This window comes from Candidatus Edwardsbacteria bacterium, from assembly GCA_031082425.1.
GTDB lineage: Bacteria > Edwardsbacteria > AC1 > AC1 > EtOH8 > UBA2226.
On sequence record JAVHLB010000002.1, the window covers coordinates 271,455 to 329,125 of the forward strand.

44 protein-coding genes and 1 riboswitch (1 of these 45 only partly in view) are annotated in these 57,671 nt (G+C 56.6%); of the genes, 21 read left to right on the plus strand and 23 right to left on the minus strand.

The genetic code is table 11. From position 1 onward, the window contains the following. The 5 genes from nifU to thiS form a co-directional block, all read right to left on the minus strand. A protein-coding gene (gene nifU / locus RDU76_02955) for a Fe-S cluster assembly scaffold protein NifU (protein ID MDQ7797888.1) crosses the window boundary here: on the minus strand, positions 1 to 41 show its beginning. 403 nt of this gene lie to the left of the window's left edge; only the first 41 of its 444 coding nucleotides appear in the window; its start codon is at positions 39 to 41; its stop codon lies off the left edge, out of view. 58 nt (positions 42 to 99) lie between these two features. Further along, a complete protein-coding gene (thiE, locus tag RDU76_02960) occupies positions 100 to 762 on the minus strand; it encodes a thiamine phosphate synthase (GenBank protein ID MDQ7797889.1) in 663 nt (220 codons plus the stop codon). A gap of 110 nt (positions 763 to 872) precedes the next feature. Further along, positions 873 to 2,027 (minus strand): 2-iminoacetate synthase ThiH, encoded by a 1,155-nt coding sequence (thiH, locus tag RDU76_02965; GenBank protein MDQ7797890.1) that lies wholly within the window; start codon positions 2,025 to 2,027, stop codon positions 873 to 875. Beyond that, positions 2,024 to 2,794, minus strand: coding sequence for a thiazole synthase (locus tag RDU76_02970; protein MDQ7797891.1), 771 nt, complete (start codon positions 2,792 to 2,794; stop codon positions 2,024 to 2,026). Before RDU76_02970 ends, thiH begins: the two co-directional genes overlap by 4 nt. Before the next feature lie 150 nt (positions 2,795 to 2,944). Continuing rightward, the gene (gene thiS, locus RDU76_02975; GenBank protein MDQ7797892.1) at positions 2,945 to 3,145 is read right to left on the minus strand and encodes a sulfur carrier protein ThiS; all 201 of its coding nucleotides are present in this window, start codon (positions 3,143 to 3,145) and stop codon (positions 2,945 to 2,947) included. Positions 3,146 to 3,318: 173 nt separating this feature from the next. Further along, positions 3,319 to 3,442: riboswitch (TPP riboswitch) on the minus strand. 191 nt (positions 3,443 to 3,633) lie between these two features. On the opposite strand from thiS, the gene RDU76_02980 reads away from it, so the two are divergent. The 5 genes from RDU76_02980 (at position 3,634) to RDU76_03000 (ending at position 13,249) form a co-directional block, all read left to right on the plus strand. Beyond that, the gene (locus RDU76_02980; GenBank protein ID MDQ7797893.1) at positions 3,634 to 4,920 is read left to right on the plus strand and encodes a Glu/Leu/Phe/Val dehydrogenase; all 1,287 of its coding nucleotides are present in this window, start codon (positions 3,634 to 3,636) and stop codon (positions 4,918 to 4,920) included. Between the two features lie 352 nt (positions 4,921 to 5,272). Further along, the gene (locus tag RDU76_02985) at positions 5,273 to 8,254 is read left to right on the plus strand and encodes a PEP/pyruvate-binding domain-containing protein (protein MDQ7797894.1); all 2,982 of its coding nucleotides are present in this window, start codon (positions 5,273 to 5,275) and stop codon (positions 8,252 to 8,254) included. Between the two features lie 39 nt (positions 8,255 to 8,293). After that, a complete protein-coding gene (locus RDU76_02990; GenBank protein MDQ7797895.1) occupies positions 8,294 to 9,670 on the plus strand; it encodes a tetratricopeptide repeat protein in 1,377 nt (458 codons plus the stop codon). Between the two features lie 93 nt (positions 9,671 to 9,763). After that, positions 9,764 to 12,064, plus strand: a complete 2,301-nt coding sequence (locus RDU76_02995) for a PEP/pyruvate-binding domain-containing protein (protein MDQ7797896.1) — start codon at positions 9,764 to 9,766, stop codon at positions 12,062 to 12,064. Positions 12,065 to 12,280: 216 nt separating this feature from the next. Next, positions 12,281 to 13,249, plus strand: coding sequence for a serine hydrolase domain-containing protein (locus tag RDU76_03000; GenBank protein ID MDQ7797897.1), 969 nt, complete (start codon positions 12,281 to 12,283; stop codon positions 13,247 to 13,249). Between the two features lie 144 nt (positions 13,250 to 13,393). On the opposite strand, the gene RDU76_03005 is transcribed toward RDU76_03000, so the two are convergent. The 13 genes from RDU76_03005 to nuoE all read right to left on the minus strand — a co-directional run bounded on the left by RDU76_03005 (position 13,394) and on the right by nuoE (position 32,258). Then, positions 13,394 to 13,951, minus strand: a complete 558-nt coding sequence (locus RDU76_03005) for a hypothetical protein (protein MDQ7797898.1) — start codon at positions 13,949 to 13,951, stop codon at positions 13,394 to 13,396. Between the two features lie 471 nt (positions 13,952 to 14,422). Further along, positions 14,423 to 15,781 carry an NADP-specific glutamate dehydrogenase gene (gene gdhA, locus RDU76_03010; protein ID MDQ7797899.1) on the minus strand — a complete coding sequence of 453 codons (1,359 nt, stop codon included), beginning with the start codon at positions 15,779 to 15,781 and terminating at the stop codon, positions 14,423 to 14,425. Between the two features lie 134 nt (positions 15,782 to 15,915). Then, on the minus strand, positions 15,916 to 17,733 hold the full coding sequence (gene gltA, locus RDU76_03015; GenBank protein MDQ7797900.1) for an NADPH-dependent glutamate synthase: 1,818 nt from the start codon (positions 17,731 to 17,733) through the stop codon (positions 15,916 to 15,918). A 13-nt stretch (positions 17,734 to 17,746) separates the two neighbouring features. After that, the gene (locus tag RDU76_03020; protein MDQ7797901.1) at positions 17,747 to 18,583 is read right to left on the minus strand and encodes a sulfide/dihydroorotate dehydrogenase-like FAD/NAD-binding protein; all 837 of its coding nucleotides are present in this window, start codon (positions 18,581 to 18,583) and stop codon (positions 17,747 to 17,749) included. 1 nt (position 18,584) lies between these two features. Continuing rightward, entirely contained in the window at positions 18,585 to 19,448 is an 864-nt protein-coding gene (locus RDU76_03025; protein ID MDQ7797902.1) for a class I tRNA ligase family protein, read from the minus strand. Between the two features lie 180 nt (positions 19,449 to 19,628). Next, positions 19,629 to 21,272 (minus strand): NAD+ synthase, encoded by a 1,644-nt coding sequence (locus RDU76_03030; GenBank protein MDQ7797903.1) that lies wholly within the window; start codon positions 21,270 to 21,272, stop codon positions 19,629 to 19,631. A gap of 185 nt (positions 21,273 to 21,457) precedes the next feature. Then, entirely contained in the window at positions 21,458 to 23,347 is a 1,890-nt protein-coding gene (locus RDU76_03035) for a von Willebrand factor type A domain-containing protein (protein MDQ7797904.1), read from the minus strand. A gap of 195 nt (positions 23,348 to 23,542) precedes the next feature. Next, the gene (locus tag RDU76_03040) at positions 23,543 to 24,121 is read right to left on the minus strand and encodes a nitroreductase family protein (GenBank protein MDQ7797905.1); all 579 of its coding nucleotides are present in this window, start codon (positions 24,119 to 24,121) and stop codon (positions 23,543 to 23,545) included. A gap of 88 nt (positions 24,122 to 24,209) precedes the next feature. Next, on the minus strand, positions 24,210 to 25,418 hold the full coding sequence (locus RDU76_03045; protein ID MDQ7797906.1) for a WG repeat-containing protein: 1,209 nt from the start codon (positions 25,416 to 25,418) through the stop codon (positions 24,210 to 24,212). 13 nt (positions 25,419 to 25,431) lie between these two features. Continuing rightward, the gene (locus tag RDU76_03050; GenBank protein MDQ7797907.1) at positions 25,432 to 25,986 is read right to left on the minus strand and encodes a peptidylprolyl isomerase; all 555 of its coding nucleotides are present in this window, start codon (positions 25,984 to 25,986) and stop codon (positions 25,432 to 25,434) included. 159 nt (positions 25,987 to 26,145) lie between these two features. Continuing rightward, positions 26,146 to 29,649 (minus strand): NAD(P)-binding protein, encoded by a 3,504-nt coding sequence (locus RDU76_03055; protein ID MDQ7797908.1) that lies wholly within the window; start codon positions 29,647 to 29,649, stop codon positions 26,146 to 26,148. A gap of 2 nt (positions 29,650 to 29,651) precedes the next feature. After that, a complete protein-coding gene (nuoF, locus tag RDU76_03060) occupies positions 29,652 to 31,409 on the minus strand; it encodes an NADH-quinone oxidoreductase subunit NuoF (protein ID MDQ7797909.1) in 1,758 nt (585 codons plus the stop codon). A 372-nt stretch (positions 31,410 to 31,781) separates the two neighbouring features. Continuing rightward, positions 31,782 to 32,258: an NADH-quinone oxidoreductase subunit NuoE gene (gene nuoE, locus RDU76_03065; GenBank protein ID MDQ7797910.1), complete on the minus strand. Its 477-nt coding sequence runs from the start codon at positions 32,256 to 32,258 to the stop codon at positions 31,782 to 31,784. Between the two features lie 245 nt (positions 32,259 to 32,503). On the opposite strand from nuoE, the gene RDU76_03070 reads away from it, so the two are divergent. Together RDU76_03070 and RDU76_03075 are read left to right on the plus strand one after the other, a co-directional pair. Further along, positions 32,504 to 33,595 (plus strand): heparan-alpha-glucosaminide N-acetyltransferase domain-containing protein, encoded by a 1,092-nt coding sequence (locus tag RDU76_03070; protein ID MDQ7797911.1) that lies wholly within the window; start codon positions 32,504 to 32,506, stop codon positions 33,593 to 33,595. A 610-nt stretch (positions 33,596 to 34,205) separates the two neighbouring features. Next, positions 34,206 to 35,225, plus strand: a complete 1,020-nt coding sequence (locus tag RDU76_03075) for a M42 family metallopeptidase (GenBank protein ID MDQ7797912.1) — start codon at positions 34,206 to 34,208, stop codon at positions 35,223 to 35,225. A gap of 162 nt (positions 35,226 to 35,387) precedes the next feature. On the opposite strand, the gene RDU76_03080 is transcribed toward RDU76_03075, so the two are convergent. Beyond that, a complete protein-coding gene (locus RDU76_03080) occupies positions 35,388 to 37,361 on the minus strand; it encodes a DUF2075 domain-containing protein (protein ID MDQ7797913.1) in 1,974 nt (657 codons plus the stop codon). A gap of 367 nt (positions 37,362 to 37,728) precedes the next feature. Here RDU76_03080 and RDU76_03085 point away from each other — a divergent pair, with 367 nt between their 5' ends. The 5 genes from RDU76_03085 to RDU76_03105 all read left to right on the plus strand — a co-directional run bounded on the left by RDU76_03085 (position 37,729) and on the right by RDU76_03105 (position 42,068). After that, positions 37,729 to 39,285, plus strand: a complete 1,557-nt coding sequence (locus RDU76_03085; GenBank protein ID MDQ7797914.1) for a carboxyl transferase domain-containing protein — start codon at positions 37,729 to 37,731, stop codon at positions 39,283 to 39,285. Between the two features lie 79 nt (positions 39,286 to 39,364). Then, entirely contained in the window at positions 39,365 to 39,550 is a 186-nt protein-coding gene (locus RDU76_03090; protein ID MDQ7797915.1) for a hypothetical protein, read from the plus strand. 172 nt (positions 39,551 to 39,722) lie between these two features. Beyond that, the gene (locus tag RDU76_03095; GenBank protein ID MDQ7797916.1) at positions 39,723 to 40,103 is read left to right on the plus strand and encodes a DUF2118 domain-containing protein; all 381 of its coding nucleotides are present in this window, start codon (positions 39,723 to 39,725) and stop codon (positions 40,101 to 40,103) included. A 36-nt stretch (positions 40,104 to 40,139) separates the two neighbouring features. After that, positions 40,140 to 41,657: a pyruvate carboxylase subunit B gene (locus RDU76_03100; GenBank protein ID MDQ7797917.1), complete on the plus strand. Its 1,518-nt coding sequence runs from the start codon at positions 40,140 to 40,142 to the stop codon at positions 41,655 to 41,657. A 48-nt stretch (positions 41,658 to 41,705) separates the two neighbouring features. Then, complete coding sequence (locus RDU76_03105; GenBank protein MDQ7797918.1) at positions 41,706 to 42,068, plus strand: polymer-forming cytoskeletal protein; 363 nt, start codon at positions 41,706 to 41,708, stop codon at positions 42,066 to 42,068. Positions 42,069 to 42,072: 4 nt separating this feature from the next. Here the strand turns inward: RDU76_03105 and RDU76_03110 are convergent, their stop codons facing one another. Together RDU76_03110 and RDU76_03115 are read right to left on the minus strand one after the other, a co-directional pair. Beyond that, positions 42,073 to 42,300 (minus strand): hypothetical protein, encoded by a 228-nt coding sequence (locus RDU76_03110; protein MDQ7797919.1) that lies wholly within the window; start codon positions 42,298 to 42,300, stop codon positions 42,073 to 42,075. 58 nt (positions 42,301 to 42,358) lie between these two features. Continuing rightward, a complete protein-coding gene (locus RDU76_03115) occupies positions 42,359 to 43,270 on the minus strand; it encodes a hypothetical protein (protein ID MDQ7797920.1) in 912 nt (303 codons plus the stop codon). A 321-nt stretch (positions 43,271 to 43,591) separates the two neighbouring features. Between RDU76_03115 and RDU76_03120 the strand changes: the two genes are divergently transcribed. From RDU76_03120 to RDU76_03135, 4 genes are all read left to right on the plus strand, one after another. Continuing rightward, positions 43,592 to 44,044: an Hsp20/alpha crystallin family protein gene (locus RDU76_03120; protein ID MDQ7797921.1), complete on the plus strand. Its 453-nt coding sequence runs from the start codon at positions 43,592 to 43,594 to the stop codon at positions 44,042 to 44,044. Positions 44,045 to 44,147: 103 nt separating this feature from the next. Continuing rightward, entirely contained in the window at positions 44,148 to 44,453 is a 306-nt protein-coding gene (locus tag RDU76_03125) for a MerR family transcriptional regulator (GenBank protein MDQ7797922.1), read from the plus strand. A 29-nt stretch (positions 44,454 to 44,482) separates the two neighbouring features. Continuing rightward, positions 44,483 to 45,988 (plus strand): Do family serine endopeptidase, encoded by a 1,506-nt coding sequence (locus RDU76_03130; protein MDQ7797923.1) that lies wholly within the window; start codon positions 44,483 to 44,485, stop codon positions 45,986 to 45,988. Positions 45,989 to 46,014: 26 nt separating this feature from the next. Next, the gene (locus RDU76_03135) at positions 46,015 to 46,875 is read left to right on the plus strand and encodes an RNA polymerase sigma factor RpoD/SigA (protein ID MDQ7797924.1); all 861 of its coding nucleotides are present in this window, start codon (positions 46,015 to 46,017) and stop codon (positions 46,873 to 46,875) included. 78 nt (positions 46,876 to 46,953) lie between these two features. On the opposite strand, the gene RDU76_03140 is transcribed toward RDU76_03135, so the two are convergent. Together RDU76_03140 and RDU76_03145 are read right to left on the minus strand one after the other, a co-directional pair. After that, the gene (locus RDU76_03140) at positions 46,954 to 47,571 is read right to left on the minus strand and encodes an isoprenylcysteine carboxylmethyltransferase family protein (protein MDQ7797925.1); all 618 of its coding nucleotides are present in this window, start codon (positions 47,569 to 47,571) and stop codon (positions 46,954 to 46,956) included. A gap of 89 nt (positions 47,572 to 47,660) precedes the next feature. Next, positions 47,661 to 51,509 carry a tetratricopeptide repeat protein gene (locus RDU76_03145; GenBank protein MDQ7797926.1) on the minus strand — a complete coding sequence of 1,283 codons (3,849 nt, stop codon included), beginning with the start codon at positions 51,507 to 51,509 and terminating at the stop codon, positions 47,661 to 47,663. A 357-nt stretch (positions 51,510 to 51,866) separates the two neighbouring features. Between RDU76_03145 and RDU76_03150 the strand changes: the two genes are divergently transcribed. From RDU76_03150 to RDU76_03170, 5 genes are all read left to right on the plus strand, one after another. Continuing rightward, positions 51,867 to 52,850 (plus strand): MoxR family ATPase, encoded by a 984-nt coding sequence (locus RDU76_03150; protein ID MDQ7797927.1) that lies wholly within the window; start codon positions 51,867 to 51,869, stop codon positions 52,848 to 52,850. 79 nt (positions 52,851 to 52,929) lie between these two features. Continuing rightward, on the plus strand, positions 52,930 to 53,328 hold the full coding sequence (locus RDU76_03155; GenBank protein ID MDQ7797928.1) for a secondary thiamine-phosphate synthase enzyme YjbQ: 399 nt from the start codon (positions 52,930 to 52,932) through the stop codon (positions 53,326 to 53,328). A gap of 222 nt (positions 53,329 to 53,550) precedes the next feature. After that, a complete protein-coding gene (locus RDU76_03160; protein ID MDQ7797929.1) occupies positions 53,551 to 54,174 on the plus strand; it encodes a response regulator in 624 nt (207 codons plus the stop codon). A 180-nt stretch (positions 54,175 to 54,354) separates the two neighbouring features. Then, a complete protein-coding gene (locus tag RDU76_03165) occupies positions 54,355 to 55,704 on the plus strand; it encodes a tetratricopeptide repeat protein (GenBank protein ID MDQ7797930.1) in 1,350 nt (449 codons plus the stop codon). A gap of 698 nt (positions 55,705 to 56,402) precedes the next feature. Continuing rightward, positions 56,403 to 57,632 carry a serine hydrolase gene (locus RDU76_03170; protein MDQ7797931.1) on the plus strand — a complete coding sequence of 410 codons (1,230 nt, stop codon included), beginning with the start codon at positions 56,403 to 56,405 and terminating at the stop codon, positions 57,630 to 57,632. Positions 57,633 to 57,671 lie beyond the last annotated feature (39 nt).

The following is a 57,671-nucleotide window of genomic DNA, read 5'->3' on the forward strand; positions in this document are numbered from 1 at the left end:
CGGGGATTCATGAAATGGTCCATCACCTTTTCGCTGTACATCTGCTCTCCAAAGAAAATATTATGATATTGGGGATTCTAGTATATTTGATGCCAAAAGTCAATCAAAGGATTCAGACTGATTTATGGCTTTCCGCAGTTCACGGACCACCTGTTGGATGTTGCCCGCCTTGGTGACGGCGCTTATCACCGCTATCCTCCTGGCGCCCGCCTGCAGGACCTGGTCGATGTTCGATGAATTGATGCCGCCCATCACCGTAATGGGAATATTGATCTGCGGGATTATTTTTTTGATTGCCCCCGGGCCCAGCGGTTCCATGGAAACCTCCTTGGTCTGGGTGGCGAATATCGGCCCGATGTTCAGGTAATCGGCCCCCTGCTCCTGGGCCTCCAGGGCCTCTTCCAGGTTGTGGGTGGAAACGCCGATCAGCAGATGGGGGGCCAGCTTCTTTGCGGCGGACAGCGGCAGGTCGTCCTGCCCCAGATGCACCCCGTCCGCCCCGCAGGCCAGGGCGATGTCCAGATGGTCGTTGATCAGCAGCAGCATCCCGGCTTTGGTTGTCTTTTCACGGAAGGCCTGGGCCAAGGGATAAAAGTCTTTTTTGGAGAGGTGTTTTTCCCTCAGCTGGACTATCCTGGCGCCCCCGGCGATCAGGCCGTCCAATACTTCAAGATTGGTGCGGCCCAAGGACAGACATTGATCGGTGACCGGATAGAGATCTATTTGCTGAAAGGCTTTCAGCCGCTGTTGTTTATTTTCCATAAAACAATTCAAACGTTGTTATGCCCGTTAGATGACTACCCCAACATTTCAAACATTGCCCTGCAACCCTGTATGCCTTCTCAAACGGAATAGGCCTCTTGCATGACTTGTTATCGTTCGAACCCCTTATCCCAGTCCTTCCACACCGTATCATAACCTTTTTGTCTGATGCTGGCCGCCACCGCTTCCACCGGCCGGTCATCGAACACGTTGAACTGACCATCGGCGGCCGCCTCCTGCTGGTCCAGGTTGTTATCGAGCTTGTCGAGGTATCCTCCCGGCGAGGTCTTGGAGCCGGCGCTCATCCTGGTGATGCCCAGCCCTATAAGATGGTCCCGCAGTTCCGCCGGCTCCCGGGTGGATAGCACCAGCCCGGCGTCGGGAAATATCAGACGGAAGGCACAGATCATCTGCACCAGCTCCCGGTCGCTGACGGGGAACTCCGGGCGGTATCCCCCGGCCGCCGGCCTCAGGCGGGGAAAGGAGATCGAGACCTGGCTTTTCCAGTGATGCTTCATCAGGTAGGCGGCATGGTGCGCCAGATAATACGATTCCACCCGCCAATCGTTCAGGCCCAGCAGCGAACCGATGCCGATCTGCCGGAAGCCCGCAGCCGCGCCCCGCTCCGGGGCCCCCAGCCGGTATTGATAATCGCGCTTGGGCCCGGCCGGGTGTACCGTGGAATAAATATTTTGGTCGTAGGTCTCCTGGTAGATGGCCAGCCCGTCTATGCCGGCCCCATAAAGCCGCTGGTAGTCCGGAGTATCCAGGGGATATATCTCTATGGACAGTGAGGGGAACATTCCCTTGAGATCCCCGGCGATGCCTTCCAGCATTTCCACGCCGACCTGGCTGGGACATTCCCCGCTGACCAGCAAAAGCTGGGATATGTGCTTATTTCTTAACAGCCTGGCCTCCGACAGGATCTCTTCCCGGCCCGAGGTCCGGCGGTTGATCTTGTTGTGAACATTGAACCCGCAGTAGACGCAGGAATTGCTGCAGTGGTTGGAGATGTACAACGGGGCGTACATCTGGATGGTCTTTCCAAATCTTCTGGCGGTGATGGCCTGGGCCAGTTGGGCCATCGGCGCCAGAACTTCGGCGGCGGCCGGAGAGGTCAGGATCGCGATATCCCCGGGAGTTGGAATGTCCCCGGAGCTGATCGAACCCATAAGGGCCTTGACCTGTCCGGTGGTGGCATTCTGGGGATCGGTTTTTATCCGGGAGCCGTCCAAAGATCTTATTGTTTCATAAAACGGGGTCATCTTAAGAATCCGGTCAATGGGCTGGAGGCAGAAGCGGCATCGCCTTCGGTCATCGGTCCGGCTTCCATCCCCGCCAATGATGCTTCCACCGCCAGCTTGAAGGCCTGGGCCATCTTCACCGGATCCTGGGCCACCGCCACCGCGGTGTTGACCAAGACGGCATCGGCCCCCAGCTCGAAGGCCTGGCAGACATGAGAGGGCAGGCCCAGCCCGGCATCCACCACCACCGGAACGGTGGCCTGCTGGATGATGATCCGGATCTGGTCGGCGGTCTTGATCCCCCGCCCGGAGCCGATGGGCGAACCCAGCGGCATCACCGCCGCGCAGCCGGCCTCCTGCAGGCGCTTGGCCAGAATGGGATCGGCATTGATGTATGGCAGGACCACGAAACCTTCCTTGATCAGCATCTCGGCGGCCTTGAGCGTTTCGATGGGGTCCGGCAGCAGAAAGTTGGGCTCGGGCGTGACCTCCAGTTTAAGCCAGTTCCAGCCGGTGGCCGCCCTGGCCAGTTTGGCGATGCGGACCGCCTCGCCGGCATCCCGGGCTCCGGAGGTGTTGGGCAGCAGCAGATATCTTTTCTGGTCGATGTGGGAGATGATGTCGTCCTGGGGATCGTCGAACTCCACCCGGCGCAGGGCCACGGTCACGATCTCGGCGCCGGAGGCCTCCAGGGCCCGGGCCATGACGGTGGAATTAGGGAATTTGCCTGTTCCCAAAAGCAGGCGTGATCTGATCTGCCTTCCGGCTATTATTAATGGTCTGAGCATATTGCTATTTTCTTCCGTTTTTTATTAACCACAAAGAACACTAAGTTCCCAAAGGTCCACTTTGCTTGATTATCTGGTCATTGTTTCTCCCGGTACTATCTACCATATGCCGAATACTGACTACTGGCCTTTCATTTAGCCTTCAGGAAATCATCCCCCGCCCACCAGACGGACCATCTCCAGGGAATCGCCCTCCTTCAGCATGGTGGCTGTATAATTCTCTTTGCTGACGATCCTAGCATTGAGCTCCACCACCAGACGGCTTCCATCCTGCCCCAGATCTTTCAACAGATCTTCGATCGAGGCCGGTCCGGCTAATTCGTATTTATTTCCGTTCAAAATGATTCGCATGATGAGAAAGTACTCAGTAATAATGTATAAACGTAGAAACGATTAACAACCCTCTGCGCTCTCCGCGGCAAAGAAAATCGTTCCCTCCCGGCAAAAATATTCGTGTGTTTCGTGGGCAGGTGATCTTAAACAAAAAAACCTTTGCCCTATCTTGCGGAGCAAAAGCCGATAACCCCCTGGTACTTGCGCTTCCCTCCGCTGGTGTTACCCAGTTCAGGTTAAGGGGTCGCCCCATCTTTCACTTGATCGGGCCTCTCAGCCTGGCATTTTAAGCCTTATGCTCCCCCAGCTGTTACGAAGTATACGACTATCGAAAGGTTTTGTCAATACGAAATGCCATCCGAATGGATTTGACTTTAATTTCTGCTTGTGATATAATCCGCATGAATTTGGAATAACAGAGGCCTCTGTCGAATATTCTGTGCTTTTTGCGGCTATTCTGCAGGGGCTTCATATATATCAAATACTCATAAAAGGAGCTGATTCTCATGGCTGACAAATCCTTTAATGCCTTTGAGATGGCCCAAAAGCAGTTCGATGGCGTGGCCGAAAAACTGGGGCTCGATCAGGCAACCCGTGACCTCCTGCGCAACCCCATGCGGGAGTATCACTTCAACATCCCGGTCCGGATGGACGACGGCACCGTCAAGGTGTTTAAGGGCTTCAGGGTCCAGCACAACGATGCCCGCGGCCCCGGCAAGGGCGGCATCCGCTTTCACCCCCAGGAAACAGTGGACACCGTAAGAGCCCTGGCCACCTGGATGACCTGGAAGTGTTCGGTGGTGGACATCCCCCTGGGCGGCGGCAAGGGCGGGGTCATCTGCGATCCGCATCATCTTTCGGAACGCGAACAGGAGGGCATCTGCCGCGGCTGGGTGCGCCAGATCGCCTACAACATCGGGCCCTTCCAGGATGTGCCGGCTCCGGACGTGATGACCTCCGGCCAGCACATGATCTGGATGATGGACGAATACGAAAAGATCCATAACGGCAAGTACCCCGGATTCATCACCGGCAAACCGCTGGGGGTGGGCGGATCATTGGGCCGCACCGAGGCCACCGGCTACGGCGTGGTATATGTCATGCGCGAGGCCCTGCGCGAGATGGGCCTCGACATCAAGAAGACCAAGGCCGCCTTCCAGGGTTTCGGCAACGTCTCCCAGTACGCCGTCAAGCTGTACAAGGAATACGGCGGAACCCCGGTCTGCGTCTCCTGCTGGGACCAGGCCGACCAGAAATCCTACACCTTCCTCAAGAAGACCGGCATCGACGCCGACGAGCTTTTAAAGATCACCGACCGCTTCGGCGGCATCAACAAGGAAAAGGCCAAGGCCGCCGGCTACCAGGTGCTGGACGGCGATGCCTGGATCGAGCAGGACGTCGAGATCCTGGTTCCGGCCGCCCTGGAGAACCAGGTCACCAAGGACAACGCCCCCAAGATGGCCAAGAGCGTCAAGCTGATCGTGGAGGGCGCCAACGGCCCCACCACCCCCGAGGCCGACGAGATCATCAAGCAGCGCGGCATCTTCATGATCCCCGACTTTTTGGCCAACGCCGGCGGGGTCACCTGCAGCTACTTCGAGCAGGTGCAGTGCAACATGAACTACTTCTGGACCAAGGACGAGGTGCTCTCCAAGCTGGACACCAAGATGACCGACGCCTTCCTGAAGGTCTCCGCCCTGGCCCGGGACAAAAAGGTCTACATGCGCGATGCGGCCTACATGATCGCCATTCAGCGGGTGGCCGAGGCCTGCAAACTGAGGGGCTGGGTGTAATTTAGTTATTAGCTGATAGATTTTAGTTGTTAGCAGGCGCAGGAAATATTTCCTGCGCCTCTTTATTTGAGAACGCTGTCACCCTGAGATCGCACCCAGGCCCGACAAGCTGAAGGGTGACCATAGCTCAGCCCCCAACTTGTAACGCTTCGAAGCCCCCTCGGGATTACAATACCCCTGTCACCCCGAGATCAGCCCAACGCTCGACCAGCTGAATGGATGGCCATCATTCATCTCTCAACCGGTGTTGCGTTGGAGCCCCCGGGAGGACGATGCGATTATCATTGCAAATAATCATTGATTTTACCCCACTGCTTGGCATATACTAATGTTTTATAATTCAAAATCGCTTATGCCATCATCAAATCAAAAACCGCCCGATCGGGAGCTGCTGGTCCTGGACGATTTCTATTCCTCCAAGCTGCAGCGGCTGATGTCCTACCGGGTCCGCCGGGTCCTGCTGGTGGCCAGCCTGTATGATTCCTTCATCCTGGAGGAGGAGGGCCGGCTGGCCGACCTGCTGGGCCAGATCTACAAGCAGCGCGATCTGGGCTATGTCCCGGCCATCACCCGGGCCACCGGCGGCCAGGCCGCCCTGAAGGCGCTGGATGCGGAACCCTTCGACCTGGTGGTCACCATCCAGCGGCTGGGGGACATGGACCCCTTCACCTTCGGCCGGACGGTAAAGGAAAAGCACCCCGGCCTGCCGGTGGTGGTGCTGGCCTACAACACCCCGGAGCTGCAGCGCCTGGTGGAGGCCGACGACGGCCGCTCGGTGGACAAGATCTTCGCCTGGCAGGGCGACGGCAAGATCATGGCCGGCATCATCCAGTACATCGAGGACGTCAAGAACTCCGAGCACGACACCGGTCTAGTGGGGGTCCCCAACCTGCTGGTGCTGGAGGACTCGGTCCAGTTCTATTCCTCCTACATCTACCTGATATACGAGGAACTGTGGAACCAGACCAGCCGGCTGCTGGACGAGAACCTGCCCTTCACCCAGAGGGTGCTCAGGCAGAACGGCCGGCCCCAGGTCCACCTGGCCGGCAGCTATGAACAGGCGGTGGCCATCTACCAAAAGTACCGGGACAGCATGCTGGGCATCTTCAGCGACATCCGCTGTCCGCGCAACGGAAAGCTGGACGACCGGGCCGGGATCGATTTCGTCAGGATGGTAAGGTCCCAGCAGCCCTTTCTGCCGATAATGTTCCAGTCCAGCGAGGAGAACACCCGGCAGGTCGCCCGGGAGCTCAACGCCGCCCACCTGCTGAAGAACAGCCCCACCTTGATAGGCGACTTTCACCAGATCCTGACCGATCATTTCGATTTCGGAGACCTGGTGTTCCGGGACGAAGACCGGAACGAGGTGGCCCGGGTGGCCAATATCGAGGCCTTTCTGTCGGTGGTGGAAAGCCTGCCGCCCGACCTGTTGTCGACCTATTACCGTCATGAGGACCTCAAGCGCTGGCTGCTGGTCCGCACCGAGTTCCAGCTGGCCGAAAAGATCTACCAGCCGGGGATCGCCGGGCAGGCCGACCCCCGTTTGCTGCGCCGGGCCATCAAGGAGGCTTTCCTGGAGCATTATAACGGCATGCACCGGGGCGGCGTTTTTTACTACTCCCGACAGTTCAATCTCAACCAGTGGCATTTCTACCGGATGGGCTGCGGCTCCATGGGCGGCAAGGCCCGGGGACTGGCCTTCATCGACAAGGTGCTTACCGCCAACCTGAAGGACGGTGATTTTCCGGAGATCAGGATCTCCATCCCCCGCACCCTGGTGCTGGGCACCGACCTGTTCGACGAGTTCGTCCGCCATAACCACCTTTTCAGCATGGCCCTGCAGGAGACCTCGGACATCCGGATCGCCAATGCCTTCCTCCATGCCGAACTGCCGGCCACCATCGTGGGCGACCTGCTGGATTTCATTCGGCAGCTCAAGACCCCCCTGGCGGTAAGGTCCTCCAGCCTGCTGGAGGACGCCCTCTACCAGCCCTTCGCCGGGATCTACGTCACCAAGATGATCCCCAACAACGAACCGAATCTGGACGCCCGTTTCCTGAGCCTGGCCAACGCCATCAAGCTGGTGTGGGCCTCCACCTTCTTCCAGCAGGCCAAGGCCTACATCGAATCCACCAACCACCGGGTGGAGGAGGAGAAGATGGCGGTGGTCATCCAGGAGGTGGTGGGCCAGAAGCGTAACGGCAGTTTTTACCCGGATTTCTCCGGGGTGGCCCGCTCCTACAACTTCTATCCGGTGGGCAGCGCCACCCCCGAGGACGGCGTGGTCAACGTGGCCCTGGGGCTGGGCAAGACGGTGGTGGACGGCGGGGCCACCTTAAGGTTCACCCCGGCCTATCCCCGGATCCTGCCGCAGTTCGGCACCACCAAGGAGATGCTCAACAACTCCCAGCGCGAATTCTACGCCATCAATATGCGGCCCCTGGCCACCACCGCCTTTGCCGATGAGGACCAGTACCTGCTTAAGGCCGGACTGGACCAGGCCGAACGGGACGGCACCCTGGGCAACCTGGCCTCCACCTATTCCCCCCAGAACGACCAGTTCTACGACGGCATCAACCAGCCCGGGCCCCGCAGCGTCACCTTTGCCAACATCCTGAAGAACGACGTCTTCCCCCTGGCCGGCATCCTGGAGCGGCTGCTGAAACTCTCCCGGGAGGCCATGGGCTGTCCCATCGAGATGGAGTTCGCGGTGAACCTGGACCCCCGGAATGTGCTGCCGGCCGAGTTCGGTTTTCTGCAGGTGCGCCCCCTGGTGGTGGGCGATGAGCTGGTCAAGGTGGACCTCAGGGAGAACAACTTCAGGGACGCCCTGTGCTACAGCCATCAGGTGCTGGGCAACGGGGTCAACCAGGAGATGGCCGATATTGTCTACGTCAAGCCCGACACCTTCAACGCCGCCAACAGCCAGAGGATAGCCAACGAGATAGAGAAGTTCAACGCCCGGCTCAAGGAGGAGGGCCGCAGCTATATCCTGGTCGGCCCCGGCCGCTGGGGGTCCTCCGATCCCTGGCTGGGCATCCCGGTCAAATGGAACCAGATCAGCCGGGCCAAGACCATGGTCGAGGTCAGCCTCCCCAACATGAACGTGGATCCCTCCCAGGGCTCGCACTTCTTCCAGAACATGACCTCGCTGAGGATCGGCTATTTCACCGTGCCCCTGGACCCGGAGCACGGCGGTATGGACTGGACCCGGCTGGAACAGGGGCCGCTGGTCGGCGAATCGGAGAACGTCCGCCACCTGCGGTTTGCCAAACCGCTGAAGGTGATGATCGACGGACGCACCGGCCACGGGGTTATCCTTGATCCCCAGTAGGCTATCGCGTCTTAAAATATAATGAAGAATATCCATAGCTTGAAAAATTTTTGGCGGAAGAACCCCGGGGCCCGGCCCGAATTCTATCCCCATCAGCTGTGGGACCGAAAGGCTGCGGTGCTTGAGGTGGTGGGCAGATGGAACGAGGCCGAAGCGATCTTCCGGGCCAATCTGGAATGGGTCCAGGCAAGCAATGATCCGGAGACGATCGCCTGTGACCAGAACGGGTTGGGCAATATTTTACGGCTGAAGGGTCTTTATCCCCAGGCGCTGGCGCTTTTTGAAGAAGCCTACCGGATTTCGTCCGTCTCGGAGGACAAGCCGGGGGTCTGGAAATCACTCATCAACATGGGAATGGTCTATTTCAATCAGGGCATGTACCCAAAGGCCATGGAATGCTACCGGACCACCTTCGGCATTGCCGAGGCCCTGGGGGACGCACCCAAAACCGGCCGGACCTACCTGATGATGGGAAATGTTCATCTGTATCAGGGAGAGTATTCAAGCGCCCTGGACTGTTATCAAAGATCCCTGGCCATACTCACCGAGGCCGATGACCGGCAGAACATCAGCTCGCTTATGAACAATATGGGGCTGATCCACATGGAACAGGGGGATCATCCCCGGGCCCTGGAATTGTACCAAAAGGGGCTGGCCCTTCACCGCAGCCTGGGCAACAAGAAGGGGATCAGCAACGTCATCGGCAACATGGGCCTTCTTTATATGCAGCAGGGCGACTATGCCAGATCCCTGGAATGCTATCACCAGCAGATGGCCATCTCCCAGGAGCTGGGGGACCGGAGGAATCTGGGGATATCGGCCGGCAATATGGGCATTGTCTACATGGATCAGGGAGATTACGCCAAAGCCTTGGAATCGTACCGGCAAAGCCTGGAGATTGCCCAAGAGCTGAACGATCAGGAAAGCGTCGGAATAACCATGGGCTCGCTGGGGGAGCTTTATAACAAGCTGCAGGATCCCCGCCGGGCCGGGCAGCATTATGACCGGGCCATTGCCATTGCCCGACAATTGCAGCTCAAATTCTACCTGTGCAGTTACCTCCATTCCAGGGCCGATCTGCTTTTCACCCAGCAGAAGGTCCCCGAAGCCGAGACCCTGAACGCCGAAGCCCTGCAGATCGCCCAAGAGATAGTGGTCCCGGACATTGTTTTCAGCTGCCGGATCCTGCAGGCGGACATCCTGGGCCTGACCCAAAAGGGCCGGGCCCGGCAGCTGCTGGAAAGCATGCTGGCGGAAGCAACGGACGACCGGCAGCTGGCAGACCTGAATCACCGCCTGTATGAAATCACCGGCGTTGACCGACATCGGACCGAAGCCCTGGCTCTATATCGCCTTTTGTACCAAAGAACTCCCAAGGCCCAGTATCGGGACCGGATCGCCGAATTGGATAGTTGAGCCGTGACGCGGAGGCCTTGGCCCGTCAGGCCTATCATCCCAGGTTGAACAACAGCCATCAAGCGCCCTTACTCATCCATCAAGGAGCCCCAAATGAACAGCCACAAACCAGAATGGCAGGTGATAGTTGACCTGCTGAGAGACACCAATCCCATCCTGCTGAACCGGATCGGCCGCAAGATGATGAACTATCTCTACAAGCGCAACATCTCCCGGATCGAGGGGTTGATGAAGCGCCTGGACTCCACCTCCACCGACTGGGAGTACAGCGAGAACCAGCCCATGCCCCGCCTGAACCAGGTGTTGCTGCAGGAGATAATGGACGAGGTGTTCACCATCGCCGCCCAGGAGGTCAACGCCGAGGAGATCTCCCGGATGATCAGCCTGTGGGTCAAGCACGAGCAGGCCCGCTTCCTGGCCATGGCCGCCGAAAAAAGGGACGTCTCCCTGGCCGAGATCACGGAGGCCGTCACCCGCTTCAGCCTGATGTCCGACGCCCAGAAGAGCCTGTCGCCCGAGGAACGCATCGGGGTCCGGGTGGCCCTGATCCGGCGCTTCTTCAGCGAGGACCTGGATTATATCAACACCACCAAGCGATACGTGACGGTGTTCGATTTCGCCCCGGTGCTGTCCCGCACCATCGGCCCGGCCATCGGCAACGGCAAGCTGGGCGGCAAGGCGGCCGGCCTGTTCCGGGCCGAGAAGATCCTGCTGGCCGCCAAGAAGAACACCATCGCCCTGCGCAACCTGACCATCCCCAAGACCTGGTATGTCACCTCCGATGGCATCCTGGACTTCCTGCATTTCAACGCCCTGGAGGAGATGCCCACCATCAAGTACCGCGACCCGGTGGAGATCCGCCAGGAGTACCCCTACATCGAGCAGATCTTCAAGAACTCCTCCATGTCGCCGGAGATCATCGCCGGCCTGAGCCTGGCCCTGGACGATTTCGGCGACCGTCCGCTGGTGGTGCGCTCCTCCAGCCTGCTGGAGGACACCCTGGGCTCCTCCTTTGCCGGAAAATACAAGAGCCTGTTCGTGGCCAACCAGGGCACCAAGCGCGAGAAGCTGGAGGCCCTGATCGATGCCATCGAGGAGGTGTACGCCAGCGTCTTCGGGCCGGACCCCATCGAGTACCGCCGGGAGCGGGGCCTGCTGGATTTCAACGAGGAGATGGCCATCGTCATCCAGGAGGTGGTGGGGCAGCGGGTGGGGCGTTATTTCTTTCCGGCCTATGCCGGGGTGGCCTTCAGCTCCAACGAGTTCCGCTGGTCGCCCCGCATCAGGCGGGAGGACGGCATCATCCGGCTGGTGGCCGGCCTGGGCACCCGGGCGGTGGACCGGATGGGCGACGATTATCCGGCCCTGGTCTGTCCCGGCCAGCCCGGCTTGAGGGTGAACGCCAGCCCCGAGGAGGTGTTGTGGTATTCCCAGAAGAATATCGACGTCATCAACCTGACCACCCACCGTTTCGAGACCATCAACTTCGAGAAGCTGGTGCAGGAGTATGGCCAGGAGTATCCGGCCCTGCCCCAGATCATCTCCATCTACCAGGATGGCCAGATGTTCACCCCGGTGGGCACCATGATAGATTACGACAAGGGGACGCCGGTGGTCACCTTCTCCAAACTGCTGACCCACGGCCCCTTCATCCCCCAGATCAAGGCCATACTGGAGATCCTCAGCAAGGAACTGGGCTGGCCGGTGGACATAGAATTCGCCTGCGACGGCGACATCCATAAGCTGTACCTGCTGCAGTGCCGGCCCCAGAGCCAATCGGGCGGGGTGCATAATATCCCGGTGCCCAAGGATGTGCCCCGGGACGATATTCTGTTCACCGCCGACAAGTTCGTCACCACCGCCCAGGTGGAGGACATCGAATACCTGGTCTACGTGGACCCGGCGGAATACGATTCCCTGCCCACCATGGAGGAATTAATCCAGGTGGGGCGGACCATTGGTGAGCTGAACAATAAGCTTCCGCGCCAGAAGTTCATTCTGATGGGGCCGGGCCGCTGGGGCAGCCGGGGAGACATCAAGCTGGGGGTCCGGGTGGGCTATTCGGACATCAACAACACCGCCATGCTGATCGAGGTGGCCAAGAAGAAGAAGGATTACGTGCCCGAGGTCTCATTCGGCACCCATTTCTTCCAGGATCTGGTGGAGGCCAGGATCCGCTACCTCCCGCTGTATCCCGACGAGAAGAACATGGTGTTCAACGAGAAGTTCTTCCAAGACGCGCCGAACCTGCTGAAGAGGATATTGCCGGAATTCAAGAAGCTGGAAAAGGTCATCAAGGTGATCAATGTCTCCAAGATGATGGCCGACGCCACCGTCTCGGTGATCATGGACGGCGACAACGACCAGGCCCTGGGGTTCATTAAAAGGAAATAGACACCCTGGGCAGAATAAATACCGCTATCGCTATTTATAAACAAAACCTATTGATAGCCTTGTCTTTTTAACCACTTAATCATTCAAGAGAAGATCAAAAACATGAACAGAATAATATTGGCACTTATTCTAGGCTTTTGGTTAAGTCCGGCGCTCGCCCGATCTGGTGATGTATATGAAAACAGACTGGGGCAATTGGAGAAGGAGCTGTCCCAGATGCTCCCGGATAGCGAGCCCGGGGCGTCGGTTATCATCACCCACGGCAATAGGATAATATTCGATAAGTATTATGGCTTGGCAGATCTGGAGTCCGGCCAAAAACTCAACTCCGGCCATGTTCTGGGTATCGCCTCCATGTCAAAACAATTCACCGGGATGGCGGTTCTTTTCCTGGTGCAGGAAGGCAAACTGAAGCTGGACGATGATATCACCAAATATTTTCCGGAATTGCCCCTGGCCGGCAGGAAAATCACCATTCAGCAGCTGCTTTCACATACCAGCGGGCTGCCCGAGCTGACCCAAAACGATGAATTCATGAACAGCATCGATAAGGCTCATACCGTCGACCAGATCATTGACCTGGCCTTCAAAGGCGAGTTCCGCGGCGAGCCGGGTGAGAAATATATCTACTGCAATACCGGCTACACCATAATCGTGGCCCTGATAGAAAAGCTCAGTAAAATGGATTATGCCGCCTTTCTAAAGGAAAAAATATTCAAGCCGTTGAAAATGAACGACACCTACGCCTGCGATTTCAAAAATGACGCAGTGAATGCTGTCCAGCGATATCTTCCCGATTCGGCGGGGTTCCGGAAGGCCAGGGTTATGCACTTCTCAAATCTGATCGGAGGAGGAGGCGTGATATCCAACTCCCGGGATATGGCAAAATGGGAAATGGCCTTGCTCTCCGGCAAAAAATTGCCCCAAAACTACCAAAAACTTTGGGAGCCGATTTTATTGAATTCCGGAAAATCAACCGATTACGGGTTGGGCCTGGGGGTCAGCGACCTTGACGGCAAAAAGTTTTATTATCATCCCGGAATGGGCGACGGAATGAATTCGATCGATCTGATTTTCCCCGATTACGATCTGACCATCACCGTCATCCGCAATATCTCCAAACCAAAACATTCGTCAAACGACATCTCGCTGCTGGCGGCAAAATATTTGTTGACTAATGAGTGAACCCTTTGGATGTCAACGGTGACCATCGGCAAAATAAATGATACCTTATAAGACAAAGCCCCCGTTATTAACGGGGGCTTTGTCTTATCGCTGGTCTATCTGGTCATCTTTTATATTAAAATACTCGGGTGCGCTTTCCACCTATCATATCTTCCACTCCACCTTATAGCGGCACACCGTGCCGCCGGTGGCCCGGCATTCTTCCTCGATTATTTTTACATCCCTGGCCCCGCACATCTTTAGGGCCTCCTTGTACCAGCCCACCACCGTCAGACAGTCGGGGATGGAATAGGTCTCGGCCTTATGGGTGGTGATCACCCCGGAATTGGGCCCGGTGGCCTGGTAATCCCGGTAGCCGGTGTCGTAATAGAACTTGTAGATGGAGCCGGTCTTCCTCATGAAAGACTGGGGATCGCCCGGCGCCAGGAAGGTCCGGTGTTCCTTGGCCAGGCTCTTCTGGGCCGACTTGGCCCCCAGCTGCTCGAACACCAGGCTGTCGCCCTTGCCCAGCACCTTGACGATGGCCTTGTCGATATGGTCGCCGATCTCGAAGGGATACCACTGGCTGGAAAGGATGGATTCGCCTATCAGCTGCTGGTCCTCCTGTGACAGGCCGTTCAGCACCTTTTCCCAGGCTCCCGGGCCGAAGTTTTCGTTGACGAACTCCTTGCGGGCGGCTATGATCATGCCCTTGATCTTCATGGCCTCCGTTCTAAGCAATGTTCAATGGTGTGATTATAAAAGACCGGGCTATTAAAGTCAATGGCATTGATATAGCTATTTAACGACAAAGCCCCCGCTTTCGGCGGGGGCCTTGATATTTCCGTGATTGGAACTGCTTACTTGCCCGCTTTTTTCGCCTTCTTGGCCAATCGTTTTTCCATCAGGGATTTCCCGGCCTTCTTTTTGCCGTCCTTTTTAATGTCCTGATCTTTAGCCATGGTCCTTCTCCGCTTTTAAAATTATATTTTGTCCCGGCCTTTAATGAGGCAATTGTATATCCCCGCTTGTTTTTTGTCAACATATTTTTTGGGTTGGAATGCCCAGCCACAAACGAACCAGAGCCCCGCATCACTGCGGGGCTCTTTTATGCTCCCTTCCCTCACGGGGAAGGGTTGGAGCCTGCGCTGAAACAAGCAAAGCGCTTAACTTTTGAAGCGTTAGGTCCCTATTCTATACCACGCCCTGGGCCACCATGGCCTTGGCCACTTTGACGAACCCGGCGATGTTGGCGCCCGCCAGATAATCGCCCTTGGTGGCGTAGGTCTCGGAGGCATCCAGGCACTGCTGGTGGATGGCCTGCATGATCCTCTGCAGCTTCTGGTCCACTTCCTCGCGGTTCCAGTACCAGCGGGAGCTCTGCTGGGCCATCTCCAGCCCGGAGGTGGCCACGCCGCCGGCGTTGGCCGCCTTGGCCGGTCCGTACAGCACGTTGTTGTCCTGGTAGATCTTGATGGCCGCCAGGTCGGAGGGCATGTTGGCCCCTTCGGAGACCAGGAAGCAGCCGTTCTTGACCATGGCCTGGGCATGCTCGGCATTGATCTCGTTCTGGGTGGCCGAGGGGAAGGCGCAGTCGAACTTAATGCCCTGTTCCTTGACCACGTCCCAGACGCTCTTGCCCTCGTAATACTTGGCGCTCTTATACTTGTCGGCGTATTCCTTGGCCCGGCCGCGCTTGACCTCGGCCAGCTCCATGACGTATTTCAGCTTCTCGGCGCTGATGCCTTCCTCGTCGATGATGGTGCCACTGGAGTCGGAGATCGACAGGGCCTTGCCGCCCAGCTGGTTGATCTTCTCGATGGTATATTGGGTGACGTTGCCCTTGCCGGAAACTATGCAGCGCAGGCCCTTGTAATCCTTCTTGCGGGTGGCCAGCATCTCGGCCCCGAAATACACCGACCCGTAGCCGGTGGCCTCGGGCCGGATCAGCGATCCGCCGTATTCCCGGGCCCGGCCGGTCAGCACGCCGGTGAACTCGTTGCGGATCTTTTTATAATATCCGTACAGGTAGCCTATCTCTCGGCCACCCACTCCGATGTCTCCGGCTGGCACGTCCACGTCGGCTCCGATGTGGCGGAATAATTCGCGCATGAAGGACTGGGTGAACTTCATCACCTCCAGATCGCTCTTGCCCTTGGGATCAAAATCCGAGCCGCCCTTGCCGCCGCCCATGGCCAGGGTGGTCAGGCTGTTCTTGAATATTTGCTCGAAGCCCAGGAACTTGATGATCCCCAGGTTGACCGAGGGATGGAAGCGCAGGCCGCCCTTGTAGGGTCCGATGGCGTTGTTGAACTGGACCCGGAATCCCTTGTTGACCTGGACCTCGCCCTTGTCGTCCACCCAGGGCACCCGGAACATGACCACCCGGTCCGGCTCGCAGATCCGCTCGTAGATCTTCCATTTGACGAACTCGGGGTGCTTGGCTACGGTGGGTTCCAGGGTCTTCATGACCTCCTCTACCGCTTGGTGGAACTCCGGCTCTCCCGGATTCTTGGCCTTGACCTTGGCGATCACGTCGGTGATGTGGGACATTGGCATCTCCTTAAAAGTTAATGGTTAAAAGGGGCATTGTTATAAAATAACATTTGGGGCCCGTTAAACTTTGTATTATATATCCTTAATTTCAAAGTGTCAAGACAAATATAACCGGTTTTTGGGGCCCTCTTTTAGCGCCAGGCGACCTGTTTCTCTTTCAGATAGCGGTGCATATCATCGGCCGCCAGCCGGGCCATGCCCATGGCCGAAATGACGGTGGCCGAGCCGGTGACGATGTCCCCTCCGGCCCAGACCCCCGGCAGGTTGGTGCGGCCCGCAGGCGTCAGCGGTTTGATGTATCCCATCTGGTTCCTCTCGATGTCGGGGAAACCGGAAAAGACCACCGGATTGGGTCCGGCGCCCACCGCCACGATCACCAGGTCGGTGTCTATCAAAAAGTTCGATCCGGCGATGGGTATCGGCCTGGGGCGGCCCGAGGAATCCGGCTCGCCCAGCTTCATCTGGACGCATTCTATCTGGCGCACCCAACGCTGATCATCGCCGATGAACCGCACCGGATTGGTCATCAGCCGGAATCTTATGCCCTCCTCCTCGGCATGATGGATCTCCTCCAGCCGGGCCGGCATCTCGCTCCGGGAGCGGCGGTAGACGATGGTGGCCTCCCGGCTTCCCATCCGCAGGGCGGTCCGGGCACAGTCCATGGCCACGTTTCCGGCGCCCACCACCACCACCTGGCGGCCCTTGGGGGCCGGAGTGTCGTAATCCGGAAAGGCATAGGCCTTCATCAGGTTCAGCCGGGTGAGGTATTCGTTGGCCGAATAGATGTTGCACAGGTTCTCACCGGGGATGCTCATGAACACCGGGAGACCGGCCCCCACCGCCAGATAGACGGCCCGGTAGCCCATCTCCCGAAGGTCGTTCAGGTCGAACAGGCGGCCGATCAGGGAATTGAGCTCTATCTTGACCCCCATCCGGCGCAGGTAGTTGATCTCGGCCTCCACGATGGCCTTGGGCAGGCGGAATTCTGGAATGCCGTAGACCAGCACCCCTCCGGGCTTGTGCAGCGCCTCGTACAGGGTGACGCTGTAGCCCTTGCCCACCATGTCGGCGGCCAGGGTCAGGCCGGCCGGCCCGCTTCCCACCACTGCTATTTTGGTTTCGTTGGCCGGAGCCTTTCTGGGGATTACCACCGACTGTGTCTCCCGCTCCATATCGGCCGCAAAACGCTCCAGGCTGCCGATGGCCACCGGGGTCTCCTTCAGGGCCAGGATGCAGTTTTTCTCGCACTGATCCTCCTGAGGGCAGACTCGTCCGCAGATGGCCGGCAGGGCGTTCTTCTCCTTGATCTTCTGGGCGGCCTCGGCGAATTTCTCCTGCTTGATCAAGCCGATGAACCCGGGAATGTCGATGTCCACCGGGCACCCGATGCGGCACTTGGGATCCTTGCAGTTCAGGCAGCGATGGGCCTCGATCAGGGCCGTCTCCCTGGTGAACCCATAGGGCACCTCCTGGAAATTGCGGATCCTCAGGAGCGCATCCTGTTCCGGCACCCTCTGCCGGGCCACCTTGGGTTTGATCCTCAGCTGGTCGGCCCGGGATATCCCGTGCCAGCGGCAGCCGACCTTGGTGCAGATATAGAAAGGTATCAGCCGGGAATGGACGGTGATCATTATCTTGGCGGCCGGTGAATCGCATTCCCCGCAGTGGGCCCCGGGCTCGATCAGCGAAGCCTGGCACAGGGGGCAGGACAGGTCCTCCATCACCTGGCCCTCGGCCAGCTCCAGTCCGGACCGCTGTTCAAACTCGTCCACCTTGGGGCTTAAAAACAGCTCATCCTTCCGCCCCCCGGAAGTGATATTCAGGCGGAACCAGGTCTTATTGGACTTCGGCTCGTAAAGGTTCAGCCCCTGGTGGCAGTGCGGACAGTAGATGGTGAACTCGGTGCCGGGGGCGATCTTGTCGATCTGGTCTTTCTTCAATTCTGACATGATCGGCTCATTATCATTTGGCTCTGATGGAGAACAGGAGCGAGGTCTTCTCGTCCCTGCCGTAGGTGTTGTTGCGCTGGATCAGTTCGTCGAAATCCACCTGATGCCCGTCAAAGTGCGGCCCCTCGACGCAGGCGAACCTGGTCTTGCCCCCCACCGACACCCGGCAGGCCCCGCACATTCCGGTGGCGTCCACCATCACCGGATTCAGGCTGACCAGGGTCTTGATGTTGTACAGCTTGGTCTGCTGGCACACCGCCCGCATCATCACCAGCGGACCCACCGCGATCACCAGGTCGATCGGCTCGGGATCATCACGCTCCACCAGGGTCTTCAGGGCGTCGGTCACCAGACCGTGCATCCCGTAGCTGCCGTCGTCGGTGACGACGATCAGCTGCTGGCAGAGGTTTTTCATCTCATCCTCCAGTATCAGAAGGTCCCGCTCCCGGGCGCCGATGATGCCCACCAGCTTATTGCCGGCGGCCCCATAGCCCTGCAGCAGGTGGTGCAGAACCGCAATGCCCGAGCCGCCGCCTATGCCGACGACGGTCCCCAGTTTGGTGAACTCCTCGGTGACGCCCAGCGGTCCCACCAGGTCCTTGATGGCGTCCCCCACCTTGAGCGACCCCAGCAGGGCGGTGGATTTCCCGATCACCATGAAGATGATGGTGATGGTGCCGTGCGACAGGTCCTTGTAGGCCACGGTCAGGGGGATCCGTTCGCCGGTCTCGTTGATCCTCAGCACCACGAATTGCCCGGGTTTGATCTTTCGGGCGATCTGGGGGGCCTCCACCGTGATCAGCACCATGTTGCCCTTGGCCAGTTCCTGGCGGTCTATTATGGGATACATCTTACCACTCCTGGCTGTCTTCCAGCATTATCATTTTGGTATCCTCCCCCGAGATCCCGTGCCAGGTGCAGCCCTTGCGGAGACAGATGAAGAAGGTGATAAGTTTGTGCATGGCTCCCACCGTGACCTTGGCTATCCGCGATCCGCACCGGTCGCATTTCTTAAGCTTCTCCAGCAGGGAGTGGTCGCAGTGCGGGCATCGCAGGTCCCTGACCTCCTCCCCGTGGGGTATCTCGATGGTCGAGCTGTTGGTGAACACATTAAGATAGGGCGATAGCAGCAACATCCCTTCTTCCCCGCCCCGGCCCACCACCGTAAAGGTCAGCGAGCAGTGGTTTATCAAGGTATGCTTGCAATGCGGGCAATAGGACTGCAGAAAGCTGCCGCTGGCCATGATCTCTTTTGCGTCTGGCTCCTCGACTGCCGGCCCTTTCCTGCCTGGCAGGACTTGCTGCCGATCCCCGCCCAGGGCATAGGTGTCGTAGAACTTGGTCAGGGCCTTGTTCAAGTCCTCGAACTCCAGGAAGTGCTTCTTGCATCCCTTGCGGGAACAGATGAAGACCTTGCCCCCCTCCTCCAACATCATCGGCACCATGGGGGCGCCGCAGACCTCGCACTGGCTGGAGCTCTTCAATGCCGCCTGGCAATGGGGGCAGGATATCCTGACCAGGGCATCCTGGGCGATGGGAAACTCGCTTTCCACTTTGTAGCTGCCATAGACCGGCGAGAGCCTCAGCCATCCTTTCTTTCCCCGGACATCCACCCTCAAGCCGATGGCGGGCTGGCCGTCGACCTTGTGCGCCTTATCCATCAGGCTTTTGCGGCAGGACGGGCACTTTACTTTCAATGCTACCTGAGAAGCCATGCTTTCTCCTCCTTCTTCTGAATTTAGCCGGTCCTTAACTATTTATTACACTACAATACTTTCCCTGATGACACAATAGGGGATACCCTGATTTATGGCCTCGAAATACCTTAGCTGCCGAATATCGAATATTTTCTGCATCCGGATTAAATTTTGGGACCAAACCATTGTTTTCTATTTTCAGTACCTGGCCGCGATCGGCATCCGGCGGCCGCCCCCGAAGGCCTTGCCGGTGACCTTGATCCCCGGAGCCGCCTGTTGGCGCTTGTATTCGTTCTGGCGGACGGTTCTTGCCACCCACTCCACCGTATCCCTGTCCAGCCCCTGGCCAACCAGCTGGTCGACCGACAGATCGTCTTCCAAATACCCCTCCAGGATCCTGTCGAGGATCTCGTATGGCGGCAGGGTGTCCTGGTCCTTCTGGCCGGCCCTCAGCTCGGCCGAGGGGGGCTTGGTGATCACGGCCCGGGGAATGATCTCCCGCTCCCGGTTGATGTGTTCGGCCAGCCGGTAGACGGTGGTCTTGGGGACATCGGATATCACCGCCAGCCCGCCGCTCATGTCGCCGTAAAGCGTGCAGTAGCCCACCGCCAGTTCGCTCTTGTTGCCGGTGGTCAGCACCAGGCGGCCGAACTTGTTGGAGAAGGCCATCAGGATGTTGCCCCTTATCCGGGCCTGGATGTTCTCCTCGGCGATGTCCGGCGCCCGGCCCTCGAAATGGGGCTCCAGCGTCTCCAGGTATTTTTCGTAGACCTCGATGATGGATATCTCCTTGAGCGCGATGCCCAGCTTGTCTGCCAGCTTGCGGGAATCATCCACGCTTCCCTGCGACGAGAAGGGCGAGGGCATGGTGATGCCCAGCACGTTGTCCGGCCCCAAAGCCTGGGCGGCGATGGCCGCCACCACCGCCGAATCGATCCCTCCGGAAAGCCCCACCACCGCCTGGTTAAAGCCGCACTTGCGGAAATAATCCCGCACTCCCAGTTTCAAGGCTGAATATATCGATCCGATCTCATCCTGAACCGGCGGTTCGGCAAATTTGCCCGGCAGGGAACTGTCGATGGTCACCACCTCCTCCTGGAATGCCGGCAGCGACCAGGCCATTTGCCCGTTTTTGTCCACCCCGAAGCTCCGGCCGTCGAACACCAGCTCGTCGTTTCCGCCGACCTGGTTGATATAGATGAACGGCAGCCCGTGTTTTTTGGCGTGCCGTCCGATCAGTTCGAACCTGGCCCTTTCCTTGCCGGACTCGAAGGGAGAGGCCGAGATGTTTATCAGCAGGCTGGCCCCCATCTTGGCCAGGTCGGCCACCGGATCGTAATCGTAAGGCTGGCGCTTGGGCCACAGGTCGGGATGGTTCCAGGCGTCCTCGCAGATTGATAGGCCCAGCTTTTCACCCTTGAACTCGATCAGCCCCGCCGAATCCGCCGGGTCGAAATACCTGGCCTCGTCGAAAACGTCATAGCTGGGCAGCAGGGTCTTGTGCTGGGCTATCGACTGCCTGCCGTTATGGATGAATATGGCCGAATTGTACAGTCCCTTGCCGCTGTCCCTGCCGGTCGGAGCGGGTGCCCCGATTATCAGTCCGGTCTCCGGATATTCCCGGGAGAACTCTGCCAGATCATTGATGGCGGCGCTGCAGCGCTGTATGAACCAGGACTTCTCCAGCAGGTCCCGGGGCGGGTAGCCGGTCAGGAACAGTTCGGGAAAAACTATCAGGTCGGGCCTCTGGGCCCTGGTCTGGGCCAGGATGCCGGTGATCTTCTTGGCATTTCCCTCAATATCGCCCACCAGTGGGTTAAGCTGACAGATGGTTATCTTCAATTTTCAATTCCCTAAAATAATTTAAGCCAGGGTTTATATATACTTTGTGAACTTTGCGTCTTTGCGGTAAAAAACCCTCCTGTCCTGAACATTAAGATACCTGAATTCAAAATCAATGTCAAGCAGGATTTTCCAAACAAAAAGCCGTGGCTTATGTAAGCCACGGCTTGAAATGAATTTGATGGTCAATCCTGCTTCACCGCCAGCTGGCTGGCGGCCTCCACCAGCTTGATGAACTCGGCCCGGTACCCCTCGGTGTCATTCCCCCGGGAATTTCTGGCCAGCTCCAGCACCTGCCTATAGCTGGCCTTTCCCTTGTGCTCCGAATCCCTCAGCAGCAGGCCGAACTCGGCCACCGCCGAGGCGAAGCGCAGGTCCTCGGGAAGCATGGCCAGATCCGCCCCGCCGTCACGGACCGGTTTGGACATCATCTGGCTGGTCTGCCCGTCGGGGTCCTTGTAGCGCAGTTTGACCGTCATCAGTTCACCGGAGTGTTTGACGTTGGGCTTGCCCTGAACCTTCTGGTATTTTAGATCGTCGACCTGGGAAAATTTTTCGTTGGAGCCGGCCGGCACCAGCTCGTACAGCGCGGTGACGGTGTGGCCCACCCCCAGCTCCCCGGCGTCCTTCCTGTCGTCGTTGAAATCCTCCTTGTTGAGCATCCGGTTCTCGTATCCGATCAGCTTGTAGGCCTTGACCCGGGCCGGGTTGAACTCCACCTGGATCTTGACGTCCTTGGCGATGGTGAACAGGGTCCCGGCCATCTGGTTGACCAGCACCTTTTTGGCCTCGGTGATGTTGTCGATGTAGGCGTAATTGCCGTTGCCCTTGTCGGCCAGCTGTTCCATCCGGGAATCCTTCAGGTTGCCGCTGCCGAAGCCCAGCACCGATAAAAATATCCCGGCCTCGCGCTTTTGCTCGATCATCCTGATCAGCTCGGAGGTGGACGAGACGCCCACATTGAAATCGCCGTCGGTGGCCAGTATCACCCGGTTGTTGCCGCCCTTGATGAAGTTCTCCCCGGCCACCTTGTAGGCCAGCTGGATCCCGGCCGCCCCGGCGGTGCAGCCTCCGGCCTCCAGTTTATCGAGGATGTCGAGAATGGCCTTCTTGTCCCTGCCCGAAGTGGACGGCAGGACCAGCCCCTCGGAGCTGGCGTAGACCGCAATGGCGATCCGGTCGTTGGGGCGGAGCTGATTGACCAGCATCTTGAAGGCCGACTTTAAAAGAGGCAGTTTGTCCGGGCTCTGCATGGATCCGGAGACGTCTATCAAAAAGACCAGGTTGCTGGGGGGCAGTTTATCGCGGGATATCTCCCGGCCCTTGATCCCTATCCTCACCATCCGGTGTCCGTTGTTCCAGGGGCAGGGGCCGGCATCGGCGATGATGGAGAAGGGACGGCCGTCGTCCGGCAGGGGATAATTATAATCGAAGTAGTTGATCAGCTCTTCGATGCGGACCGCATCCTTGGGAGGCAGCTGTCCGTAATTGAGGAAACGCCGGACGTTGGCATAGGAGGCCGGGTCGACGTCGATGGAGAAGGTGGACAGCGGGTTCTGGGTGACCTCCAGAAAGCGGTTCTCGTAGATCCGGGAGTATTCCTCGGTGTTGTAGTCCGGCGGAAGGTAATAACCGCCGGTCTGATCGCAGGCCGAAGGGGCCATCTTGCAGCAGGCCATCTCGTAGCTGCGCGATTGCGGACCTTTTCCCTCGTCCTTGACCAGCCCCAGGTTTTGCAGCAGGGTCTTGCTCTGAAGCTTCAATTTGAATTCCACCTTGACCGTGGAGTTGGCCTTCACCTTAAGCTTTTTGGACTGGCTTTGATAACCGGCCAGGCTGGCCTCCACAGTGTAGACCCCTTCGGAAAGACCTGTGAACTGGTAGTGCCCAACCTTATCGCAAACTGCGACATAGGATGTACCGGGGATTCTCAGCGCAACGCCCGCCAGTAGATTGTTGTTGGCATTGTCCCTTACCGTACAATCGATAATGCCGGTCCCGGCGGCGCCGATAAGGCTGGCCGAGATCAAGGCCAGGCCCGCGGCGGCGATCAGGGGGAGGATCCTGCTTTTCATCTTGGTTTCTCCGGTTTATGGGTTGATTATTGAGTTGACTGCCCAATATACCGCCCACCGGATAAATATATTCCCAACATTTTATTTTTCTTGGATACAATATTGTAGGGGCAGGTCTGAGACCTGCCCCTACGGTTTGGCGTTTCAAACGGAAAACCCCGGTTTCCCGGGGCTTTGGTAAATTATTGATACTATTTAATATTCCTTTATGATCATCTCGCTGAGCGATCTTTTCGGCACATGATGCACCTGCTTATCGTCCCGCCAGTATTCGATCTTCCCGCCCGGCCCGATATCCTCTATCACCACCGTCTCGGCCGGCTTGCCCAGGGCTATCACCAACGGGATCTCGTATTGTTCATCGATCTCAAGCGCCTTTCTTAATCCCTCCCGGTTGACCGAGGCCAGCACGCATCCGCCCAAACCCTTTTCCACCGCTCCCAACAGGATACTCTGGGCGCAGATACCGGCATCGTAATACAATTTGCCGGGGCAGACGGACGTATCCCACAGCATGATGATATAGGCCGAAGGCCGCTGGCCCTGGGCCGGGCCGGTCCAGTCCTTCAGGTATTTGGCCCAGGCCAGGAACGGGAAAACGGTTTCATTGATCTTGGGATCGGCAATGAGGATATACTTCAGCGGCTGAAGATTGCCGGCCGAGCCGGACAGCCTGGCCAGTTCCGCCAGTTCCCGCAGGGTAGGCAGATCGATCCTGTGACCCTGGTCGAACCTCCGATAGCTCCGGTTCTTCAGGATAATGTCTTTTAACATGATTTTATCGATTTTTCGGATTAAATCATTCATGTAGGGTATGGTTTCAAACCATCCCCTACATGATATCAACGCCATGAATAAAAGGTTATTTCTTCCCCTTAAAAACGAACCTCCCGCCCTTGTTGATATACCCCCACACCCCCCCGGTGACGCTGCCCTTGGCATTCATCTCCCCGCCGATGTTCACCAGAGCCAGGCCGTCTTTAAAATCCCAGGCGAAATCGAATTTGTTATCGATGACCATCCGGCCCTTCCGGTCTATGAAGCCCCACCTGCCGCCAGCCACCATGCCGTTCTCGTTCATCTTTCCCCCTTTGTTGACCAGGGCCAGCCCCTCGGAAAAATCCATGGCCCCGTCGTACTGGGGCACGATCATCACTTCACCGGTCCGGTTGATATAGCCCCGCTTGCCGCCCACCCTGACCGCCGCCAGGCCTTCATGAAAATCGGAGCCGGCATCGAAATGCGGAGCGATGGCCAGCACTCCGGAAGTGTCCATATAGCCCCATTTCTGACCGCTTTTGACCGAGGCCAGCCCTTCCGAAAAGGCGTTGGCATCCTCAAAGTATAATTGGCTGATCTTGTTGCCGGACCTGTCTATGAACCAGATCTTGTCGTCCAGCCGCACCACCGCCCGGCCCTGGGAGAAATTGGAGGCATAGACGTATTGAGGCTCAATGACCATTTTCCCGGTTTGATCTATATACCCGTATTTGTCATTCTCCCTCACCGGGGCCAAGCCCTCGGAGAAGTTCCGGGCGTCATTGTATCTTATTTCTATGATGATCTTGCCCTGCTGGTCTATGTATCCGTATTTATCGTTCAGCCGGACCAGGGCCAACCCCTGGGAAAAACTGCGGGCATCGTCGTACTGCGGTTCGACCACCATCTTGCCCTGGCGGTCTATGTACCCCCGTTTGCCGTCCGACAACAACCCCAGCTCGTTGACCTTCCCGCCGATGTTGACCAGCGCCAGCCCCTGGGAGAAATCCTTGGCGTCGTCGAACTGCGGATTTATGACCACCTTGCCACGGGCATCGATGTATCCCCATTTGCCGCCGATCACATAGCCCATCTCGTTCTTGCTGCCGCCGATGTTGACCAGGGCCAGCTCCTCCGAAAAGTTGAAGGCCCAGTCGAACTCCGGCTTGATGGTCATCCTGCCCCGGGCGTTGATATAACCGAATTTCCCGGCAGACATGACTGGAAAAAGCTTGACCTGCTCATCAGCCCCGATGCCCAGCGGCCCGGCCATTATGATCAGGCCCGTTAAAAGGACAGTGGCTTTTTTCATTTTACCCTCCAATTTACTTATCTTCGCAGCCCCCGCAGCAGCTTCCATGCTCATGTTCATGATCATGTTCGTGGTCGTGTCCGCAGTCACCGTGCCCGCCGCCGCAGCTCCCGCAGCCTTTATGATAGCCCTCCGGCACCTCTCCGGCCTCGATCAGTTTGAGGTCGAAGGTCAGGTCCTTGCCGGCCAGGGGATGGTTGGCGTCCAGGGTGGCGTGGGTCTGGCTTAGGGCGGTGATGGTCACCGGGACCTGCTGGCCATCCTCCATGCTCAAATGAACCCTCTTGCCCAGCTCCGGTTTGGCATTGGGACCGAACTTGTCCAGCTCCACCTCCACCACCATTTTGGAATGGTGCGGACCGTAGGCCTGGTCGGCCGGGATGGTCACTTTTTTGCTCTCGTCCACCTTCATGCCGTCGATGGCCTTATCAAATCCCGGGATCACCTGCCCCGAGCCCAGGATGAACTCCAACGGCTCGCCGCCCTCGGAGGTATCGAATACCGTTCCGTCGCCAAAGGTCCCGGTGTAGTGCACTTTTACCAGATCGCCTGATTTTGCCTGAATCATCTGTTATTCCTTGTTATAATTGAAATTTCTCTCGCCTTTAGAATAAGGGAGCTTTGCTGATTTTAAGGATAATCTATTTATTGCGGTATGTCAATTGATATTTTCAAACAAGCAAACAGCCCAGGCCTTGCGCCTGGGCTGTTTTATTTATGATCCTGTTTATCGAAGCAATCCCTCTTTCCTCTTCAGCTCGGCCGCCTTCTTCTCCATCACATCCGAAGCGAACCCGGCAGCGATGGCCTTGCCCTTCTTCAAGGTGGGCAGGCCGAATTGCTTTTGACCGGCCTTTCCCTGGGGCAGGTTTGGCAGGGCTGAGCCTCCCAGCTCTATCAGCACCTGCTTGGTGGTCTTCCCTGAGGCCGGCTGAATTCCGGCTTTGAGGTGCTGCAGCCGCCCCTCGCTATTGACGAAACTGCCGTCGCTCTCGGCAAAGCTTGACGCCGGCAGGACGATGTCGGCCAGCTTGGCGGTCTCGGTCAGGAACAGGTCGCAGACAATGAGTTTTTCCAGCTTGGCCAGAGCGGTCTTGATCTTGTCCCCGTTCTCCAGGCTGCCGGCCGGGTCCTCGTTGAGCAGCACCGCGGCCTTTATCTTGCCCTTCAGTATCCCGGAAGCCTCGATGTTGACAAAGCGGTCCACCCCGTTGGCGTTGGCCTTGGCCCGCAGGGCGATGAAATTCTCCGGAACATCCATCAGCAGAAGGATGTTGGCAATGGCCTTGATGGTTTCGGGATCCACTGCATCGGCGTTGAATGCCAATATTGAATTCTGGTCTTCCAACAGCAGTTTGGCCAGGCTCTCGATATCGGCCTTCTTCAATCCGCTGTTGGTTGTCACCGCGGCGGCGCTGAGCTTGCCCAGGACCTTGGCCAGTTCCTTGTATCCGGGATATTTGGACCGGCACTTGGCCAGCAGGGCTTTGAGCACTCCGTTCAGGGCGAAGGACAACCCGCCTTTTTTAATGACCAGTTCCTGTGCGGCGATCTCGCCCAGCTTGGTGGCCTTCTCCTGCAGGGAGTAAACCTTGGATCCTTGTTTGACCGCCTTTCTGATCATCTGGGAGAACACCGGCTGCTCGGCATAGGCATCGGACCCGATCAGGAAAATGGTCTTGGCCTCGGACAGCGACTGGTAACCCCTGCCGTTGGCCTTGCCTAAAATATTCTCCATGGCATTCAGCGGCTGGCCGTTCTCAGTATGAGCAAAACTGCCGAACTGTCTGACGCCCTTCTTCTCGGCCCAGGAGCGCAGGCCCTCGGCCTCTTCGAGGCTGGTCCGGCCGGAGGCGAATACCGCCACCGAATCCGGCCCGTATTTCTTGACCACGGCGTCGATATCGGAATTGACCTTGTTTATGGCCTCGGACCAGGCGATCTCCTGGTGCTTGGCTCCGGCTTTGGCCAGCGGTGCGGTCAAGCGTTCGGGGGAATGAATGAGTTCGAACCCGAATTTGCCCTTGAAGCACAGCGAGCCCTGGCTGACCGGGCTGTCCTCGCTGCCGGTGACCCGGACCACCTTGTTGTCCATGATATTCAGGTCCAGACCGCAGCCCACTCCGCAGAAGGTGCAAACCGAGGGGACCTTCTCCATCTTCCAGGGCGAGGGCTTGATGTGCCGCACCCTCTCGGTCAGCGCCCCCACCGGGCAGGTCTCGATGCAGACCCCGCAGGACACGCAGGGCGACTCGGGATATGGCTTCTCCATGGTGGGCGCCACGATGGCGTTGAATCCCCGGTAGACGAAGCCCAAGGCCGCCGCCCCCACCACCTCCAGGCACATCCTGACGCAGCGGCCGCACATCACGCATTTGCTCTGGTCGCGCACCAGGAAGGGATGGCTGTGGTCGATGGGATGCTGCTTGACCTCGCCCATGAAGCGTTGGACCATCACGTCATAGACCGTGGCGTAATCGCGTAGCTTGCACTCCTGCATGTCGGCGCAGCCGCACTCCAGGCAGCGCTTGGCCTCCTCGATGGCGGTAAGGCGTGAGAAGCCCTTCTCCACCTCGTCGAAATTCCTTCTCTGGGAGGGCTCCAGCATCGGCATCTTGGCCTTGGCCTTTTTGGGCTCATCGGCGAACAGCTCCTTGGGCACCTGGTTGATCTTGCCCTTGGTGATGTTGTATTGTTTGGTTTTCTTGATTATCTTTCCGGTCCTCAGATATTCGTCAATGCCCTGGGCCGCCTGGCGGGCCCCTCCGATGGCCTCCACCACGGTGGCCGCCCCGGTGGCCATGTCCCCGGCGGCAAATACCTTGGGATCGGCGGTAGCCCCGGTCTGGGGATCGGTCTCCAGGGTGCTCCAGCGGGTCACTTTCAGATTGTGATTCTCACCCAATCCGGACAGGTCGGGGCTCTGCCCGATGCAGGAGATGATCAGGTCGGCCTCGATATGAAAGTCTGAATTCTGGACCGGCACCGGACGGCGGCGGCCCGAGGCGTCCGGCTCTCCCAGCTCCATCTTCTGGCAGGAGATGGCCCCGTTCTGGTCGTGGCTGCAGGCGATCACCCGGGTGGGTGCGGTCAGGAACTGGAACTTGACCCCCTCGTGCTTGGCCTCCTCGATCTCGAAGGGGTTGGCCGGCATCTCCTTTTCCGAGCGGCGGTAGACGATGAACACCTCCTCGGCCCCCAGCCGCAGCGAGGTTCGGGCCGCGTCGATGGCGGTGTTGCCGCCGCCGATCACCGCCACCTTTTTGCCCACGTTGAATTTCTCGCCCAAGGTCAGGCGCTTAAGAAAATCGATCCCGGCCACTACCCCGCGGTCCTCCTCGTTCTCCACCCCCATCCGGGAGGAGGCGTGGGCCCCCATGCCCAGGAAGACCGCGTCATACTGTTCTTTCAGGCCTTCCAGGGTGATGTCCTGGCCCAATTTCTGATTATATTTTATCTCCACCCCCAGGTCGGTGACGGTCTTGACCTCCTGGTCCAGCACCTCCTTGGGCAGGCGGTACTGCGGAATGCCGTAGCGCAGCCATCCGCCGGACTTGGGCAGGGCCTCGAAGATGGTGACGGCGTGACCCTTTTGGCGCAGATAGTAGGCGGCAGTCAGCCCGGCCGGGCCGGCCCCCACCACCGCCACCTTCTTGCCGCTGTCGGGCGCCACCGGTGGCAGGTATGGCCGGCCGGAGTTGAGGTCGAGATCGGCCGCATGCCGCTTGAGGTAGCAGATGGACACCGGCTCCTCCACCAGGTTGCGGCGGCACTCGGTCTCGCAGGGATGGGGGCAGACCCTTCCCAGCGAGGCCGGCAGGGGAAGGGTCTCCTTGATCAGCTTGATGGCCTCGGCCTCCATGCCGTTGGCGATCAGCGCGCTGTAGCCCTGGACGTCGCAGCCGGCCGGGCAGGTGTCCACGCAGGGAGCGATGCAGTCGCCGTAGTGGTTGGACAGCAGCAGGCCCAGCGCCATCTGGCGGGCGGCCTTCACCCGGTCGTTCTCGGTCTCCACCACCATCCCGTCCATCACCTTGGTGGCGCAGGCCGGCACGAAGCCCCGGGCGTTCTTGACCTCCACCAGGCACACCCAGCAGGAGCCGTAGGGCTCCAGCTTGCTGTCATGGCACAGGGTGGGGATGAAGGCCCCCTGGTCCCTGGCCACCTCGACTATGGTCTGATTGGAATCGCAGGCGATCTGTTTGCCGTTGAATGTGATGTTTATCTGCATTTCTACCTCACCTTTATGGCGTCGAATTTACATTTGGTCACGCAATTGCCGCACTTGATGCAGGTCTCCTGGTCTATCACGTGGGGTTTCTTCACCTGTCCCGAGATGGCCGTCACCGGGCAGACCCTGGCGCAGGCGGTGCAGCCCACGCATTTCTCGGGGACGATCTCGTACTTCAGCAGTTCCTTGCAGGAGTGGGCCGGACACCTCTTCTCCTTGATGTGGGCTTCGTACTCCTCACGGAAATATTTGACGGTGGTCAGCACCGGATTGGGCGCGGTCTGTCCCAGCCCGCACAGCGAAGAGATCTTGATCTTCTCGGCCAGCTCCAGCAGCAGTTCTATGTCCCCCTCTTTGCCCTGGCCCTTGGTGATCCGCTCCAGGGTCTCCAGCATCCGCTTGGTGCCCACCCGGCAGAAGGTGCATTTGCCGCAGGATTCCTTCTGGGTGAAATCCAGAAAGAACCGGGCGATGTCCACCATGCAGGTGGTGTCGTCCATCACCACCATGCCGCCCGAGCCCATGATGGCCCCGGTCTGGCCCACCGAATCGTAGTCCACGATGGTGTTGCCCAGGGCCGCCGGGATACAGCCGCCCGAGGGGCCGCCCATCTGCACCGCCTTGAAGCTGCGGCCGTCCTTGATGCCGCCCCCCACCTCGTGGATGATCTCGTTGATGGTGATGCCCATCGGCACCTCCACCAGCCCGCCCCGGGCGATCTTGCCGGCCAGGGCGAACACTTTTGAGCCCTTGCTCTTCTCGGTGCCCAGGGAAGCGAAGGCCGCCGCCCCGTTGAGGATGATCCAGGGCACGTTGGCGAAGGTCTCCACGTTGTTGATGTTGGTGGGCTTGCCCCACAGGCCGGACACCGCCGGGAAGGGCGGCCTGAGGCGGGGCATCCCCCGCTGGCCCTCGATGGAGGCCATCAGGGCCGTCTCCTCGCCGCAGACGAAGGCCCCGGCCCCCTCCTTAATCTTCATCTCGAAGCAGAACTTGGTGCCCATGATGTTCTTTCCCAGAAAGCCCCTCTTCTTGGCCTGCTCGATGGCCAGCTTCAGCCGCTCCACCGCCAGGGGATATTCGGCCCGGACGTAGAAATAGCCCTCGTCGGCCCCGATGGCGTAACCGGCGATCAGCATCCCCTCCATCACGTTGTGGGGGTCGCCCTCCAGCACGCTGCGGTCCATGAAGGCCCCGGGGTCGCCCTCGTCGCCGTTGCAGACGATGTATTTTTTGCCGCCCTGGGAGCCCCGGGCGAAATGCCATTTGCGCCCGGTGGGGAAGCCGGCCCCGCCCCGGCCCCTTAAGCCGGAGTCCAGCACCTCCTTGATGACCTGGTCGGGCGACATCTTCCTGAGTGCCTTCTCCAGGGCTTTATATCCGCCGTGGGCCATGTAATCCTCTATCTTCTCGGGATCCATCTGCCCGCAGTTGCGCAGCACGATCCTCTTCTGCTTGGCGTAAAAGCTGTCGTCCGGCAGGGCCCGGTCGCTGGCCCTCACCAGCCATTCGGCCACCGGCTGCCCTTTGGTCAGATGCTGGTCGACGAAGCGCGGCATCCGGTCCGGGGTCATGTTGCCGTAGGTGTAGACCTGGCCGTTCTTGTGGTGGACGTCCAGCAGGACCTCGCTGTAGCACATGCCCACGCAGCCGGTGTCGGAGACCTGGACGTTGAGTTTGGCTTTTTTAAGGCTCTCCATCAGGGCCGCCTTGACCTTGTGGCCGCCGGCCGCGATGCCGCAGCTGCCCAGCCCCACCACTATCCGGTAGTCCGGAGCCGTCGGCTTTTTTACGGCCTTCTTCTTGGGAAGGGTTTTGGCTTTAGAGGTCGCTTTTTTCAAGACAGGATCCTCCTTGTATATGAAGTAATTTTACAATCCATGGGCCTCTCTCCGTTGCGGGGAGAGGTTGGAGAGGGGTCAAAACCGGATTCCCGATTTCCCGGAAATGACATGTATTGCCGGGCGGTGCCGCCAAGGGCGAATGACCATCCGCCTCTACAATAATGTTTCCTTTGTGTGCTTTGTGTTCTCTGTGGTTAAAACAAGTTTTTTTAACAAACCGTGTTTATCCGTGTCCCATTTCTTAATAACATCCCTCTCCTAATGCTTTAGGGGAGGGGCAGGGTGGGGTCAGTACTCCTTTACCGCCTTGATGGCGCTCTCCGGGGTCAGCCGGCCGAAGGTGTCGTTGTCCACCATCATCACCGGGGCCAGGCTGCAGCATCCCAGGCAGGCCACCGATTCCACCGTGAACTTGCCGTCGGCCGTGGTCTCCCCATCTTTGACATTCAGTCCGGCCTCGATGGCCACGCTGACCTTCTCGGCCCCGCCCACGTGGCAGGCCGTCCCGTGGCACACCCTCACCAGGTGCTTCCCTATGGGCTTCAGGCGGAACTGGGTGTAAAAAGTGGCCACCCCGTAGATCTGGCTCAGCGGTATCGCCAAACCCTCGGAGATGGCCCTCAAGCTGTCCTGCGACAGGAAACCCAGCGCCACCTGCACCTCCTGCAGCACCGGGATCAGCGCCCCCTTGTTGCCCTTGTATTTGGCCAGGACCCGGTCGATCTTCCCGGCATCGGGATTTGTCTTTCCGGCAGCCTTCTTCATATATCTCTCGCATTTTTATGTTTGGATTAATATAAGAAAATATTTTAACATATAGCCCGCCGCAGTTCAAGATAATTTTATATACGACATTTCCTTTGACTGGCCTCCGGATTTATCGTATAATTCCGGGATTATTATCATAACTCAACCCCACACCCCTTCTCTTTAAAAGAGAAGGGGCGCAGGGGGGATGAGTTGGTATCAGATCAACTATAGCTGCAACAATATCATGGATAAAATATAGAATGATCCCCCCGACACCAAAACCCTCCCCCCGCCTGCTGCATATCGACTGGGCCCGCGGCCTGGCCGTGCTGTGGATGATCCGGGGCCACGTGATAGATTCTTTCCTGGCGCCGGCTTACCGGCAGTCCCAGGCCTTCCATTTCTGTCAGATGCTGGGGGCCTATACCGCCCCGGCCTTCCTGTTCCTGGCCGGGCTGTCGGTGGGGCTGAGCTATGCCAAGATGGACCAGATGGACATCTCCTTCGGCAAAAGGCTGTGGTTCTCCACCCGGCGGGGGCTGGAGGTGCTGGGCATCGCCTACTTGTTCCGGCTGGAGGAGTTCCTGCAGTGGGCGCCATACTCAAAGTGGCGGGACCTCCTGAAGTTCGATATCCTCAATAATATCGGGATATCCCTGATATTGGTGGGTTTGCTTTTCGCAGTGATAAAAAAGAACCATCTTAGATACTGGGCTCTGGCCGCAACGGCCATCCTGGTGGCTTTGCTATCACCGGCGGTCTGGAGCTCTCCGCTGGTCAATTCACTGCCCTGGTATATCCGGAATTTCTTCAATGCGTCCGTCGGGTTCGGGTACTTTCCCCTTTTCCCGTATTTTGTTTTCGTCCCGGCCGGGGCCATGGCGGGCCTGCTGACCAGGCGATTCAGAGGCGACAAATTAAAGCTGATCCTCCTGCACTACGGGCTGATCGCCGCCGGGATGCTGCTGATGCTGGGCGGGATCTGGGCCGCCGTCAGCATCCCCCATTCCCACGGCTGGATATTGTTCTACAACAGTCCGGAATATTCCTTTATCCGGATAGGGATGCAGGCCGTGGTGCTGTCGGAATGTTTCTTTCTGTGCCTGTTGTTCAAACCGGAGAGCTTCTCCTTCATGCGGCTGATGGGCCGGCACTCACTGATGCTCTACTGGGTGCACATCGCCCTGGTCTACGGCCGGCTGACCTCCGGCCTGCAGAAAGATCTGAACTGGCCGCAGGCTATCACAGCCCTGGTCCTGACCGTGGCCCTGATGGTCCTGCTGGCCTGGACGGTGGAGAATTGGGCCAGGATAAGACCCCGCCTTTCTTTCCCCACGAAATACACCAAATGACACGAAAACACTTTTCAAATAATAAAGGGACACAGACTGCTGTGTCCCTTTATCTATTGTCCTTTACCGTTATCTACATTTATCTTTCCGGTTTGATTGGAACTACCCAGATCCGCTGCAGGCGGATAGGCGGGGTCCGGGGGCGCAGAAGCGGAGAATAACAGAAAACAATTATTTAAGAGACATTTGCGCCAGAGAACCAACCACCTATTAGCAGGGTAGGTAGCCTTACAAATTCATTTAGAAAAACGGTCAGCCCTGTGCCCCCGGCGGGTCTTTCGCCCTTTCTGCCCGCACAGAAAGGGCCGCGAGAAAACAGAATGCTGTCAGAGATCAAATATCGCTTCCGCCATATACCCATCCTTGGTCCTTTCTGCTCTCAATCCGTGGATGACACTGTCACCCATTCGGCTTGCCAGGCCAGCTGGCCATCTCAGGGTGACAGTGCCGCAAGATAGCGACAGCCGGGCACGCCTGCCTGCACGGCAAAGGAACTTATCCCAAATTTCATTTCCTGTCAATATATTTCTCCGCTTGGTTGACTCTGCCCCAAAAGTGTTTTATAATTCATCGTACATTCAGCTGACAAACAATAAATCTAAGGAGCAGCATGGAGCGCATCGTTGAGATCTTGCGGGACCTGGAGGCCATCCATTCGCCGTCGGGATTCACCAATCAGATCATGGGATATCTTGAGGTGCTGGCCCAGGGCGCCGGGATAACCACCAAACGCACCAACAAGGGCGGCCTGGTGGCCGGAAACCATCCCCAGCCCCGGCTGGTGGTGGCCGGGCATGTGGACACCCTGGGGGCCATGGTCAGCGGCATCAATGCCGACGGGAATCTGTCCCTCACCAAGATCGGCGGGCCCATCCTGCCCTCGTTCGAGGGCGAGTATGTCACCATCCGAACCGTCAACGGCCGGGAGTTCCGGGGAACGCTTTTATTGAACAATCCCGCCGCCCATGTCAATGACGAGGCCGAGAAGACCGTCCGCAAGGCCGAGAACATGCACATCCGGCTGGACGCCGAGGTGGCCAAAAAGGAGGACACCGAGGCTTTGGGCGTCCGGATCGGCGATTTCATTTTCTTCGACCCCCGGTTCGAGTTCACCGAGACCGGCTATATCAAGTCGCGCTTTTTGGACGATAAGGCCGGCTCGGCCGCCATGCTGGACGCCATGCTGACCCTGGGGGCCGAGAAGCTCAAGACCATCCCGGTGGCCTTCTTCTTCTCCAATTACGAGGAGGTGGGGCACGGGGCGGCCTCCGGCCTGCCGGAGACCGCGGTGGAGATGCTGGTGGCCGACATGGGGGTGGTGGGCGAAAAGGTGGAGGGCGACGAAAGCTCGGTGTCCATCTGCGTCAAGGATTCCACCGGGCCGTACGATTACGGCATCCGCTGCAAGCTGACCGAGCTGGCGGCCAGGAACAAGATCCCCCACAAGCTGGACGTGTTCCCGCATTACGGCTCGGACGGCTCGATTGCCTTGATAGCCGGGTACGACATCCGGGTGGGGCTGATCGGGCCGGGGGTCTCGGCCAGCCACGGCATGGAGCGGACCCATTTGAAGGGCCTGAACGCCACCCGGGACCTGATGCTGGCGTATATAAAAGAGACGCTGGGATAACCGACCTAACCCCTACCCCTTCCCGAAGCGGGAAGGGGTTTCTTATTGCCCCCTCCGCAACGGAGGAGGCAGGGGGCGGTCATTGCGAGAAGACTGCGAAGCCATACTTATGAAGCAATCCACGTTAACCAATAGAAGAAGCCGGGCAATGCCCGGCTTCTTCTATATTTCTTTAAATCCAATACTTTTCAGGTAATTATATGTTGGGTTATAGTATTCAGGTTTTCTGGTATGGTCATCTTCCGAACCCGGTGGCACAACTATTACCATACCTTGCCGTGCTCTAGTCATTAATACACGATAAGCATTTTTTTGATAATTTTTACGGTCATCTTTTTTAATCTGATTCCATTTGTGCCCACAAAATGACCTATGCTCCCAACCACTTGGTGTGTATCTAAAATCAGCATCCCAGGTAACGCAAGCCCAGTCTAATTCTAGCCCCTGCACATGGAATTCTGTCGCCACATCCTCCAAATAATAGGAAGACCTGACATCCTCTTTCCCATCTAAAAACCAATGAATTGGGTCCATAGGTGATTTTACATCTATGGCATGTGGTTTTAATCTCTCTGCTTGAGAAGATACAACAATTCCGTATCGTTCTGAACCACGTGCATTTTGTTTAAGCCATTCTTTTGCTTTATTAATGTCACGTGTTATTACAATTGGATATTTATCTTTGACTTTATTTAATGTCTCACGTGCAGATTGCACATTTTGATCTAATAATTGTTTTATCAACAATGACACATCTTCGGCTCTGAATGAACGCATTGAAACAGAAAGATGCAATTCTTCTTTTTTGTTCACATTTTTACGGTTTTTTATTTCAGTTATCACTCTGCCAGCACCATACTCACTATCAGTAAGCCGTGGTGAAATATAAATATGCCAATTGGGAAATGACCTGTTTAAAGAATCAATCCACTCACTTATACCCGCTTCTCCAGTATTTATTTCTTGCCCACCACCCACAAGGCACACAATGACTGCCCAATCTTTGTGTCTATCTAAACAAGAAATTAAAAATTCCGGTTCTGATTTGCTGAAATTCGGCGTATTTTTCTTGCGACTCATGAAATTAGCTGTTTGCACCAAGGTCCACGCCCGTTGAGCTTCGTCAAATAATGCAACATGTTCTATAGGTGGCTGTAAATCAACAAGACAAGCATCACGGAAATTATGGACATTTTGAATAAAAAGCTTTACCTCGCTCATTGCCTCAGCTTTTTTTACTTTCCTGCCAAAATCTTTCTCATGTTTCACCTTGTTTCGTGCTAAAGCCTCGCGCAAAATGGACACCAAGGGTCCATTGCCAGAAAGAAACACACTGTAGAGCTCATTTTTTTTATCAATATGCTTTGTTGCAATATTTAACCCAACCAATGTTTTTCCCGCGCCAGGAACGCCAGTAACAAAACAAATAATTTTATTGGATTTCTGTTTAGCTTCTTTGATTATTTCAGTTATACTATCAGATGTTTGACTTAGATTTATGGCACTAGCATCACTACGTGATATCTCTTCAACGGAATGCCCTTTATAAAGGGCCATCGCAGCTTCAATTATTGTTGGGGTAGGGCAATAACGTCCGCGCTCCCAATTTGCTGCATCAATTACTTGACCATCAGAAAATTTTATTACATCATTAATAACTGTCTTTAGCAAGTCAACATTGCTCTTAATGGGGAAAAGGAGTTTATCGTTTTGTGGTGTCGTTGCAATAATGGGTGACACTGCCAGAGCCTTGGATGCAATAATTATTGGTGCAATATGTTGGTTATGGCTTGTTTCATGGAAATTTTTTAAATCTAAGGCGTAATCACATACTTGATCATTTGCGCTTTCCGTAAAATGGCTTTCACCGATTTTAAATTCAAGAACAAAAATAACTGATTTGATAATTAGAACAACATCTATTCGCTTTCCCATTCGTGGTATTGAATATTCAAAAAACAATGTCCCTTGGAAATCAATAAGTGCTTTTTTTAATATTTCAATTTCATCCAGCCAAGCATCTCTTTGCGTGTTTAATACTGGAAAATCGCTGTTTTTTGTTAGCACCCCAAGTATTTCATTGGGTTTGGTTTTTAAAAAATCGCTTATTTTTGCAGAATAATATTCTCGTCTCATATTACAAATCAATTATATTATTTTACGCCATTTCTATTATAGCGTTAACCTAAATTCTATACCATCCTCCATACCAAATCAAGCTAAATCTACCCCTTAATCACACCGCCATTTTCTCCTTGAAATCCCCCACCTTTTAATATATAATAAGATTTTATGCGGCAACCAGTATCATGCTTTGCCGCAACACGGAGAAACAAGGTCGCTTCATAAAGAGATCCCCGTCAGCCGCCTGGCAACAGGTGCAGGACACCCCTCCGTTCCTCCCCTTTTTAGGGGAGACTAAAACCCCTCGCCAAATTTATTTGGAGAGGGGCAGGGGTGAGGTCAGAAACATCCAACTTTTAATATAAAAAGGTTTACCAAAATGTCCGAAAAGACCATTGAACAGATAATCAAGGCCCTGGAGGACCAAAAGGCGGTCATCTGCGACGCCGACGGCAAGCGGGCCGCCAAACAGCACGACAAGGGCAAGCTCTCGGCCCGGGAGCGCCTGGACCTGCTGTTGGACCCCCAAAGCTTCGTGGAGTTCGACGCCTTCGTCAAGCACCGCTGCGACAACTTCGGCATGGAAAAAGTGGAGATCCCGGCCGACGGCGTGGTCACCGGCTACGGCACCATCGAGGGCCGCCCGGTGTTCGTCTTCTCCCAGGATTTCACCGTCACCGGCGGTTCTTTGGGCGAGGCCCATGCTTTAAAGATAGTCAAGATGCAGGACATGGCTCTTAAGATGGGCGTGCCGGTCATCGGCATCAACGATTCCGGCGGGGCCCGCATCCAGGAGGGGGTGGATTCCCTGCGGGGCTACGGCATGATCTTCTTCCGCAACACCCGGGCCTCGGGCGTCATCCCCCAGATCTCGGTGATCCTGGGTCCCTGCGCCGGCGGCGCGGTCTACTCCCCGGCCATCACCGATTTCGTGTTCATGGTGGACAAGGTCTCCAACATGTACATCACCGGGCCGCAGGTCATCAAGGCGGTGATGGGCGAGGACGTGGGGCTGGAGGAGCTGGGCGGGGCCCAGGCCCACAACGCCGTCTCCGGCAACGGCCACTTCATATACCAATCGGAGGAGGACTGCTTCGCCGGGGTCCGCCAGCTGATCACTTTGCTGCCGGCCAACAACCTGGAGGACCCGCCGGTGGTGGAGACCGATAACGAGCCCGGCCGGCCGGACATGGCGATGCGCGATATCGTCCCGGTCAATCCCAAGCTGCCCTACGACGTCAAGGACATCATCGCCCGGGTGGTGGACAGCGGCGATTTCCTGGAGGTGCACCAGCTGTACGCCCTGAACATCGTGGTGGGCCTGGGCCGCATCGCCGGACAGACGGTGGGCATAGTGGCCAACCAGCCCCAGGTCCTGGCCGGCTGTCTGGACATCAACTCCTCCGACAAGGCCGCCCGTTTCATCCGTTTCTGCGACGCCTTCAACATCCCGCTGGTGACCTTCGTGGACTGCCCCGGCTACCTGCCCGGCAAACAGCAGGAGCACGGCGGCATCATCCGCCACGGCGCCAAGATATTGTTCGCCTACTCCGAGGCCACCGTCCCCAAGATCACCGTCACTTTAAGGAAGTCCTACGGCGGGGCCCACATCGCCATGTGCAACAAGGACCTGGGTAGTGACCTGATGCTGGCCTGGCCCCAGAGCGAGATCGCGGTGATGGGCGCCTCCGGCGCGGTCAATGTGATCTTCCGCAAGCAGATCGACGCCGCCCAGGACAAGGAGCAGCGCCGCCTGGAGCTGATAGAGGAATACGAGACCATGTTCTCCAACCCCTACGAGGCCGCCAAGCGGGGCTACGTGGATGCGGTGATCCCGCCCGAGGACACCCGGGCAAGGATCGTCTCGGCCCTGGCCATACTCAAGACCAAGCGCGAGCAGTCCCCGGCCAAGAAGCACGGCAACATTCCGCTTTAACAATTTGGCATTTGGGATTTCCGATTTGCCTCTATTCAACCCCAAATCCAAAATAGTGAATCTGCCAAATAGGTAATAAATGAGCAAAAAATCACAGATCCCCCCCGAGGTCCAGACCGCCATCGCCGCCGCCCTGGGGCAGTATCTTAAGGATGACAAACTGGGCTACCACATAGTTTCCCTGAAACCGGTCCGGCAGAACCGGATCAGCCTGTGGGCCCTGACCGGCCGCCAGGAGATCATGACCGGATACCGGCGGAAATAACCTTAGTTAATAGTTATCAGTTATTAGGCTCAAGTCATCGCGTGATCATCTGAATAGCACCTCTGACGAAGCGATCTGTTTTTTTAGATTGCTTCGCAAGAAGTGCCCTAAAGCAAACCTCGCAATGACGGCAACCAGTCAATTATTAAATCAAATAAAACAAGAGGATGCTATGTCTCGCAAGTATATCGTCAAGGTCAACAACAAGGCTTATGAGGTCGAGGTCGAAGAGGTCGGCAAAAGATCCGCCCCCCCGGCCCTGCCGGCGCAGGCCGCTCCCCGGACCGTGGTGGTAGCGCCCCCGGCCGCTCCCAGCGCCCCGGCGGCCGTGGCCGCCGGACAGAAGGCGGTCCAGGCCCCCATGACCGGCACCGTCATCAAGATCCTGTGCCAGGTGGGCCAGGAGGTCAAGGAGGGCGATGTCCTGCTGAAGCTGGAGGCCATGAAGATGGAGACCGCCATATCCTCCCACCTGGCCGGCAAGGTCTCGGAGATCAGGGTGGCGGAAAGGCAGTCTGTCAGCTCCGGGGAAGTATTGGTGGTGCTGGCCTGATCGGCTGCAATCCTGTAATTTCAAGAGGTAGTCAAAATGTCCCAAAAGCCGGAAACCAGATCCGATATAAAAAAGGGCGGCCCGGAAGAACATACCGTCAATATCACCGAGACCGCCTTCCGGGACGCCCACCAGAGCCTGATCGCCACCCGGATGCGCACCCAGGACATGATCCCCATGATCGAGAAGATGGACCAGGTGGGCTACTGGTCCTTTGAGATGTGGGGCGGCGCCACCTTCGACACCATGCTGCGCTTTCTGGACGAGAATCCCTGGGACCGGATCAGGATATTCAAGAAGCACGCCAGGAAGACCAGGCTCCAGATGCTGCTGCGGGGGCAGAACCTGGTGGGCTACAAGCATTATGCCGACGATATCCTGGAGCATTTCATAAAGAAGGCCGCCGAGCTGGGGATCGATGTCTTCCGGGTGTTCGACGCCCTCAACGACATCCGCAACATGGAGAAGGCCATCGTCACCGCCAAAAAGACCGGGGCCACCGTTCAGGGGGCCATCAGCTACACCCTGAGCCCGGTTCACTCCATAGACGGCTTTGTGAAATTCGCCCGGGAGCTCAAGGACCTGGGCTGCGATATCATCACCATCAAGGACATGGCCGGGCTGATCTCCCCGGCCTCGGCCCGGGAACTGGTGGGCAAGCTGAAAAGCGAGGTGGGTCTGCCGGTATGCCTGCACTCCCACTGCACCACCGGGATGGCCCCCACCTCCTACTTTGCCGCCGCCCAGGCCGGGGCCGATATACTGGACTGCGCCATATCCCCCTTCGGCTCCGGCACCAGCCAGCCGCCCACCGAGACCATGGCGGAGATGCTGGACAACAGCGGGTTCGGCCTGAAGCTGGACCGATCGCATTTTCTGGAGATCGCCGAGTATTTCCAGGAGATCAAGGACAGCGCCTACCAGCACCTGATCACCCCGGTGGCCGAGCGGGTGGACGTCCGGGCCCTGGTCTACCAGGTGCCGGGCGGGATGCTGACCAACATGGTGTCCCAGCTGGAGAAGCAGAATGCCTCGGACAAGTTCGAGGCGGTGCTCAAGGAGATCCCCAGGGTCCGGGCCGAGCTGGGCTACGTTCCGCTGGTGACCCCCACCTCGCAGATCGTAGGCACCCAGGCCACCTTCAACGTGCTGGGCGGGGAAAGATACAAGATCATCATCCAGGAGGTCAAGGATCTCTGCAAGGGGCTGTACGGCAGGACCCCGGCCCCCATCGACCCGCTGGTGATGAAAAAGGCCATCGACGACGAGAAGCCCATCACCGACCGGCCGGCCGACCATATCGCCCCGGAATGGGATAAATGCAAAAAGGAGATGGCTGGCATCTCCGACAAGGAGGAGGATGTTCTGTCCTACGCCCTGTACCCGGCGGTGGCCAAGGAATATTTTGCCGTCCAGCAGGACCCCCTGAAGAAGAAGGCCCGCCAGGAGTCATTGAAGGCCGGGGTGCCTGCTCCCGACGGCCATCCCCAGCGCCGCTTCGTGATGCGGGTCAACGGCGAGGATTACGACGTGGGCATAACCGAGGTTGAGTAAAAAAAGGCGGCCGGCTGGTCGCCCCAACAATAAAAAGGAAGCAGCAATATGGATAAGAAAGTTGAGATCGGCGGAGGGCCGTTGAGCAACACCCTAGCCAAGGACAGCAAATGGAACGGAACATTGAAGGCCGAATCCGGGATACGGATCGACGGGGAGTTCGAGGGCCACCTGGAGACCAGCGGGACCCTGGTGGTAGGCAAGGGCGGCCTGGTGAAGGCCGAGATCAAGGTCAAGGATGCCATCATCGGGGGGAAAGTGGAGGGAAACATTACAGCCGCCAGCAAGGTTGAATTGCAAAGCGGCTCGGTCATGATGGGGGATATCAAAAGCCGGGGGATAATCATAGACAATGACGTTTTCTTCGACGGCATATCCAAGATGACCGGACAGAACGAACCCGGGAAATGATCTTTTAGCCCACCCCGATGAATTTCACATGGCCCTCGTCCAACAGCCTCTTATTGAACAGATTGAGGTTTTGACGGGGGCCTGATATTTTGTAATCCAGCCGCTGGCACATCAGGCTCATTTCTTTCCCGGTGATCTGGATCTGAAGATCATGCTTGCCGGCCAGTTCCTGCAGCTTTTTTGCCAGATTGACCCAGCTGGGACCGACGATCCATTCTGCTTCGTACACCATGACCTCATTCATATGATAATATTTCTTTCTGGTTGGCCGGGGCTTTTGGTCCCGGTTATTATTTTGGCAGACTGTCGTTATTGGTCACTATATAGGGCAGGGTCCAGATGCCGGCCGAGTATTCGGCAGTGCTGTCGCCGAACAGGGTGGAGCCCAGCAGCACATCGATCGCCGCATGCCGCACCACCGGAGCAGTGATCGCATCCAGCTTCCAGCAGAGGCTGAATTCAAACCGGCCCTGTCTCAGCATCGGCGCCCTCAGGTGATCCACCACCCCGTTCTGCAGGACCCTCCGGTGCATAAAAGCCCAGCAGGAATCGGAAGCCTGCTCCAGGCTGGCCCAGACCGTCAAGGTGACCTCCGCCCCCTGGTAGAATATGGGCATCTCCTCCCGCCTCAGCACCTGACCGAACTCCTGCTGATTGAACATCACCCTGGTCCGCAGACCCAGGTCACCCTCGATCCGGATGCTGTCTATAAAAACCTTATTGGCCGGATCGGCCGTCTGCACCGCCATCGGCGAGGCCCCGTACACCCGCCAGCGGTCATTCAATTTCCTGAACCACACATACCGCAGTCCCCGGTCATATAACGGCCGGGAGATGGTGTCGCACACCCCGTTCTGATTGTTATCTGTCACCAGGCGCCCGGTAAAATCGGTGGTTATCAGGGCCGTGGCAAAGGTTCGGCTGGAGTCATAACTGATGCTGATATTATGCGATCCGTTTTCTATGCGCCGGCGGAAATAGATATCGGATGGAAAGCTGTCGCTCTTGGGGGAGGTTTCGCTGAAATCGGCCAGACCGTCGTCGGCGTAATTCGAGTAATCGGCATAGCCCGAAGAGGAAATAAGCAGATTGATGGCTTCGTCATCGCTGAGCTCGGGAGAGGCCGGATTTGACCTCCCGCATCCCGATTGTACGATCATTGCCAAAGATATGAAAATCAGGGAGCAAATATATTTTTTCATCGTATCTTCTCGGTTAATATACTGTCATTAGAGGCATTAAGCTATATATAGGTTTCCGAAAAGTTGCCCTTTCCACAATTGCTGATACAGTTGGATTAAACCTACAACTACTCCCCTATGTCAAATCTTGGTCTAAACAGCAGGTTATTATTCCATATTTTATCATTATGAATTACAATAAGTTACAACTAATAAAATTTTCATTGTCAAACCACTTGACAACAAGCCACTCAAGTGTTATATTATACCAATCAGCAAGCAATATTTGATCCTGGCTTAAATAATTTCAGGAACAAAACATTATTTTCAAGGAGGTATGATATGAGACACGATCTGGCCAAATGGGAGCCGGTGTCCGATATCGTTTCCCTGCAGGATGAGATGAACCGCCTTTTCCTGGATTTCTTCGGACGAGCCCCGGGAAGGCGCGTGGTGGGCGACAGCCTGTGGGCTCCGGTGATGGACATCGAGGAGACCAAGGACGACATCATCATCAAGGCCGAGATCCCGGGCATGACCAAGGAGGATGTCAAGATCCAGGTCAGCGGCGACATCATCACCATCTCCGGGGAGCGCAAGCGGGAGGAGGAGACCAGGGACAAGACCTACCACCGGATAGAGCGCAGCTACGGTCAGTTCCAGCGGATGATCACCCTGCCCGGCGAGGTCCAGTCGGCCAAGGCCAAGGCTTCCTATGAGAACGGCGTCTTGACCATCAAGCTGCCAAAATCCGAGGAGGTCAAGCCCAAGGAGATCTCCATCGACGTCAAATGATCCCGGAAAAGCTTTAGGGGATCGCCGCTCCGGCCGAAAATGTCGGCCGGAGCGATCTTGGCATTTATGCTGCTGCAATTTTTTATTAGAAGGCTGACGACCCATGCCGGAACTTCATCCCCAGACCCCCCTGTATTCCATCAGCGTGGCCGCCCGGCTGGTGGGCCTGCATCAGCAGACCTTAAGGATGTATGAACGCCTGGGGCTGGTCTCACCGGCCCGGGTCAGCGGCCGCATCCGGCTCTACTCCCAGGCGGACATCGAGGAGATCGAGTACATAGTATACCTGGTCAGGGTGAAGCGGGTGAATCTGGCCGGGGTCCGCCTGATCCTGGAGATGGTCGACGATCCCCAGCAGACCATCGATAATCTGCGGAAGGAACACCAAGCTCCGATAGATGCCGAATGATCTTATTATAATTTATAAGGAGACCTGAAATGTCTGGCAGATCGAGAAAATTTCCCGCCTTTGAGCAGAGGACGGTCATGGCCGGGATCATCGGGCTGATAGCCGGTTTGATACTGGCCTCCGGGTTTAACTGGACCGCCTGTTCTCGGGCGGAGATATCCTCCACCCCTGCTTTGAACCAGTCGGTGAATGCCGAGTACAAGAGCCCCTTCGTGGCGGTGGCCAAAACGGTCGGGCCGGCGGTGGTCAACATCCAGTCCAAAAAATACATCGAACGGCCCGGCTACAGTTTCCAGGGACCGTTCGATGATCTCTTCCGGGAGTTCTTCGGCGAGGTCCCCCAGCGCGAACCGCAGAAACAGAAGGTGGAGGGCCAGGGCTCCGGCTTCATCATCGATAAAAAGGGGCTGATCCTGACCAACAACCATGTGGTGGCCGGGGGCGGCGAGCTGACGGTGAAGCTCTCCGACAGCCGGGAATTCCGGGCCGAGGTGGTGGGCACCGACCCCCGCACCGACGTCGCGGTCATCCGGCTGAAGGACCTCAAGGCCGACCTGCCGGATGCCGAAGTGGCCCTTCTGGGCAACTCCGACGACATCGAGGTGGGCGACTATGCCATAGCCATCGGCAACCCCTTCGGACTGGAGCGCACCGTAACCCAGGGGATCATCTCCTTCAAGGGGCGCAGCGGCCTGCCCATCGCCGGCGGGGGGCCGCTGTATCAGGACTTCATCCAGACCGACGCCTCCATCAACTTCGGGAATTCCGGAGGTCCGCTGACCGATATCAGGGGGCAGGTCATCGGCATCAATACTGCCATCAACCCGGCCGGCCAGGGGATCGGTTTTGCCATCCCCATCAACCTGGCCAAGAATGTGGCCGACCAGCTGATCTCCGGCGGCAAGGTGGTGCGGGGCTACCTGGGGGTGCTGCCCCAGGAGCTGACGGCCGACCTGGCCGAGGGGCTGGGCCTGAAAAACACCAACGGCGTGCTGATAGCCCGGGTGGAGGACGGCACCCCGGCCGACAAGGCCGGGCTTAAGGACCAGGATGTGATAATAAAATTCAACGGCCAGGAGACCCCCACGGTGGCCAAGTTCCGTCAGATCGTGGCCGATGCCAAGGTGGGAGCCAAGGTCAGGGTGGAATTGCTCCGTGACCGGAAAGAAAAGAGCATTGCCGTGGAGATTGGCGAGATGCCCGGAGAGGCTGTGGTTCAGTCAGAGCAGGACCGGCAGGACAAACCCTGGCTGGGGATCGAGCAAGTGCTTCCGGTGAACTCCCCGGAGGCCAGGGCCGCCGGCGTCAAGGATGCCGAAGGGGTTCTGATACAAGCCATCCGGAGCGGATCGGCGGCCGATGATGCCGGTCTGCAAAGGGGCGATATCATTAAAAAGATCGACGGACAGACCGTAAGAACCGTCAGGGATTATTCTCAGGCCTTGGGCAGCAAGCGCCAGGCAAGCCGTCCGGTGGTGTTTTTGATCAAGCGGGGAGAGGCTTTGCGGTTTTTTGCCGTCAGGCCCGGAAAATAGCTGTTTTTACGAAAGCGAATTGATATATGAGTTATCGGGAAATTGCCTATAATGACGATCCGTCGCTGGACATCTACCTCAAGGAGATCAGCCGGGTCCCCCTGCTGTCGCCGGACCAGGAGCTGGCCCTGGCCCAGCAGGCCAAGGCGGGCATCAAGACCGCCATCGACCGGCTGACCGAGAGCAATCTGCGCTTCGTGGTATCCACCGCCAAGGAATTCCAGGGCCGGGGACTTTCCCTGGCCGATCTCATCAACGAGGGCAATGTGGGGCTGATGAAGGCGGTCCAGCGGTTCGAGCCGTCCCGGGGATACCGTTTCAATACCTATGCCGTGTGGTGGATCAGGCAGGCCATGCTGAAGGCCATCGCCGAGCAGACCCGGACCATCCGGCTGCCCATGAACCGCATTGAGAAGCTGACCCGGCTGAACCGGGCCATCGAGGAGATAAAGAGCGACCCCGGCTACAACGGCGCCCCGCCCACCGTCAAGCAGATATCCAAAAAGGCCAGGATCCCGGTGGAGGAGATCCGCGATCTGCTGGGTTACAGCGCCAACCAGGTCTCCCTGGACGCCCCGCTGTCGGAGGACGGCGAGACCAGTCTTTCGGAGATAGTGGAGCACCCCCGCTTCAAATCACCCGAGGAGACATTGAAGAGCAAGACCATGGACAGCGACATCAAGCAGGCCTTTTCGGTGCTGACCCCGCGGGAGGTCAGGGTGCTGAAGCTTTATTACGGACTGGACGATAACGACCATGGAACGCTGGACTCCATTGGGCAGAAGATGAACATCTCCCGGGAACGGGTGCGGCAATTGAGGGATCGGGCACTACGGAAGATCAAACTGGCCACCGAGGGCGGCCGGCTGAAGGCCTATCTGAGCTGAATTCAGGCAATGATAAAAGGGGGCGTCGTTTGACGCCCCCTTTTTACTGTCCCAGGATATTTCCGTCTGAAGTTCTTTTTATCCGAAAAGCCTGACCATATAAATTATGATTATCACCAGCAGCACCAGGCAGGTGGTCTGGATGCTGCGGCGGTCGGAGCGGAAACCGGCCTTGAAATCACCCCTCTCCGGGTAAGGTTTGGGATAAGGGGTCAGACGGGGCAGCCAGCGGGGCACCGCTTTATAATATTCATCATAGACCTCCCCCAGGCTCCGGCGGATGGTGTCCTCCTCCACCGCCACGATGAAGCCATATTGTATGGCAAAGGCTATTATGAATACAGGCAGGAGCCAGGGTATGGCCACGGCCTCCGAGATCATCAGGGACCACTTGGCCGGCCAGGCCGCCAGGCAGACGCCCAGGCTCAGCAGGAGATTGCCCACATAGAGCGGATTGCGGACATAAGAGAACGGTCCGCCGGTGATCAGATTGCCCACCCCCGGCTCCAGGGTCCGGGTGGCCCCCCCGGCGTAGGACACCGCCCAGATGCGGGTCAGCTCTCCGGCCAGGGCCACCAGCAGGCCCAAAGAGATGGACCATAAGGTCGGCTTGGCCAGGACCAAAGTTGCCAGCAGCAGCGGTATCGGGGTGTAGCTGCGCCATTTGAAGAACAGGTTGCCCAAGGTTGTTTTCACTTTATGTCTCCAGCTTATTGATCGCATCTCCAATGCACCCGGTCGTCGTGGCCGGGCATATTTTTATCGGGTGGTTGTTTTAAAGATCCTCAGAGGCTGGCCTCCAGCACCGCCCCCCGATGTTCCAACTCCTTCATCACCGCCTTTTCGGCGCACCATTCCAGGCGGTTCCTGACATCCCGGAAATCGGTCTGGTCCATGTAGATATTGCGGTAGGCCGCCACCGCCCCTGAATAATTCCCCAGGGACTCGTAGCACTGCCCCAGCAGATAACAAACCTCCATCTGGTAACGGCTGTAGGGATGCCCCTCCAGGGGAACCTGCCGCAGCAGCTCCATGGCCGTGACCGCCTCGCGGCGCCCCCAGAAAGCCCTGCCCAGGGTAAGCACCCGGCGGTTGGCCAGCTCTTCGTCCAGCGGTTTGAAATTGAGCAGGTTTATGGCGGCATCGAATTTCTGGATTATTATCAGCTTGTTGGCCAAGTCCAGTTTTCGGAACTGGTCGTCCGGCGCCTCCTGCAGCGCCTGGTAGGATTTATCGATCTCCACCTGCAGGCGGCGGGAGGCAAAGCGACGCAGGGCGCTGAAGACCTCGTTGGCGTCGGACATCATCCCCCGGACCTGGTCCATGGCCTCATCGGCCTTGGCCTCATCCCTCAGGGCCAGATGGGTCTCGGCCAGGAAGAACAGGACCCTCATCCGGCGTTCGGGATCGTTTATCCCTCCGGTTGCCTGGGATAACATGTCGCGGGCCTGGGTGAATTTGCCCAGCTCAAAATAGATGGTCCCCAGCGCTTCGTAGATCTCCGGCAGCTGGGGACTGCCCGACAGCATCTTCTCTATCTCCGCCGCCGCGGTGGACCGGAAGGCATTGTCCAGCTCGCAGGCCCTCATATACCCGGCCACCGCCTCTGTCAGCCGGCCCTGGTCGGCCAGGATCCGGGAGCTTAAAATGACCGCCAGCACCAGGCCGGGATCGAGGGATACCATCTCCTCCAGCTGGGCCAGTATCCTGGCCCGCTCATTTCCATCGGCCTTGTATATGGCCTGGTATTCCCGGACCTCGGCCTCTGGCTGATTGTTTTTGCGGTGAAGTTCGGCCAGCAGATACCTGGCCGCCAGCAGATCCGGCTTTTCCGCGACGATGGCCTGCAGCTCGTGGCCCACCGCCTCCGCCAGGCCCTGGTCCCCGGCCAGGGAGCTTTTAAGAAGCTCAATGCTCTGCGGATAATTGGCCCGCAGGCGGTATATCCTGGCCAGCAGCACCTGATTGGACAGGTTCCGGGGATCCTTCTCCTGGGATATGCGCAGCAGGCTGATGGCCTGTTCATAAAGATCGGGATCGGCGCTTACCGCCGATTCTATCAGCTGACCGGCCTGGTCGATATCCCCGTTGATGATATAGGCCCGGGCCAAGGCCAGGTTGATCCGGAAGTTTTCCGGGTTGGCCGAAAGCAATTTTCGGTAAAGCTCCTCGGCCCCGGCAAAATTATCCGGGGCGATGTCCATCAGCTGGCTCAGGGCGGCCAGGGTGGCGTCGGTGTTCTTCAGGATGATATCCATCCGGGCCTCGGCCAGCAGGGCCTTGGCATTGGCCGGCTCCAGCTTCTGGATACTTCTGAGGTCGGCGGCGATGTTCTCGGCCAGCCGGGGGTCCTTCTCGCCCGCCAGCATCAATTCATCAATGGCCTGGTCGAATATCCGCTGATGCATCAGCACCCTGGCCAGGGCGTAATGCCCGGCCAGGCTGGTGACATCTATCTCCAGCAGGCGTTTCAATGATCCGGCCGCCTCGGCCGACAGGGCGGCATCCAGCTCCGAGGCCTTCATCAGGCTGCCGGCCGCCTTGGTCAGTTCGCCCCTTTCCAGCGATATCTGCCCCAGCCGCAGGTATGCCCCGGCTCCGCTTTGGTCCGGCCAGCGGGCGATTATCTGCTCGGCTTTTTGGAAGGCCCGGTCCAGCAGTTTCTCCTGATACAGCAGCTCCAGCTGCAGCCTCTGCAATCCGACATTGTCGGGGCTCTTCTCCAGCAGCCGGTTCAATTTTTCGGTGACCTTGGTCACCATGGTCTTGTCGTAGCGGATGGCCGACAGCAGGGCCGAGGCCATCTCCTCCATTTTCCCGTCGTCCTGATAGCTTTCGGCCAGGGCCAGTTGCAGGTGAGCCGCCTGGGGATGTTTCCGGGAGGCCTCCTCCAGGGCCTTTTTGGCCGGCCGGGAAGCCCTCTCGTCCCTGGCCAGCTTCAACAGCAACTCGGCCGCCCTTTGATGCTGTCCGGCCTCGGCCAGGGCCGCCGCTTTCACAAACTCTATGGCCGGGTGGGATTGCCCCGATCCCTCCAGCTGGGAACAGATGTCCACCAAAGCGGAATTGAAATCCTGGCCGTCCAGGCAGGAGGCCCTTTCCAGGATGGGCAGATATTCGGCCCAGCTGGCCGGATGGCGCTTGGCCAGCTCCGCTCCGAACAGGGCGCTTTCCTTGAAGCGCGTTGCTTTCACCAGAATATCCAGCAGGGCGATCATCGGGGCCATGTCGGAGGGGTCCTGGGCCACCATCTTCTGCAGGCCGGCCAGGGCCTTTTCCTGAGGCTCCTTTCCCAGGGTGGCCAGATAGCGGTAGACCGGTATGGCTTTGGCCTTGTCCTGCCGTATCAGGTAGCATTCCGCCAGGTAATTCAGGGCCTCCGGCTGGTCAAGGCTGGATCTCAGGATGGCGTCCAGTTTTTCCAGCGCCAGGTCCACCAGAGAGATGTCCTGGTCGACTATTTCATGTATGGCGCTGATGGCCTGGTCGTTCTGTTTGGCCGATATATAGGCATCGATGATCTTGGTGGCCGCCTCGAAATTTCCGGGAGACCTCTCCATGATCTTCCGGTAACGGCCCAGTATCTCCTCCAGCCGCTGGGGATCCAGCTCGGCCACCTTGGCATACCCGGCCATGGCCAGATCCAGTTTATCGGAATCTAGCGACAGGTCCCCCAACAGCATATGGGCTCCGGCCATTCCGGGATCCAGCTTGATGATCTCCCGCAGGGTGTTTATCCAGTTATCGATATGCTGACGGTCCAATGACACCAGTCTGCTGATCTTGGCAAAAGCTTTGGCGGCATCCTGCTTTTGAAGATTAAGCCTGACCAGCAGGGACAGCATCTCGATATTGTCGGGATCTTGCTGGGAGAAACTCTCCAGCTTGTTGATCACCCGGTCGGCCGCCCCTCCTTTGGCCGCCTCGACATACAGCTCCAGGGCCCGTTCCTTCTTGTCCAGCGACAGCAAAATGTCCCCGTGCTTGAGCATGGTGTCGGTGTCCCCGGGATGGTAGGAGGCCAGCTTGGCCGCCGCGGCCATCACGTTGTTCCCCTCGTCCTGGGACCGGACCAGAATATTCTCCAGGATCTCCATGGCCTGGGATATCTGCCCCCGGCGCTCGGTAAGCAGGGCGGTCCCGTAATAGGTGGTCATCTCGCGGGCCACCGTCCCGGCCGGCTTGGCCGGCCCCTGATAATGATCCAGCGACTCCTTCAGCTTGTTGTATCGGGCGTACATCACGTCCACATCGTGGTTTCCCAATTCCTTGACCAGCTTCACCGCTGCGTCGAAGTTCCTTTTCCCCAGGTTCATCTCGAAGGCCAGATCGCCCATCTCCGGCAGCCGGCCGTCGGAGAAGAAGAACCTCTCGGCCAGCTCCATGATCTCCCCGCTGCGGCTGGGCACCAGGGTCACCGCATTCTTCAGGGCCATCACCGCATCCCGGCCCTTTTTGTCGGCCAGCTGGGCGGAGGCCAGGGCCAGCAGCAGTTCGTAATCCTCGGCGCTGTTCTTCAGGCCCGAAGCCAGCAGTTCGGCGGCCTTGGAATGCTTGCCCTCGCTCCTCAGCTTCTCGGATTTCTGCAGGATCTGGTCCTTGGTAAGTAGGAAAAAATCGGCTAATGGGGACATCTCGTGCTCCTTGGGTTTTATGCATCCAAAACAGGGATGATGGTAATACCAGAATGAGACCCCTGCAAAACTGACCACTGAATCACCGAAATTTTAGAAACACGGAACAACATCCATTGAATCTTCATTTTCTTGGTGATTTCCTTCCGAAAATTCAGTGTGTCAGTGGTAAAGGGTCTTTTTATACAAGCCACAGACTGTCTTAATTTGTAAAATTAACATATCGGGAAAGGGATGTCAAGGAACAAATATCATCGCAAACGATATTCCCCGGCCCTCTGCCCGGCAAAATTTCCGTTGACTTATCCCGCCCCCATTTGTTAGACTAATAGCCAATGATTTTAAGGAGCGCACCCATTGAAAGAGAACCAGAACGACCGGCAGACGATCGAAAAACTGAACTTGGCCCGGCGGGACCTGAAAAAGGAACTGGCCAAGGTGATCATCGGGCAGGAGACGGTGCTGGACCAGCTGCTGACCGCCCTGCTGACCAACGGCCACGTCCTGCTGGTGGGCGTCCCCGGCCTGGCCAAGACCTTGATAATAAACACCCTGGCCCAATGCCTGAACCTGAGTTTCAACCGGGTGCAGTTCACCCCGGACCTGATGCCCTCGGATATCACCGGCACCGACATCATCGAGGAGGAGCCCGGCAGCCGCCGGCGGTCTTTCAAGTTCATCAAAGGGCCCATCTTTGCCAACGTGGTGCTGGCCGATGAGATCAACCGCACCCCGCCCAAGACCCAGGCCGCCCTGTTGCAGGCCATGCAGGAGCGCAAGGTGACCGCCGGCGGGAACACCTACAGGCTGGACGAGCCGTTCTTCGTACTGGCCACCCAGAACCCCATCGAGCAGGAGGGCACCTATCCCCTGCCCGAGGCCCAGCTGGACCGCTTCATGTTCAATGTCTTGGTGGATTATCCCTCCTTTGCCGAGGAGATGGAGATCGTCAAGACCACCACCTCGGCCTACCAGGCCGACATCCAGCCGGTATTGAGCGGCCGGCAGATCATCGAACTGCAGCAGCTGGTGCGGCGGGTGCCGGTGGCCGACCAGGTGGTGGAATACGCCGTAGGGCTGGCCCAGAAGAGCCGTCCCAAAAGCGAAACAGCCCCGGATCACGTGAAAGAATACGTCTCCTGGGGGGCCGGGCCCAGGGCCTCGCAGTACCTGATACTGGGCGCCAAGGCCCTAGCCATCATGGACGGGCGGCTGGCCCCGTCGATCGATGACGTCCGGACCCTGGCCCTGCCGGTCCTGCGGCACCGGATAATCACCAACTTCAACGCCGAGGCGGCCGGAGTGGATTCGGTGGAGGTGATCAAAAGGCTGGTATCGTAGCAGAAGTTGATTTATCTCACAAAGACACTACGGGCACAAAGATTCAAATACCAATACGGCAACTCCAAAATCCACCGCCATGGATTCTTTTCAGGTCACCACCAAAGACCGCAGCCAGTTTAGTGACATCACCGGCCGGGTGCAGAAGCTGGTCTCCGAAAGTAAGGTCATCGAAGGTCTGTGCCATATTTGGGTGCCGCACACCACCGCCGGGCTGACCGTCAACGAGAATGCCGATCCCTCGGTGGTAGAGGATATACTAAGACAGCTGGACCGGATGGTCCCCTGGGAAAACGGCTACCGGCACGGCGAGGGCAACTCGGCCGCCCACATCAAATCCAGCCTGCTGGGCTGCCAGCTGACGGTCATGATCAAAGGCGGCCATCTGCAGCTGGGCACTTGGCAGGGCATCTATTTCTGCGAATTCGACGGCCCGCGCCAAAGGCAGGTGTGGGTGGATATTTGTCCTAAAAGTTGAGATGACAATGGCACACGGATCTGCACGGATAGATTCTTTTGGAAAAGACACATAATTGTTATAATGAACTGCCTAAATCTGCGGGAATCGTCCGGCGCCACAGTCTGCCACAATATAAGACGGCTATGGACGACGGCGTCCGTGTCCCAAAAACATCCCTAAATATTTCTTGACAATGCTATTCACTTATCATATACTATTTCTACTATGAGCAGTTACAAAGTGTTAGTGGCCGATGACGAGCCGAATATCGTTAAGATCATGGAGTTCGAGCTCAAGAAGAGCGGCTACCAGGTGACTACCGCCTTTGACGGACAGGAAGCCCTGGAGCTCATTAAAAACAATCCTCCGGACCTGATCTTGTCGGACATCATGATGCCCAACATGGACGGCTACGAGCTGTGCCGCGAGGTCAAAAAGGATCCCAGCCTGCGGGGCATCCCCTTTATTTTCCTGACCGCCAAGACCGGCCTGGAGAACCGCATCCAGGGCTACATGCTGGGCGCCACCAAGTACATAACCAAGCCCTGCGCCCGGCAGGAACTGCTCAAGACCATTGACATGCGCCTGCGGCTGTCCGAGGAGGCCAAGAAGCTTTTTGAGCAGAAGGCCAAGACCTTCCAGGGGGACCTTTCCATCATCTCAGTGTTCAGCCTGATAGACATGTTCTCCATCGGAGGCTGGAGCGGCTTCATTGAGATGACCAGCCAGGACGACAAGAAAGGCCGGATAGACATAACCGATGCCATGCTCACCAAATATACTTTGGAAGGCCAGTCCGGCGATGAGATACTGCCTCTGTTGCTCTCATGGACCCAAGGAAAATTTGTAGCCGAGAGGTTTTAAAAACCCGCCGATTAGGCGGGTTTTTTCTATCTCAATATTTTAGATTTATTAATTCACAACCTTTGCAATTGACTTTTATCTATTCTTAGATGTATTATTCGGAATAATGATAGCATTTATCTGCCAAACAGCGGGTCCTCTAACTTCTCTTATTCCGCAAAAGTATAAAGCGTGGACAAAATGGTAAAACAAAAACATAATTTTGAACACACCAAGATCCTCCATATTCTGCTGAACCGTTGCCAGGTTCTTATATTGGTCGGCCGGTATGATCGAGCATCAAATGATCTTAAACGGGGGTTGTTTTTATCCGAGAAGATCCAGAATAAAAAATACCAGGCGGATTATTACTTGGCGTTGAGCGATCTATATAATTCCGTCAGCAAATATGATGAGATGTTGAATTCGGCCACGGAATCTCATTCTCTTTACGGGGAACTAGGCGACAGAAAGGGCCAAGCCATCTGTCTAAACAACATAGGCCTGGTGTACGGCAGTCAGGGCGACTATCCCAAGGCTCTGGAGTATTTCTCTCAGGCCCTTAAGATAGAGGAGGAGAATGGCAACCTGCCGGGACAGGCACCCAGCCTTAACAATCTTGGCTTTGTCCATTATCATCGGGGCGACTACCTTAAGGCACTGGAATGTTATGAAAAAGCCCTGCTGATAGAGGAGAAGATCGGCGATCGGCAGGTTCAGGCCACCAGCCTCAACAACATCGGCCTGATTCACGGCAATCTGGGTGATTATTCCCTGGCGTTGAAGTATTTTCTTAAAGCCCTAAAGATAGAAGAAGAAATAGGCGACCGGCACTGCCAGGCTCCCAGCCTTAACAATATCGGCTCTGTGTATTATCGTAGCGGCGATTATCTTAAAGCCCTGGAGTACTTCGTCCGGTCGGTAAAGATATGGGAGGAGATAGGAAACCGGGAAGGTCAGGCACCCAGCCTGAATAACATGGGCAGTGTGTCCAGCATTCTTGAAGATTATCCCAAGGCATACGATTATTTTACCAAAGCCCTGAAGATAGAAGAGGAAATAGGAGATCGGCAGGGTCAGGCTATAAGCCTGAACCATATCGCTAATATCCATTTGAAGCAGGGGAGATACGAGGATGCCAGGTCATTCCTATCAAAGGCCGAACAGATTGCCGGGGAGGTGGGAGCCAAGAACGTTTTACGTCAATTATACCTGTATTTTGGCGAACTAGAAATGGCGCTCAAAAATCACAACCTGGCCCTGGAATATGCGGAGAAGTCGCTGCAGCTGGCCGGGCAGCTGAATTCAAAGGCCGGCAAAGCGGAAGTCCTGCTGCTTCAAGCCCGAATTGAAGGGTCAGACAAAAAATTCCGGGAAGCCATTGAAATGTTCGAAGCGATCAAGCAGCCATTGGATACAGCCAAGGCCCGCTATTATCACGGCCAGGTCTTGGTCCGGGCCGATGAGACAAAGGCGGCCCGGGATATTTTTCTGGGGCTGGGTCTCAAAAACTGGGTTTATAGGATTGACGAGGGCGCAGCAAAACTATAACGAACCACACTTTTTCCCATTAAGCATATCTCCCCCGGTAGAAACGTTATAAAAGTTCTGTAACTTGAGATTGGCACGCAAAATGCGAGGGATTGGTTTAAAAAACTAAAACAGAATCGCTGACCCACAATATAATCTGTTGACAACAAATACAAAAAGGAAGCCCCCGCTTGAGCGGGGGCTTCCGCGTATTCCGGCATTTCTGCCTTGAATTTCCTCACCATCTGCCCGCAGTTGCTGCCTATGGTATTCTCCTCCATGTTCCCTACTGATATGAGATATATACAAGCACTATTGGGTCATTCCAGCCCCATAACCACCGAAATATACACCCGCGTATCCAAGCAAAGCCTGGGTAAAATCATCAGTCCCTGGATAGATTGAAATTAAGGAAAAAGTGATTGACTTTACACAATCAATGGGCTACAATTTCGCAGTTTCGTAAAGCCGACCACTGGTGGCGGATATACGCACCTTCCCCTTCAGCCAAAGACAAAAATACACGCACTTCATAAACCCAGTAGTTACCGCCAAGTGTAAGAGAAAGACTACGACATAGAAACATTGAAAAGTAACCCATTGTGAAAGGATAGAAAAAAGAAATATTGATAAGACCAGAAAGCCGACACACCAGCCGACCCGATTTTTTTGAATCAAATAAAAAAATGTATTTTTAAACACTTAAAAGAATTAAAAGAATGAATATATTTAAAAAAACACAATTTTGGGTTAGTATTTTATTTGGCTTTCTGTTCTTGCAGTCGTGTCAAGAAAATTTGAATAAGTATGCTTCCCTTGAAAGAGAAATTGATTCATTATTTGTCCAGGGCGATCTGGTAGGATTTGCTTCTGGAATTATTGAAGAAGACAAGATGGTTTGGTCTATGACTCGAGGTATGGCTGATTTAAAGCAGGAAGTTACGGTCAATACCAATACATTGTTTGTTCTTGCTTCGCTTTCAAAAACTGTCACGGGTGCCGCATTAATGACCTTGTATGACAAAGGCAAATTTGCTTTTGACGATGATATCAATTTGTATTTACCTTTTCAGGTTAGAAATCCAAAATACCCTGACATACCAATTACTTTCAGAATGTTATTAACCCACACGTCGTCATTGTATGATAATAGTGCTTATATTTCCAGTTTGTATGCTTGTGGTGATCAAACACATATATCTTTTAAAGAGTATCTTGTGAATTGCTATACTCCGGAAGGTAGTAAATACGATTCTTTGAATTTCACAGATTTTAAACCTGGCGAAAGGTGGGAATACTGTAATTCAGGATACGTATTTATTGCCTACCTGGTTGAATGTATCTCAAAAAAACCATTTCCGGAATACTGTAGTGAAAATATATTTATCCCTCTCGAAATGAATGAATCAGGATGGTTGTTGCGAGATCTCAATCCTAAAAAAATAGCATTAAATTATATTTCTGAAGCAGAGGCCAATCAGGATCCTGATCATCCGGGTATTGATAAAGAAACAATTGATGGAAAACGCGCTGTTTGTCATTATGCATGGCCTGGTTATTCAGATGGATGTCTCCGCACAACCATTCCTCAGTTTGCCAATTTCATGATTATGCTCATGAACAATGGAAAATTTAAAGATAAACAAATTTTAAAACCAGAAACAGTTCAATTAATGTTAACTCCACAAAATGTTAATGGAATGGGGTCTTCACCGCGATATAAACGATTAGATATGGGGCTAACATGGTGGCTAAGAGAAACGGAAACTGAATATTTGTTTTCGCATGGTGGTGGTGGTTCTGGAATTTCTACTTTTGCATTTTTTGATCACAATAAAAGATATGGGGCCGTTTTTTTTATAACTGGTGATTGGCATGATAAAGGATACGACCGCAGTTTTTTTGATCTTTTTAGAAAACATTTTAAAAATGTGAAGAAAAATGATTAAAGTATTCTTAACCTTAGTTATTTGAATTCAAACACAAAA

Bases quoted from the DNA above. Each gene is read 5' to 3' on its own strand.
- RDU76_03125 (MDQ7797922.1), top strand. From the start codon at position 44,148: ATGCCGGAACTTCATCCCCAGACCCCCCTGTATTCCATCAGCGTGGCC.
- RDU76_03120 (MDQ7797921.1), top strand. From the start codon at position 43,592: ATGAGACACGATCTGGCCAAATGGGAGCCGGTGTCCGATATCGTTTCC.
- thiS (MDQ7797892.1), bottom strand. From the start codon at position 3,145: ATGCGAATCATTTTGAACGGAAATAAATACGAATTAGCCGGACCGGCC.
- RDU76_03100 (MDQ7797917.1), top strand. From the start codon at position 40,140: ATGTCCCAAAAGCCGGAAACCAGATCCGATATAAAAAAGGGCGGCCCG.
- RDU76_03145 (MDQ7797926.1), bottom strand. From the start codon at position 51,509: ATGTCCCCATTAGCCGATTTTTTCCTACTTACCAAGGACCAGATCCTG.
- RDU76_03090 (MDQ7797915.1), top strand. From the start codon at position 39,365: ATGAGCAAAAAATCACAGATCCCCCCCGAGGTCCAGACCGCCATCGCC.
- RDU76_03135 (MDQ7797924.1), top strand. From the start codon at position 46,015: ATGAGTTATCGGGAAATTGCCTATAATGACGATCCGTCGCTGGACATC.
- RDU76_03095 (MDQ7797916.1), top strand. From the start codon at position 39,723: ATGTCTCGCAAGTATATCGTCAAGGTCAACAACAAGGCTTATGAGGTC.
- thiH (MDQ7797890.1), bottom strand. From the start codon at position 2,027: ATGACCCCGTTTTATGAAACAATAAGATCTTTGGACGGCTCCCGGATA.
- RDU76_03115 (MDQ7797920.1), bottom strand. From the start codon at position 43,270: ATGAAAAAATATATTTGCTCCCTGATTTTCATATCTTTGGCAATGATC.
- RDU76_03025 (MDQ7797902.1), bottom strand. From the start codon at position 19,448: ATGGCTTCTCAGGTAGCATTGAAAGTAAAGTGCCCGTCCTGCCGCAAA.
- gltA (MDQ7797900.1), bottom strand. From the start codon at position 17,733: ATGTCAGAATTGAAGAAAGACCAGATCGACAAGATCGCCCCCGGCACC.
- RDU76_03045 (MDQ7797906.1), bottom strand. From the start codon at position 25,418: ATGAAAAAAGCCACTGTCCTTTTAACGGGCCTGATCATAATGGCCGGG.
- RDU76_03130 (MDQ7797923.1), top strand. From the start codon at position 44,483: ATGTCTGGCAGATCGAGAAAATTTCCCGCCTTTGAGCAGAGGACGGTC.
- RDU76_03105 (MDQ7797918.1), top strand. From the start codon at position 41,706: ATGGATAAGAAAGTTGAGATCGGCGGAGGGCCGTTGAGCAACACCCTA.
- thiE (MDQ7797889.1), bottom strand. From the start codon at position 762: ATGGAAAATAAACAACAGCGGCTGAAAGCCTTTCAGCAAATAGATCTC.
- RDU76_03000 (MDQ7797897.1), top strand. From the start codon at position 12,281: ATGCTCCCGGATAGCGAGCCCGGGGCGTCGGTTATCATCACCCACGGC.
- RDU76_03020 (MDQ7797901.1), bottom strand. From the start codon at position 18,583: ATGTATCCCATAATAGACCGCCAGGAACTGGCCAAGGGCAACATGGTG.
- RDU76_03155 (MDQ7797928.1), top strand. From the start codon at position 52,930: ATGGATTCTTTTCAGGTCACCACCAAAGACCGCAGCCAGTTTAGTGAC.
- RDU76_03085 (MDQ7797914.1), top strand. From the start codon at position 37,729: ATGTCCGAAAAGACCATTGAACAGATAATCAAGGCCCTGGAGGACCAA.
- gdhA (MDQ7797899.1), bottom strand. From the start codon at position 15,781: ATGTCCCACATCACCGACGTGATCGCCAAGGTCAAGGCCAAGAATCCG.
- RDU76_03050 (MDQ7797907.1), bottom strand. From the start codon at position 25,986: ATGATTCAGGCAAAATCAGGCGATCTGGTAAAAGTGCACTACACCGGG.
- RDU76_03080 (MDQ7797913.1), bottom strand. From the start codon at position 37,361: ATGAGACGAGAATATTATTCTGCAAAAATAAGCGATTTTTTAAAAACC.
- RDU76_03170 (MDQ7797931.1), top strand. From the start codon at position 56,403: ATGAATATATTTAAAAAAACACAATTTTGGGTTAGTATTTTATTTGGC.
- RDU76_03005 (MDQ7797898.1), bottom strand. From the start codon at position 13,951: ATGAAGATCAAGGGCATGATCATAGCCGCCCGCAAGGAGTTCGTCAAC.
- RDU76_02985 (MDQ7797894.1), top strand. From the start codon at position 5,273: ATGCCATCATCAAATCAAAAACCGCCCGATCGGGAGCTGCTGGTCCTG.
- RDU76_03165 (MDQ7797930.1), top strand. From the start codon at position 54,355: ATGGTAAAACAAAAACATAATTTTGAACACACCAAGATCCTCCATATT.
- RDU76_02970 (MDQ7797891.1), bottom strand. From the start codon at position 2,794: ATGCTCAGACCATTAATAATAGCCGGAAGGCAGATCAGATCACGCCTG.
- RDU76_03040 (MDQ7797905.1), bottom strand. From the start codon at position 24,121: ATGTTAAAAGACATTATCCTGAAGAACCGGAGCTATCGGAGGTTCGAC.
- RDU76_03035 (MDQ7797904.1), bottom strand. From the start codon at position 23,347: ATGAAAAGCAGGATCCTCCCCCTGATCGCCGCCGCGGGCCTGGCCTTG.
- nuoE (MDQ7797910.1), bottom strand. From the start codon at position 32,258: ATGAAGAAGGCTGCCGGAAAGACAAATCCCGATGCCGGGAAGATCGAC.
- RDU76_03055 (MDQ7797908.1), bottom strand. From the start codon at position 29,649: ATGCAGATAAACATCACATTCAACGGCAAACAGATCGCCTGCGATTCC.
- RDU76_03075 (MDQ7797912.1), top strand. From the start codon at position 34,206: ATGGAGCGCATCGTTGAGATCTTGCGGGACCTGGAGGCCATCCATTCG.
- RDU76_02980 (MDQ7797893.1), top strand. From the start codon at position 3,634: ATGGCTGACAAATCCTTTAATGCCTTTGAGATGGCCCAAAAGCAGTTC.
- RDU76_03070 (MDQ7797911.1), top strand. From the start codon at position 32,504: ATGATCCCCCCGACACCAAAACCCTCCCCCCGCCTGCTGCATATCGAC.
- RDU76_03110 (MDQ7797919.1), bottom strand. From the start codon at position 42,300: ATGGTGTACGAAGCAGAATGGATCGTCGGTCCCAGCTGGGTCAATCTG.
- RDU76_02995 (MDQ7797896.1), top strand. From the start codon at position 9,764: ATGAACAGCCACAAACCAGAATGGCAGGTGATAGTTGACCTGCTGAGA.